We start from the raw sequence: 55,558 nt of genomic DNA on the forward strand, positions 1-55,558 counted from the left end.
CGCACGGCATGCGGCTGCTCCGCAACCGCATCGACATCGGCGAGCAGCCACGAGCGGTCCGCCTCGATCGCCACGGCCGGCGCCGAAGGGAGCTCACGACCCAGCGGACGCGGCGCCGCGAGATCGGTCAGCTCGTTCTCCCACCGCTCAGCCGAGCGCAGCACGACTCTCCAGTCCCCCGCAGCACCTGCGATCTCGCCCAGCAGCCGATCCATCGCACGATCGGTGCCGCTCTCGCGCAGCCGTGTGATGATCGCGACGGCCTCCTCTGCACACCCGGCGCCCTCCCCCGGCGCGAACATCGGACATGCCTCATCGGTCAGCCACCATCTGCCGGAAACGCTGCGATCGGCGACCTCCACGATCCCGCGCATCATGCTGCCCACCAGGGTCACGGTCTCCCCCGCAGACAGGCCCGCCTCCGCGGCCGTTCGCCGTCCGAGGAACACCTCGACCTGGTCGGCGCACCACGGCAGCACCGCGTCGTGCCCATCAGCCCTGCGCACCACGTCGCGCACGCCGGCCACATGCTCCGCGCCGGCGAAAGCCCACAGCGCGTCCGGCACGGTCTCCGCATCCACGCGCACGCCCCGCCGCTCGCCGTCACTGATCAGATCGCCGCGGTACGCCGACTCCTGTCGATCGAGCATCCGAATGACCCGATGCGCACCCGGTGCCAGCACTGCCGTCTCATCCATCCGTCCATCCCAGCGCGCATCACGGGGCGATGGACCGGAAATCCGCGCTTTGGGGACGGAATCCACGTCGAGGCGGGCTGTGCAGGAAGAACGGCCGGCCCGGGAATCGGTAGGCTGTATGCATGGCAAAGAGTGCTCCCGTCACCGAGAAGCGGCCCGGCTTCTTCTCGCAGATCCGTTCCCTGTTCCGTTTCACACGGGACGTGTACGGCTGGCTGCCGTGGGCGCAGGTCGCCATCCTCGTCGCGGGCGTGCTCATCGGTCTGATCATCGGCTTCCTCATCAGCGGCGCCTCGGTGCTCGGCCTCATCCTCTGGGGCTTCACCGGTCTCATGTTCGGCGTGCTCGGCGCCATGTTCCTGATGACCCGCCTGTCCACCACGGCGATGTACGCCAAGATCGACGGGATGCCCGGCGCGAGCGGTCACGTGCTGAGCACCAGCCTCGGACGCAACTGGTCGGCATCCGACACTCCCGTCGGCATCAACCCCAAGACGCAGGAGGCCGTCTATCGCGTGGTCGGTCGTGGCGGCATCGTGATCGTCGGCGAGGGCGCTCGAGGTCGCCTCACGCGCCTGATCAACGAAGAGCGGCAGAAGGCGCAGCGCGTCGCGCACGGCGTGCCCGTCACAGTGCTCTACGTGGGCCACGGCGACGAGGACGTCGCCATCGCTGATCTGTCGAAGACGATCAAGAAGCTGCCGAAGGCCATCGACAAGGCCACGATGGCCGCGGTCATCCGCCGCATCGATTCGGTGTCGCAGTCGCTGTCGTCGCTGCCCATCCCGAAGGGCATCGACCCCACACGAGTGCGGTCGCAGCGCCCGCGCTGACCGCCCGCCCAGATGCACCGAACGGCCCCCGTCGCAACGACGGGGGCCGTTCTCGGTATGTCACTCGCCGAGCGGCTCCTTGGGCAGGCGGCGCACGCGCGGCCGTCGACGGCGCTTCTCGGGGATCATCGAGCGCATCTCCTCGAGCTTGCCGAAGCACAGCAGCCGATCCTCTGCCTCTAGCTCGACATGCTTGCGCGGGTTCGGGATCACGCTGACACCCCGGTGCAGGGTGAGCACCGTGATGTCGCGGTCCCAGAGGCCGAGGTCGCCGAGCTTCATGCCGACCTGCTCCGCACCCGAGTGGATGAGCAGCTCCGCGACACCGTAACCGGTCGAGACGCTGAGCCGCTGACGGATGTCGATGTCGGGGAATGCGACCTGGTTGGCGATGTAGTCGATGATCGCGCCGGCGACATCGAGGTTCGTCGCCGCCTCGATGCCCTGCAGACCAGGCGACGAGTTCACCTCCATCACCAGCGGACCGTCGTCGCTCTCGAGCATGTCCACGCCGGCGACGCGAAGCCCCATGATCTGCGCCGAGCGCACTGCGGTCTGCTCGTAGATCGGGTCCAGGGTGACGGGCTCGACGCGACCGCCACGGTGGACGTTCGAGCGGAACTCGTCTCCGTCCGCCACACGGCGCATCGCCGCGACGACGCGGTCGCCGACGACGAGCGCCCGGATGTCCCGCCCTCGGCTCTCGGCGATGAATTTCTGGATGAGGACGTTCTGCTTCGTCGAGTGCAGTGTCTCGATGATGGCCTCGGCGACCTTCACCTGCGGGGCGAGGATCACGCCGATGCCCTGCGTGCCCTCGAGCAGCTTGATGACCACGGGGGCCCCGCCGACCCGCTCGATCGCCGGACGCACGTCCGCGCGGTTGCGCACGAACGCGGTCGGCGGCATGGCGATGTTGTGTCGCGACAGGATCTGGTTGGCGCGCAGCTTGTCGCGCGCGCTCGAGATGCCATTGGCGGTGTTCGGCGTGTACACGTCCATCTGCTCGAACTGCCGGACCACGGCTGTGCCGAAGTAGGTGATCGAGTTACCGATACGCGGCAGGATCGCGTCGTAGTCACTCAGCTGCCTGCCGCGGAAGAACAGGTCAGGCGCGTCTGCGGTGAGGTCGATCGCGAAGCGCAGCGTGTTCAGCACCTTCACGTTGTGTCCGCGCTGCTGCGCGGCGGCACGGAGACGCTGCGTCGAGTACGACTGCGGGGCACGCGAGAGGACGGCGATCTTCACAGATTTTTCCTGCCAGGATGTAGGAGTGACACGGTCCTCTCATTCAAACACGTCCACGGGGTGGCGAGAGTGGGTCGGGCTGCCGGAACTGGGGATCGACTGGCTCAAGGCCAAGATCGACACCGGTGCGCGAACGTCGTCGCTGCACGCCTTCGACGTCGTCGAATTCGAGCGCGACGGCGAGGAGTGGGTGCGCTTCACGGTGCACCCCTGGCAGGACAGCACGGATGACGCCGTCGTGCACGAGACGCGTGTGAGTGACCGACGCGCCGTTCGCAGCTCGTCGGGGCACACCGAGCACCGCATCGTGATCACGACGCCCGTGCGCCTGGTGGGCAGGGATGTCGACGCCGAGGTCACCCTGACCAACCGCGACGAGATGGGATTCCGGATGCTGATCGGGCGCGAGGCCCTGCGTCAGGGGTTCCTCGTGGACCCTGCCCGATCGTTCCTCGGTGGTCGCGCTCCACGCGAGATGCGCCGCCGCAACCGCGGCGGCTAGATCGACCCGCGGCTCACCCGCGAACCAGCACGGTGCCGGCGATCTTGTCGTGCAGGCCGCGCTGATCCGTGTCCCAGATCACCGCAGGGATCACGAACACCAGCAGCAGCGTCCGCACGATCGGACGCCACAGCCCCACCCAGGCACCGTCCAGACGCTGCACGCGCATGCCGAGCATCCGGTGCCCAGGGCTCCCGTTGGCGGTCGCCAGGAAGACGATCTGCAGCACGGCGAACACCATCATCGGAGCGAACTGGCGCCAGCCGGCCTCGGCCGGCAGCGAGAGCGGGTTGTAGGCGAGGAAGCCGATCGCGATGATCGTGGCCGCGAAGTAGTCGATCAGCAGGGCCGAGATGCGACGGCCGGGGCGGGCGATGCTTCCCGGTCCTGAGATGGGCATTCCGAGGCGTTGGCCGGGGTAGTCACTCACCGGTCCAGCTTATCGAGCGGCTGTAACATGCCCGAAACACGGTGGACACGGCGGGGAAATGCCATCGACATAATCTGCGTAAGGTTGATGCAACCGATACCCGATCAGGAGTCGTACATGTTCACAGAGCCCGCAGAGGTCATCCGCTACATCGAAGAGAACGACATCAAGTTCCTCGACATCCGATTCACCGACCTTCCCGGGGTCCAGCAGCACTTCAACATCCCCGCATCGACGGTCGACGAGGACTTCTTCCGTGACGGGCAGCTCTTCGACGGATCGTCGATCCGCGGGTTCGCGAGCATCCACGAGTCGGACATGCAGCTGATCCCCGATGTCACCACCGCGTACATCGACCCGTTCCGCGCCGCGAAGACGCTGGTGATGGTGTTCGACATCTACAACCCGCGCACAGGCGAGATCTACAGCAAGGACCCGCGTCAGGTCGCCAAGAAGGCCGAGAAGTACCTCGCCTCCACCGGCATCGCCGACACCGCGTTCTTCGCCCCCGAGGCCGAGTTCTACATCTTCGACGACGTGCGCTATTCGGTCACCGCCGGAGAGAGCTTCTACAAGGTCGATTCCGAGGAGGCCGCGTGGAACTCCGGCCGCGAGGAGGAGGGTGGCAACCTCGGCAACAAGACGCCCTTCAAGGGCGGCTACTTCCCCGTCGCCCCCGTCGACAAGACCGCCGACCTTCGCGACGACATGACCCTGCGGCTGATCGACTCGGGCTTCCAGCTCGAGCGCTCGCACCACGAGGTCGGCACCGCCGGCCAGCAGGAGATCAACTACCGCTTCGACACCATGGTCAGCGCGGCAGACGACATCCTGAAGTTCAAGTACATCGTCAAGAACACCGCCGAGGAGTGGGGCAAGACGGTCACGTTCATGCCCAAGCCCCTGTTCGGCGACAACGGCTCGGGCATGCACACCCACCAGTCGCTGTGGCTCGACGGCAAGCCGCTGTTCTTCGACGAGGCCGGCTACGGCCAGCTCAGCGACATCGCCCGCTGGTACATCGGCGGCCTGCTGAAGCACGCGCACGCGGTGCTCGCTTTCACGAACCCGACGCTGAACAGCTACCACCGTCTGGTGAAGCACTTCGAGGCTCCGGTGAACCTGGCCTACTCCGCTGGAAACCGCTCGGCCGCCATCCGCATCCCGCTCACCGGGTCGAACCCGAAGGCGAAGCGCATCGAGTTCCGCGTGCCGGACGCCTCGTCGAACCCGTACCTCGCGTTCGCCGCACAGCTGATGGCGGGCCTCGACGGCATCAAGAACCGCATCGAGCCGATGGAGCCCATCGACAAGGACCTGTACGAGCTTCCCCCGGAGGAGGCCGCGAACATTCCGCAGGTGCCGAACTCACTGCTCGACTCGCTCGAGGCACTCCGCAAGGACCACGACTTCCTGCTCGAGGGCGGCGTGTTCACGCAGGAGCTCATCGACACGTGGATCGAGTACAAGTACAACAACGAGATCCTGCCCATGGCCCAGCGCCCGCACCCGTACGAGTTCGAGCTCTACTACGGATGCTAGCCAAATCCTGCGACTGAGCCGGTCTTAGTCCGCAGGGAGTCCGCAGAATCTCACGAAGAGCCCGTCCCGGCGTCCTGCTGGGACGGGCTCTTTTGTTGCTACGGTCATCATCATGAGCCTGCGAAACGAAATCGACCAGATCTGGAACGACGCGCAAGAGCGCATTCGGCAGCGGGCACCCCAGCCGGGAGTCGCTGCGCCGGTCAACGGGCCGGACATGCGCTTCGTCATTGTGAATGAGAACTTCACTGCCACCGTCGAGGCGTTCAGGTTGCTGGCTGACCGGATCGATGCCCTGGAGTCATCTCGCTCCTGAGGGCTGCCGCCACGGCGCTACGGGAAGACTCGTCGCGGTCTGGCCAGAGGTGACCGTAGGTGTCGAGGGTGTGCTTCGCCGACCCGTGACGCACGCGCGCTTGCACGGTCTTGATGTCGAGGCCGGCAGCGATGAGCAGTGAGGCGAAGTAATGCCGCAGGTCATGGATGCGGAACCCGTCGGGTAGGCCCTCGACCTTGACTCGAGCCGTCCTGAACGCGGTCTCGATCGTGTACGGATCGCCGACGGGCGGGCGCCTGGCGCTCTCTGGCGGCGAGGCGATCATGCGACCCGAGTTCACCCGCCTCGTCGGCGGGAAGGCCGGTGTCGACGCGCTGAACGCCGCCGCCCGGTCCGGGTCGCTCGCGTTCAAGAACGGCGGCGTGTGGGGCGACCTCAGCGACTTCGCTGGGGACGTCCTCGACAACATCGCCTCCGTCGCTTCGGTCGTCGGGGACTTCCTGACCGACCCGGTGCGCGCGATCCAGAAGCACGTGATCGACGGGATCATCCGCCCCCTGATGGGTGAACAGAACCTCTTCGGTCGGACGGTCGGGCAGATGCCGATCAACCTCGTCCGACAGCTCGCGAAGTCGTTCAACCCGCCGTCGCGTGGCAGCGCCGGGATGGGCTGGAAGGCGATGCAGGCCATCGTCCTGAAGAACATCCCTGGTGCGCGGATCTCGTCGGCATACCGGTCGGCGGCGGGCAACGCCTCCGTCGGCGGTGCGAAGGGCTCGTACCACATGCAGGGTCGGGCGATCGACGTCGTCCCGCCGAGCATGGCGATGTTCAACTCGATCAAGCGGCTGTTCCCGAACGCGACCGAGCTGATCTACACCCCTGCGGGTGGAGCTCAGCTGCGCAACGGGCGACCGTTCGCCGGGTGGTCGTCGCGGGTGAAGGCGCAGCACTACAACCACGTGCACCTGGCGATGGCGAACGGCGGGGTCTGGCCCGGCCTGTACGACAACGGCGGGATCCTGCCGCACGGCGGGATGGGCGTGAACCTGTCCGGGAAGCCGGAGCGGGTGCTGAACCCCGAGCAGACCCGCGAGTGGGAGCGCCGTGGGCTGCGTCCCGGCGACCGGCTGCGGCTGGTGGTCGACGGTCGCGAGTTCAACGCGTACGTCGACGACCGCGCCGATGGTCGCGTCGAGGAAGCGCTCGAGGGTGTGTCGGACATGGCTATGGCGGACGAGTTCGGCGACTAACCCCGGAGGGGCGTGGGCTTCGGCCCGCGCCCCTCTGTCGTGCCCAGGGCCTCATTACCCCGGTGCTTTCCGGAGGGGGTCCGCTATTCTCGGGTATTCTCCGCGGCTAGCCGCGCTTGCTCTTCAAAATCGTCGTACTCCGCGCGCCGCAGCACAGGTTCACCGATCCCATCCAGGGTGTACCAGACCGACACCTCCAGTCGGGACGCGCCGGCATCAAGACTCATCGTGACTTCGGGATCCGTAATGAAATGCAGGGCTTCTCCACGGTGGACACGCGCTGGCAACATCTCGTCCTCATCGACGAGAAGAACGAGATCGACGCCCGAAGCGATGGTGTCATACGAAGCACCATCGGCTCGCCGATCAGTGCATTCGTACGCCCAGTCGAGACGCGCTTCATGTATGAACGCTGTTGCGCCGTCGCAAAAGATCGAAACGCCAAGAGCGCCGGTTTCGTCGGCTCTGAGCTGATAGTTCGGGGCTGCCGTGAATCGAACATCTACTCCCGCAACACTCGCTGCGAGCGCTTGGGCGGCAATCTGCGCAGTCCGCTCGGCACTGGCGGCAGAAGCCTCTGCCGACTTCGCGAGGCGACGCGTGAGCCATGCGTACCACCCGGTCACCAGCACGAGCACGATGGTGCTGATCGAACTGATCCATGCTTCGGGCGTCGTCATCGCCTCAGCCTATCGACAGCCAATCGACTCGCTTATTACGCGCTCAACGAGATAAACGCGCGCCCCCTACTTGGCGCTCGTCTTGCCGAATCTGGGTGGGTGTCATGCCGGCCCACATGCCCGCGGTCGGCTTGCCAGCGGCGGCGAACGCTGCGCAGAGGTCGAGCAACGGGCACGCCCTGCAGATGCCGCGCATCATCACGGTCTGCTCGGGGTCGTCGAAGCGGTCGGCGGTGAACACCTCGAGCCCGTCGCACGCCGGCGGCTCATCCTGCATCGCGCGCATGAGCGCTGCATGCTCACGTTGACCGTGGAAGACGGGGAGCTCGGCGAGCACCCGCAGGAACGCGTCTGAGGTGGCCTCAGCGGGGTCGGCGTCGTCCGATACCTGGGATGCGCCTGATGCAGGCTGAATCGCGCCCTGCGCCCGCTCCGGTGCACGTTTCGGGATCGGAGGCGGTGTCTCGCCCCGCGCGATCGCTGCACGACGCAACCGCGCCTGGTGAACCGGGCTCGAGAGCATCCGCTCGCGCCACCACTTCAGCAGCACGCTCTCCTCGACGACGCGGAACCTCTGCCCGCTCTCGTCGGTGCGCCATTCCATCGGCATCCCGTCCCGATGCCACCTCCGCACTGAGCGGTCGTCACGCCCGACGCGCTTCCCCGCCTCGGCATACGTCAAGTAGACCGGTTCGTCGTCGTCGGGAGTCATCGCCAGTCCGCAGAAAGTCCGCAAACGTGCCGTTTCCCGCCAACAGTCCCCATCGCCACACAACACCCCAAACCGCGGAATCACACGGATCCCAGCCGTCACCAACAGCCGCCATCCACCCGGCACTAGTCCGAGCTCTACTACGGCTGCTGATCGATGGGCTTCGCGGTGCGTCGCGTCATCATCTGACCGACGCACCGCGAAGCGCAGACGTTCATGCGTTCAGCACAGCGCGTCCGCCACCGCGTCCCACCACCGGGCTGAGTCCGCGCGGTGATCATCAAGGCGCTCGGCGGCGGCGAGAGCCACGGCCGCGCCGGACGCGGCGAGCTCCGCGAGCCGTGCGGGCGCATCTGCCAGCGCATCGAGGTCGGCGACGGCGTCCTGACCCCAATGGCCCAGCGCACCGGTGAGTTTGACGCGGGTGTAGGCGTCGGCGGCGAGTGCGAGGACCGGAACCCCCGCCGGCGCGGCGAACACCGCGGGGTGATAGCGGCTGGTCACGAGGAGCCGCGATGTACGAGCCAGGCGCGCAGCCGACACTGAGTCGCCGCTCGGGACCACCTCGCTCGCATTGCGCATCCGCGCCCGCACCCGCTCATGCAGCGCGGCATCGCCCGACGGCTCGGAGTCTGCCGACGCGGGACCAAAGTGCGCGTGGAACACGACGGGTCCGACGGTGTCGGCAGCACGGTCGAGCAGCACGGCTATGTCGCGCTCGGTCTCATCCGCCGGGCGTCCCGCGAACCAGCCGGACAGGCTGACGAGTACACGATCTGACGCATCCGGGCCCTCACCGCTACGCGGCCCCTGTCCGAGGAACGAGGCGTCGTCGACGCCGGCACGGACACGGACGCCCCACCCGCGTGCGAGCGTCGCCGAGGCGGGCTCACGCACGCCGGTGTACAGGGCGGAGCGGGCCATGGCGGCGACGCGCTCGGCATCGCCTGCCTCCAGGTCGGGCCCGAACGTCTGTCCCGACACCACGACCGGCAGACCGCGGGCCCGCGCCATCGCGGCCAGCGTGGTGCGTTCGTAGATGTGCACCGGCCAGCGGGATGCCAGATTGCCCCCGCCCGCGATGAGCACGCCCGACGACTCGTCGAGCGCGTCCAGGACCGACTGTGCAGGATCCCCCGCGTCGAGCCGGGTACGGCCGGCAGCCGCATCCGTGAGCAGCGCCGAACGGCGGACTGCTGCGTCGCGCGCCAGGCCGGCGAAGCCGAGACGAGGCACGCACGGCACGTCGTAGCGCGCGGCAGACTCCTCCGGCGCGGAGGAGATGCCGACGATTCCGAGGCCTCGGACGGCGAGTTCGTCGCGCGCCGCTTCGAACATCGCCTCGTCGCCGATGTGGATGATGCCCGACAGCACGCCGATGTCGCCGATGGTGAGAACGCCCACGTCTGCCCTTCGCTCGCGATCCGGTGCCGATGATCGGCGCCTTGTCAACCGTAGGCTCATTTTTTCTCGCCGCAGTACGCTTCCCCTCAGTGCCTATGTCGGCGCTCGTTCGGAGGGCAGCATGGGTATCCAGACCGCGATGGACCGCATCACCGAGTCCGCGTCGATCGTCGAAGCGATGCGCGCCGGCGACGATCTGGCGTTCGAAGCGGGGCGGGATCCCGGCGTACGCACGCTGCGCGTGCTGTCGGCGGCCCTCGCCGGCGACGACGACCTCGCTGCGATCGCTGCCGTGCACGCTCTTGCGGAGATGAACGACGAGGAGGCCGTCAGGCTGCTGTCGAGCCTGCTGTCTTCGCCCCGGCCATATATCGTCGAGCACGCCGCCCACGCCCTCGGACGCCGACCGGCCAGGCCCGAGGCAGTCGGGCGGCTGGTGCGCCTCGTCGCGGAGGGCGGTTTCGGCGGCATGCTCGCCCAGCACACACTAGAGAAGTGGTCGACGGGCGCGGCCGAGCTGCTCGCGGTCGCTCTGGAGTCGGCGTGCACCGGCACGCTGTCCCACGAAGCCCGCGCACGGCTGGTCGAGACGCTGGGTCTCGTACGCCACCCGCTCGCCGTACGGCCCCTGCGGGCATGGGCGACCGACGCTTCGGAACCGGCGAGCGTTCGCCACGCGGCTGTCGCTGCGCTGGGACAGCGACGGGAGCCTGCCGCGATCTCTGCGCTCGAAGGCATCGTCGTCGAGGGAGGTGCGCTCGGCGAGCTGGCCCGCCTGGCCCTCATCGACGCGGAGCCACCGTCCACTGCGCGCGGTGGCGTCGAAGGTCTCACGGTCGGGCAGCTCTTTCTGCACACCGACGTGGACTCGACGCTGTCAGCAGCCGGCGCCGGCGACAACGGCGGCATCGCAACGCTGCTGGTGCGGCTGGGCGATGCGCTCGTGACGGAGACCTCGGCCGTTCAGCGGGTGCTGACCCTGTCCCGCGGCACGGCCGCGCAGGCCGCACCAGACCTGCTGCAGGTCGCAGGCGGCGGAATCGGCCACCTGTACGGCCACATCCCGCTCGACGCGCCGCCGGTGAGCTCCGCGTCCGCCTGGCCGTTGCGCGTGAGCGTGCGCCGTGGCATCCGGCGACTGCTGCGGGCCGCGGGACGCGTCGACGTGCTCCACCTCAGGATGGCGGATGTCGGCAGCCTCGCGGCTGCCGATGTGGCACGTGAACTCGGGATCCCCACGGTGTTCACGGTGGCCCCCGATCCGCACAGCGTCATCTCGGCGCTCGAGCGCGCGGGCACGCTCACTCGGAAGGATTTCGGCCAGGCAGACCTCGCCGAGCACTACTGGTTCCGCACGCATCTGGTTCAGAGCCTTGCCGCCTCTGCTGCGCATTCGGTGTTCTTCCCGCGCCCAGAACTCGAAGCGGATATGCAGACGCTCCTGGGTATCGACATGTCATCCCACCCTGAACGTCACACGGTGGTCGCAGAGGGCGTAGATCTCGCGGTTGTCGACCGTGCGGTGGAGCGCGCTCGACTGGTCGCCGATGGAGCCGATCCGACGGGAGCGCTCGCCGAGCTCGCCGGCTTGCTCGATGCTCTACCCGAAGCGCGGCGAGGCCTGCCGCTTCTGGTCACGGTCGGGCGGATGCACCGTGTAAAGGGCACCGCCACGCTGGTGAGGGTCTGGGCCGAGGGACCGCTCGCAGATGCCGCCAACCTCCTGGTGATCGGCGGTGACCTCGAGCATCCGTCAGCGGACGAGCGCGAGCAGCTCGACCTCATCCGTGCCGCCATCCCTCCGGCACAGCACGCGTCGCGCGGCCTGCTGCTGCCTGGCCATCGATCCAACGACGTCGCGGCGGAGTGGCTCGCCGCCGCGCGGTTCGGCGTCCCCGGGCGCTCCGCCGCCGACGGGGTGTACGTGTGCGCGAGCCTGAAGGAGGAGTTCGGTCTGGCGATCCTCGAGGCGATGGCCACCGGCCTGCTCGTCGTCGCTCCCGACAGTGGCGGCCCGGCAACCTATGTCGAGGACGGCGAGAGTGGATTCCTCACACAGACCGGGGACCCGGTCACGCTCGCCACCGCGATCGGGCGCGCTCTCGAGCGCGCGTCAGCCGGAGAACAAGGCCCCGCGGGGCGTGGGCGGGCCCTTGTCGCTGAGCGCTTCACCATCCAGGCCATGGCCGCAAAGCTCGCGCCGGTGTACGAGTCGGTGGCGAGCAAGGAAGCTGAGCTGCAGCGCGCGGCGGAGGAGCTGGTATGACATTGCTGATCATCAGCCCCGACTACGCCTCGCACCTGCTTCCGCTGGCCTCCCTGGGCACGGCGTGGCGGGACGACGGCCACGAGGTCGTCGTGGCGACGGGCCCGGCCACCGCAGCGATCGTCTCGGATTTCGGCTATCGACGGACGGACCTGCGACTCGGTCGGGGCGCGAACGGCGGCGTCATCCGCAGCTCCGAGCAGCAGACCGAGGAGGCCGAGTCGCTCGAGGGCTTCTTCGCCGCGACGCGGATAGGAATGGTCTCGACGCTCGCCTATCAGGCGAGCGAGCGCCTCACCGACCTCATGTGGCAGCCGGTCGACGCGGCGCAAGCGACGCTGCGGATCATCAAGGATGTCTCACCCGACGCGATTCTCGTCGATCACCTCGCCTACAGCGCCCGCGTCGCCCTGCATGCTCGAGGGATCGCCTACGGTGATGTCGTGCTGGGCCATCCGAGTGCGCTTCCGGTCGCCGGCGAGGTCTACGGCTATCCGCCCGCGTGGCCGACGGCCTTCTCGCCGCACGCCGATGAGCTCGGCGAGCTGCGCACGCTGTGCGAGGAGGTGTCGCGGCGCTTCACGAAGCAATGGAACGACGCGGCTGCAGCCATCGAGCCGCACGCGGAGCCCGTCGCCGATGCATTCGCGCTGCACGGCTCCACCGTGCTCTACAACTACCCGGCCCAGCTCGCTGCGGGCGACGGGCGGACCCTGCCGCCGCATCGCTTCCTCGGATCGACGCCGCGTGACGAACCTGTCATCTCCTCGGTCGATGAGTGGATGGCCACCGGGGAGCCGTATGTGTACGTGAGCTTCGGGAGCTTCCTGTCCGTCCGCGGCGATGTACTCGCGCGCGTGGCTGCGGCTCTGCGCGCGGTCGGCGTGCGTGCGGCGATCGCGACAGGCACGACCGACGCAGCGGAACTCGGCCACATCCCCGACGGCTGGCTGATCGCCGAGTATCTGCCGCAGGTACGTCTGCTCTCGTCCGCCGCCGCGGCAGTGACGCACGGAGGCAACAACTCCGTCACCGAAGCGGTCGCCAGCGGGGTTCCGCTGATGGTGCTGCCCTTCTCGACCGACCAGTTCGCGGGTGCTGCTGCGATCGAGCGCGCGGGTGTGGGCCGTGTACTGGATCCCAACGCGGCATCGATCGACCAGCTCGCGGCGGCTCTGCGGGAGATCGTCGATCCGGCGTTCACCGGGCGCGCGGCCCTGAGGGCCGCGGCCGATGAGCAGCAGGCGCATCCGGGCCCGTCGATCGCCAGAACCGTTGTGCCTACGATTCAGGGCACGGTGCCGGGCAGCGGCACCACGCCGACCAGCCGGCCCATCGCCGACGGAGAGCCGGCGGCGGCCCGGTAGTCGTCCATGCGCGCCGCATTGGCGTCGTAAGACGCTCCCGCCCGGACCTCGCCGACGTGATGGAGCGCGTACACGCGACCGCGGTGTCGGATCGGCGGTGCACCGAGAAGAGTCGAGTGGGCCAGAAACCAGGCTGCATCCTCGAAGCCCCAGCCTCGGAAGCCCTCATCCTGACCGCCGTGGCTCGCCCATGTACGCGGGGTCGCCACGTACACGCCGGAGCATGCGCCGTCGACGTACTGCTCGACCGTGCAGTCTTCGAGCGGAACACCTGCCGCGTGATCTGCCGATCCGGTGCGGCCGAGCCAGCGGTACTCGTCGTACGGCAGATGAACGTAGCGGCTCTCGGCGGCAGCGCGGATCGCCGCGATGAGCGGCTCACGCTCGGGGATCGTGTCCGCATCCCCCACCACGACCACCTCGTGTTCAGCGGCGTTGCGCATCGCAGTGTTGCGGCAGGCGGCGAGCACGAACGGCACGTCCCCCGTGTCGATGGTCTCCAGCGAGACCTGCGGCAACGTCTCGCGGTACCAGGCGATGACCCGTTCGAATGCGTCGACGCGTGAGGGAGCAGACCGCCATGGGATCACGATGCGCACGGGGGGCAGCGGTGTCTCGACGAGCGTCATGCACCTTCCTTTCCCACTGAGCCTAGGCGAGATCGGCGCCTCTCCCCCACGCGGACCCGGCCGCATCTGTCGGTCAGCAGAGAACCCGCAGCGCGCCGGGCTGCACGCGCACGGCGAGCTTCGAGACGTCGCCCGCCTCTTCACCGTCGATCTCGAACGGCACGGGGACCGGAAGAGCCACGGCGATCGACTCGCCGGTGAGATGCTGGGCGAAATCGATGCTCACGGTCTCGTCGTCACCGCCGAGCAGACGCCGGATGCCGTTGTCCCACACGACCGTGCGCAGAGTCTGCAGCCACTGGGTGGCGTTCTCTGCGCTGATCATCAGCAGGTCGAGACGGCCGTCGTCGACCACCGCGTCAGGGAGAAGCGTCACGCCGCCCTGTATGTCGCCGCAGTTGCCGATGAGCAGCGTGTGTCCGCTGAGCGTCTGCTGCTCGCCGTCGTCGAGCGTGATCTGGAAGTCGACAGTCTCCGAGGCTTCGAACGCGCGTCCCATCGCCGCGACGTAGGCCAGCCACCCAGCCTTGTTCTTGAGATCGTCGTCCGTCTCGGCCAGCATGTGCGCGTCGAGCCCGAAGCCGACCATCACCAGGAACCCGACTTCGACTTCGGCGTCGTCGGTGCGCGTCCAGCCCATGTCGATGCGACGCTCGTTGCCTCCGGCGATGACGCTCAACGCCTTCGGGATGCTGCCGAGCGGAATGCCCAGGTTGCGCGCAAGAAGGTTGCCGGTGCCCTGCGGCACGATACCCAGGGCTGGTCCGTCGTCCCCCGCGGACGCGAGGATCTCGGCCACCGTTCGCACGGTGCCGTCGCCGCCGACGGCGACGACGACATCGCAGCCGGCCTGCACGGCCTCGGTGGCCATCGCACGGCCGGGATCGTCAGCCTCGGTCTCCCACCACATCAGCTCGGTGTCCGCGGGCACGGCCGCGGACACTGCATCCCGAAGCGCGTCCCCGTCGATCTTGGTCGGATTCCATACGATTCCGAAGCGCTGCGCCATCTCACTACCCTCAATCTCGGCTGAGCCTCAGCCGTAGAACTGCTTCTCGAAGACCCGCCGCGCCCGGCGCGTGACTCGGAGGTAGTCCTCCTCGAGCACGGTCGCGGCGCGGTCAGGATATCCCAGAAGACGGCCGACGCCGTCGAGCTCGCGGACCTCGGCGGGCAGGACATCCTTGGTCTGCCCGGTGAGCAGCGTCATGGCCGAGCGCAGGCGACTGGCGAGCACCCAGGCCTCACGCAGCCGCTCCGCGTCGTCCGCGGGGATGAGGTCGGCGAGCACCGCGGCGTCCAGCGCCTGCAGCGTCGACGTGGTGCGCAGGTCCGGCACACGGTGGCCGTGCTGCAGCTGAAGAACCTGCACCATCCACTCGACATCGCTGAGCGTGCCGGGTCCGAGCTTGAGGTGCCGACGCGGGTCGGCGCCCTGAGGCAGCCGCTCGCCTTCGACGCGCGCCTTGATGCGCTTGATCTCGCGGACGTCCTGCAGCGACACGGTCTCGGGATAGCGGATGCTGTCGGCGAGCTCCGTGAACCGGCTGATGAGCTTCAGGCTGCCGGCGATCCCCCGCGCGCGCAGCAGGGCCTGGGCCTCCCACGACAGCGACCACCGGCGGTAGTACTGCGTGTACGCCTCGATCGTGCGCACCATGGGTCCGTTGCGTCCCTCAGGGCGCAGGTCGGCATCGAGCTCGAGCGGCACACGCTGATCCGCGAGATGCTCGCGGAGGCCCGCGACGATCTTGGCCGCGTACTGCTGCGCCCGCTGCGGGTCGACCCCGTTCGGATCGTAGATGAAGAGCACGTCGGCATCGGAGCCGAAACCGAGTTCGGCGCCTCCGAATCGCCCCATGGCGATGATCGAGAAATCCATCGCGTCGTCCTCCGGCGGCACGACCTCGCGTCGCACCGCGCGCAGAGCCGCCTGGATGGTCGCCTCGGTGATCTCGGTCAGAGCCCTCGCCATCTCGTCGACACCGACCTGCTCGAGCACTGCCGCCATCGCGGTCCGCAGCAGCTCGCGCCGTCGCAGAGCCCGCACGGCCCGCAGCGCGGCCTTGGTCGTCGCATGCCTGGTCTGGATCGCCCTCGCCTCCTCGTCGAGAGCGGCGCCGCCACGCGGCCGCAGGGCTGCCGGCGTGTCGAGCCAGGCGACGGACTCGGGGATCCACTCCATGAGCTCTCCGACGTAGCGCGAACTCGAGAGCAGTCGGGTGAGGCGCTCGGCGGCGCCGGACGAATCACGCAGCATGCGCAGGAACCAGTGCGTGTCGCCCAGCCGCTCGCTGATGCGCCGGAACGCGATGAGCCCGTAGTCGGGATCGGTGCCGTCGGCGAACCACCGGAGCATCACCGGCATGAGGTGCTTCTGAATGGTCGCCTTGCGGCTGAGGCCCGATGTGAGCGCCGCGATGTGGCGCAGCGCGCCGGCAGGGTCGCGGAAGCCGATCGCGGCCAGTCGGGACCCCGCCTGCGCGGTCGACAGCGTGCGCTCCTCGGCGGGCAACGAAGCGACGGCCGACAGCAGCGGGCGGTAGAACAGCCGCACGTGCTGGTCTCGCACCGCACGTCGGACCTCGTCCCACACCTCCTGCAGCCCGGAGGCGCTGTCAGCCAGCGCCGTGGCGCGGGCGAGGCGGCGCATACCCTCGTCGTCGCGAGGCATGAGGTGGGTCCGGGTGAGGTCGTGCAGCTGCAGCCGGTGCTCGAGCAGGCGCAGGATGCGGTACTGCTCGCCGAAGGCGCCGGCCTCTGCGCGTCCGATGTAGCCGCCCTCCACGAGTGCATCAAGCGATTCGAGCGTGCCACGCGTGCGGATGCTCTCGTCGCTGAGCCCATGCACCAGCTGGAGCAGCTGGACGGTGAACTCGATGTCCCGGAGCCCACCGGGGCCGAGCTTGATCTGGAAGGGCACGTCCTCGGGTGGGATGTGCTCTGTCACCCGCTCGCGCATGCGCTGCACACTCTCGACGAAGTCCTCGCGCTCGGCACTCGTCCACACCTTGGGCTGCACGGCGGCGATGTACGCTGCTCCGAGCTCGGGATCGCCTGCGAGGGGACGCGCCTTGAGCAGCGCCTGGAACTCCCAGCTCTTCGCCCAGCGGTCGTAGTAGGCGACGTGAGACGCCAGGGAGCGCACGAGCGCACCCTGCTTCCCCTCGGGCCGGAGCGCCGCGTCTACTTCCCACAGCGGCGGCTCGACGTCGATGCCGCTCAGTGTCGTCATGACCTCCCGGGCGAGCCGAGTGGCGATGTCGATGGCCTTCGCCTCCGACACGATCGCCTCGTCCGCCGTGCCCGCCACGAAGATCACGTCGACATCGCTGAGGTAGTTGAGCTCTCGGGCGCCCGCCTTGCCCATACCGATGATCGCCAGCCGAGTCGCCGCGATCTCCTCGCGCGTACCAGCGCGCCCGGAGTCGTCGAGCACCGCGCGCGCAACGGCGATCCCGGCTTCCAGGGCGGCGCCGGCCGCATCCGCGAGGGCAGCCGAGACCTCCCCGATCACCGCGGTCGCGGAGTCCGCCCCGAGGTCGGCCGCCGCGATCTCGCTCAGACAGCCCCGGTACTCCACCCGGAGGGCGCGTACCGGGTCGCCCGCGCGGGCGAACCCGCTGTGCGCGTCGACCGCCGCGAGCATCCGTGCCGTCAGCTCGGCGGCTCCGGGCAGATCGCTGCGCAGCAGTGCCTCCGCGCGCAGGCGGGAAGGGTGCCGTTCGAAGAAGGCGCCCAGCGCTGGGGACGCCCCGAGGAGCCGCCACGCGGCCTCCCGCGCCGCAGGGTCGGAGAGCACAGCGGTCACCTGCGCCGGGTCGCGGCGCGCCACCGTCACGAGGCCGCGCACCGCGGCATCCGGATCGGCCGCGATCATCCCCTCTGCGAGCACGGCGCGTTCGAGGCCCGTCAGCTCGGCCAGCTCGGTGAGGTCTGCCGATGCCGACGTCAGCTCGACGAAGCCGAGTCGCGCCAGGGCGGACAGCGACACGGACGCATCAGGTCGCGCCATCGCCGCGCCTCAGAGCAGCCCGAGATTGCTCTTGAGCTCGAACGGCGTCACCTGACCGCGGTAGGCCTCCCACTCCTTCTGCTTGTTCAGCAGGACGTAGTTGAAGACCTGCTCGCCGAGTGTCTCGGCGACGAGCTCGGAGTCCCTCATGTAGTCGAGCGCGTGGTCGAGGCTCGCGGGGAGCGGCGCGTACCCGAGTGCCCGGCGCTCGGAGTCGCTGAGCGACCACACGTTGTCCTCGGCCTCGGGGGGCAGCTCGTACTCCTCCTCGATGCCCTTGAGTCCAGCCGCGAGCATGAGCGCGTATGCCAGGTAGGGGTTGGCTGCAGAGTCGAGAGCGCGGTACTCGATGCGAGTCGACTGGCCCTTGTTCGGCTTGTACATCGGCACGCGGATGAGCGCCGAGCGGTTCGCGTGTCCCCAGGTGACGAAGCTGGGCGCCTCGTCGCCGCCCCACAGGCGCTTGTACGAGTTGACGAACTGGTTCGTGACCGCGGCGATCTCGTTCGCGTGGCGCAGGAGGCCCGCGATGAAGCGGCGGCCGGTGAGCGACAGCTGATACTCGGCGCCCGCCTCGTAGAACGCGTTCACGTCGCCCTCGAACAGCGACATGTGCGTATGCATGCCACTGCCGGGATGGTCGTTCAGCGGCTTGGGCATGAACGTCGCGTACACGCCCTGCTCGATCGCCACCTCTTTGACCACGGTGCGGAAGGTCATGATGTTGTCGGCGGTGGTGAGCGCATCGGCGTAGCGCAGATCGATCTCGTTCTGACCCGGACCGCCCTCGTGGTGGCTGTACTCGACCGATATGCCGAGGTCCTCGAGCATCCGCACGGCGCTGCGCCGGAAGTCGTGCGCGGTGCCGCCCGGCACGTTGTCGAAGTAGCCGGCGTTGTCGACGGGTACCGGACCCTCCGATCCGAGCTGCGAGGACTTGAGCAGGTAGAACTCGATCTCGGGGTGCGTGTAGAACGTGAAGCCGGCGTCTGCCGCCTTCGCCAGCGCCCTGCGCAGGACGTTGCGCGGGTCGGAGACCGCGGGACGGCCATCGGGCGTGGTGAGGTCGCAGAACATGCGAGCGGTCGGGTCGACCTCGCCGCGCCACGGAAGGATCTGGAACGTCGACGGGTCGGGCTGCGCGAGCAGGTCGGACTCGTAGGTGCGGGTCAGGCCCTCGATGGCCGAGCCGTCGAATCCGATCCCCTCGGCGAAGGCGCCCTCGACCTCGGCCGGCGCGATCGCGACGGACTTGAGCGTGCCGATCACGTCGGTGAACCAGAGCCGGACGAACTTGACGCCGCGCTCCTCGATGGTGCGCAGCACGAAGTCGCGCTGCTTGTCCACCCTCACTCCCCCGACTCGAGGGAGCTGCCGCCGGCACGCGAGCCGGAGCCCCACGAGTCGTCGGCCGCGTCTTCCTCGGCCCACGCCCGCGAGCGCTCTTTGAGCGTCTCGGGGGCCCGGGCGGCATCCGCCTCGGTGTCGAAGGGCCCCACCCGGTCGACGGCCGCCGACTGCATGCCGAACTCGACCTCCCCGGTGCTGAGGTTGTACCAGTACTTCTCGTCGCCGTCGGACATGTCAGCTCCTTCGTCGGGATCTCGTCACGATCCTAATCGCTGGGCCGAGCATCGCTAGGCTATTCGCCATGGCACAGGCAATCGGCGTCGACATCGGCGGAACGGGCATCAAGGCGGGAATCGTCAACCTCGACACGGGCACACTGGATTCCGACCGGATCCGTATCCCCACGCCGCAGGGTGCGCACCCCGCCGATGTGCTCGAGACCGTCCGCGAGGTGCTCGACACTCTGGGAGTCAGCGACTCGTCTCTGCCCCTCGGCGTGGCGTTCCCCGCCATCGTCAAGTACGGCAAGACGCTGTCCGCCGCGAACATCTCGAAGGAGTGGGTCGATTTCGAGGCCGAGAAGTTCTTCGAAGACGGTCTGGGCCGCCACATCACCTTCGTGAACGACGCTGACGCGGCCGGCGTCGCCGAGGCGCGTCACGGCGCAGCGCGCGACGCCAGGGGCCTCACGATCCTCACCACCCTCGGCACGGGCATCGGCTCCGCATTCCTGTACAACGGGGTGCTCGTGCCCAACACCGAGCTCGGTCATCTCAAGCGCGACGGCGACTCGATCGAGCGCTGGACCGCGTACTCGGCGATGGAGCGCGAGAGCCTGTCGTGGGAGGACTGGTCGGCGCGCCTTCAGGAGTTCTACTCGCACGTCGAGTTCCTGTTCAGCCCCGACCTGTTCGTCGTCGGCGGAGGCGTCTCGAAGCACCCCGACAAGTTCCTGCCGCTGCTCGACCTGAAGACGCCGATCGTCGCAGCCGTTCACCGCAACGCCTCCGGCATCATCGGCGCAGCGACGCTCTCGGCTGACTAGCCGCCACCACGAAGGGCCCGGTCTCTCGACCGGGCCCTTCGTGCGTTCGGGGCGAGTGGGCCGGCCTGTACGCCGGGTTCTGTTCAGGAGTACTTCGCTCCCTTGACGGCCATCTCTCTCGACGACACGTTGCCGTGTCGTTCCAGCGACCTACCCGAGGACTCGGCGAGCCGCGTCAACGTCCTCTGTCTGGTCTTGCTCCGGGCGAGGTTTACCTGGCGGAGCGCGTCACCGCGCTCCCCGGTGGTCTCTTACACCACCCTTTCACCCTTACCTCCATCATGAAGATGGCGGCGGTCTTCTCTCTGTGGCACTGTCTCGCGGATCACTCCGGGTGGGTGTTACCCACCGCCCTGCCCTGTGGAGCCCGGACGTTCCTCGGTGCGCTCACGCGCCACGCGACCGTCCGGCCGACCCACTCGCCTCTCGATTCTACGCGCCCTTGGATGCGTCCTCCGCGACGTGCACGTCGAGCGGCACGTCGATGGAGAAGCCAGGGAAGAGGCGTGCGGTCGCGGCGTCCGCAGCATCCCGCACGATCGCGGCGACCGCGCCGGCCTGGTTCGTCGGAGCGTGCACGATCACCTCGTCGTGCAGGAAGAAGGCGAGGTGAGCGCGGTCGCGGAAGACGGGCCCGGACGCCACCGCGGCATCGGATGCCGGCGGCAGCGTCATGAGGCGATGACGGATCTCGGCGAGCCAGAGCAGAGCCCATTCGGCCGCCGTGCCCTGCACGACGAAGTTGCGGGTGAAGCGCCCCCGGTCGCGGGCTCTGCTGCGTGCCCTGCTCTCCTCCGCGCCGGCCGCGTCGGGCCCGCTCGCCTGCGACTGGGCGAGGCGCCACGCGTCATCCGGGCGGGGTGAGCTGCGACCGAGCAGAGTGCTCACCACGCCGCCCTGCTCGCCGGTGCGTGCGGCAGAATCGACCAGCCCCATCGCCTGGGGATAGACGCTACGCAACCGGGGCACCAGTTGCCCGCTCTTGCCGGTCGTGGCTCCGTACATCGCTCCGAGCACCGCGTACTTCGCTTCATCGCGCGTCGCCACCGCGCCGGAACGCACGACGCCTTCGTACAGATCCCGTCCCCGTGCGGCCTCGACCATCGCCCCGTCGCGCGACATGGCAGCGAGCACCCGTGGCTCGAGCTGCGCGACGTCGGCGTCGACGAGCGTCCAGCCGGCGTCCGCGCGCACGGCGCCACGCAGCTGCCGCGGGATCTGCAGGGCTCCCCCGCCCGACGATGCCCATCGGCCCGTCACGACCCCGCCGGTGAGGTAGATCGGCCGGAAGCGCTCATCGCGCACCCACTCGTCGAGCCACGCCCACCCGTTCGCGGTGAACAGTCGCGCGAGCTTCTTGTACTCGAGGAGAGGCGCGACGGCCGGATGCTCCACACGCGTCAGCTCCCAGCGCGACGTTGATTCTACGAACACCCCCGCGCGGTGCAGCGCTCGCAGCAGCCGCGAAGGGCTGTCGGGATTCAGCGCCGGATCATCGAGATGCCGCCCGATCTCGGCTGCGAGAGCGGCCATGCGCGCGGGGCGCGCGCCACGCATCGGGCGCGAGCCGAGCTGCTGTTCGAGGATCCGGTGGTGGGCTGCGGTGCTCCACGGCAGGCCGGCCGCCGTCATCTCCTCGGCGATGAGGGCGCCGGTCGACTCCGCCGCGCACAGCAGGGCCAGGCGCGAATCGGGCGCCGTCCCGAGTGCCGTCAGCTGCGCGCGCCATTGGCTGCGCACCTCGATCAGGTCGTCGTGCCGCTCCGCCTCGGCATCGCCGACATCGAAGAGCCCCGGCTGAGCGAAGGCATCGTCGACATCGTCGGTGCGGATCCAACGGCGTGACGCCGGCAGCGGCTCGGGCAGCGACGCGGTGTCACGCAGAATCGCGTGGCAGAGCAGCAGATCATGCGCCCGGCGCAGTCGGATCCCTTCCGCCAGGAGCGGAGGGTAGAAGGTGCGCAGGCTCCGGACGGTCCATCGGGGCGAGAGCTGTGCCTCGAGCTCGCCCACTCGCAGCGCGAGAGCGTCGTCGGCGACGTGACTGAGCACAGGCTCCGCGTCGGCCTGCGCATAGAGGGCGATGACCCAGCCACCGCCGTCGCGCGCTACCAGGGCGTGCGAGGGCTCAGGCGGTCGGGTCACAGCATCCGGTCTATCACCGGCATCCGACGTCGACGACGTTCTGACGACCGGCGAAGCGAGCGGACGCTCGTCACAGACCGGACTCCTCGGTGCGCACGAGGATCCCACCGCACTCGGGGCAGGACACGACATCGTCGGCGGCAGCGGCGCGCACGGCGTTCAACTCGCTGCCTGCGAGCACCATCTGGCATCCCTCGCAGATGCGGCGGCGCAGCAGACCGACTCCGATGCCGCCGCGCGCGGCGCGGCGCGTGTACTCGGCGAGCAGCTCGGCTGGCACGCTCTCGGCGATCGCGGCGCGGTCACGGGTGAGGTGCTCACCTTCGTTCGCCGCGGCTGCCATGTCGGCCTTCGCGGACGCCGTCAGCTTCGCGCCCTCCGCCTGCGTCTGATCGATGAGCGCCTGCTGCGCGTCGACGGCTGCCTGAGCCTCTTCGACGCGGCCCATCACATCGAGCTCGGTGTCTTCGAGCATCGAGATCCGGCGTCCGAGGCTCTCGATCTCGTTCTCGAGCGCCTGCGCCTGCTTCGGATCGGTCGCCACAGCCAGACGCTCCGCGTCCTTGTCACGGCGCTGCGCTGCCAGAGCGACATCCGATTCGAGGCGGGCCAGCTCAGCCTTGGCGTCGTCGAGCACGCCGGCCAACGCCGTCAGCTCGCCGAGCTGCCGCTGACGCACGGCGGCGAGCTCATTGATCCGCGCTCCCTGCGTCGGCGTGGTGCGCGCGCGCTCTGTCTGAGCGATCCGCCTGTCGAGGTCGGCGATGTCGAGAAGGCGGCGCTGGTGCTCGGGACTGGCTTTCACCCCTCAAATCTAGCTGTTGCCGATGTCAGGCTCTACGTCAGGCAAGCCGGGCGTCAGGCGACCGGCTGCCTCCGACGATGCCGTCGACGTAGAGCCACAGCCGAGTCTCGCGCACGAAGGTGCTGCGCTCGCGCAGGCTTCCACGCCCCTCGGCTCCCCGGTAGAACGCCTCGAACTCCACGATGCCGTGGTCGTCGAACGGACCGCCGAGCTGCTGATACAGGATGTCGAGACGCTGCCATCTCACGTCGTCGTCGAGGTCGAGCCGTTCGGGACGCGTCGAAGGGTGCCAGGTGCGCAGCAGATGCTGCGCATCCCCGACCGCGAACGCGGTGAAGCGGGAGCGCATCAGCCGGACCGCGGTCGGGGCCGCACCGGATGCCAGCACGGGGCCGCAGCACGAACCGAACACGTCACCGCTGGCGCAGGGGCAGCGCTGATCGCTTGCGGGTGTCGACATGCGTCCATGCTGTCACGGAGCCGACGTCGTCAGCGGTCGTAGGCTAGCGGTGACCGACGATCCGGAGGATTCCCCATGACCGCTGTTCCCGTCTTCACCGCCCACAACGGATTCCGGCTGCCCGCCGTCGGCCTCGGCACCTACCGGCTCAACGGGGAGGACGGTGCACGCTCCGTCGCCGCGGCGATCGAGCTCGGGTACCGCCTGATCGACTCGGCGTTCAACTACGAGAACGAGGGTGCCGTTGGCGCCGGCGTCCGGGCATCCGGTGTCGACCGGTCCGAGATCATCGTGACGACGAAGCTGCCAGGCCGACACCATGAGACGTCGAAAGCACGCACGAGCATCGAGGAGAGCCGGTTCCGCCTCGGCCTCGACGCCACGGATCTGCACCTCATCCACTGGCCGAATCCGAGCGCCGGCAGGTACGAGCAGGCATGGCAGGCGCTGGTCGACGCTCAGCAGCGAGGCACGGTGCGCCACATCGGCGTGTCGAACTTCCTGCCCGAGCACCTCGATCGCATCGAGGCGGCATCGGGCGTCCGGCCCGTCGTGAATCAGATCGAGGTGCACCCCTACTTCCCGCAGGAGGAGGCGCTCGCGTTGCACGCCGAGCGGGGGATCCTCACGGAGGCGTGGTCTCCGCTCGGGCGCGCCCGCGAGGTCGTGAATGAGCCGGTGATCACGGAGATCGCCGATAGCCACGGCATCTCCCCCGTGCAGGCGATCGTCGCCTGGCACGTCGCCCGAGGCACGGTGTCGATTCCCAAGGCATCGTCGCCCGAGCATCAGCGCACGAACCTCGAGGCGGCAGCGATCGTGCTCGATGCGGCCGAGGTCGAGGCCATCACCGCGCTCGGCCGCCCGGGCGGACGGCTCTTCGACGCCGATCCGGCCACCCACGAGGAGATGTGACACTCACCTCGACGTCCACCGCCCGACAGCGGATCCGGTCGCGGTTCCCGACGACCCGTCGTTCGGCTCCGTATCGGCGCTTCCCGACGGGTGAGCAGGTCGCCGCCTCGTATACTGACGCGGATGTCTGAGCACAGCGAGCCCCCCGTCACGCCGACCCCCCTCACCCGCGCCGAGGCCCGGCGCTCCGGCGCGACCCCGCCCGCCGCGGAGCCGACGGTCCCGCCCACGACGCAACCGGGTCGCGGCGCAGACATCAGCCGCGCCCTCGAACGTCACGACCGTCGCATCGGCTGGATGGACCTGCTGCGAGGCCTGTCGATCCTGCTCGTGATCCTGCATCACAGCACTCAGATCGTCGCCTACCGCATCGACGAGGTTCCTGCGTTCTTCGAGTTCCTCAGCGCGTTCTTCGCACCGTTCCGCATGCCGATGCTGATGTTCCTGTCGGGGCTGCTCGTCGCCGGATCCCTGAACGCCCCGACCGGCAAGTACGTATGGGGCAAGGTGCGCCGCATCGTGTGGCCGATCATCGTGTGGACGTTCATCTACACGGCGTCCCAGCTGGTCGCCGACCCCGGCCTGAAGCACATGCCGTGGGAACCCGGTTTCTGGGACACCTACCTGTGGTTCATGCAGTTCATCTTCGCGTACTACATCGTCGCGCTGCTGCTGAAGTGGGTGCCGGCGTGGGTGATGGTCGCGGTGCCGTTCGCCGCGATGTTCCTGATCCCCGCCGACCTCGAGCTGCTTCAGCGCTTCTTCTACCTGATGCCCTTCTTCTTCCTCGGCGCGTTCATCGAGAAGCACTGGGATCAGTACGCCCGGGTGCTGAGCGTGCCGCTCGCGGCTGCCCTCGCCATCATCCCGATCGGCGTCGCCCTGTACTCGGGCTTCATCGACCCGCTCTGGTACGAGCCGCTCTCCGCACTGCCCGCGATGCTCGGCATCCTGATCCTGGTGCGGCTCACAGCCGCCGCCCCCGAGGTCGGATGGCTCGCACCGGTGCGCTTCGTCGGGCAGTACTCGCTGATCTACTACGTCGCCCACTACCCCGTCTTCGCAGCCCTCGGCTGGCTGGCCGCGAAGGCCGGCATCACGAACCCCGGGCTGGGTCTCGTGATCATCTTCACCGTGACGGTCGCGATCGCGACCGGATTCGCTCTGATCGGCCGGCGGATGCCCGTGAGCCTGCTCTTCGAGCTTCCGCGTCGGATCGGTCCGTCGAAGCGGACATGACCTTCTTCGAGCAGGTTCCGGGTCCTTCGCCCTCATCGCGCTCGCAGCGGCCCGGTGCTCGCGGCGTTCCGACCGCCGTCCTGCTCGTGATCATGGCCGCGGTGACCGTCGGCGGTCTGTGGCTGATGTCGGAGGACGCCAAGTCCGACGAGCCGCTCCTCAGCCGCATCCTGCCCGGTATCTTCCCCGCCGCCCCGGAGATGACGACCGACTTCGCGGAGCTGGCCGACCGGATGACTCTCACCGCCGAGGGCCGGGAGGTGCTCGCATCGACGCAGCCGCGGTTCGTCGATGCGGCGGAGCTCGATGATCTGTGCGGCAGCAACTCCCACGGTGTCGACGACGGCACCATCCTCGGCTGCTTCACGGGCTTCTCGGACTCGCGCGCGCAGGACCGCATCGTGATCCTCGAACCGACGGACGAATGGGTGGCGCAGTCGCTGCTGACGACGACTGCTCACGAGCTTCTGCATGCCGTGTACGCGCACATGCCCGAGGACGAACAGGCTCACGTGGCCGATCTCGTGGCGGCTGCGACCGCGCGCATCCCCGCCGAAGACCCCGTGCACGAGCAGATCGCCGCATCCATGGGCGGAAACGAGCAGAACCGCGCCACCGAGCAGTTCGCCTATCTCGGCTCGCAGGTTCCACTCGACGCGCATCACGATGCGGAGCTCGAGCAGATCTACGCGCAGACCTTCGAAGACAGGTCGGTGCTTCTGAGCCGGTGAATCACGGTGGGCCCTGCCGGGATCGAACCGACGACATCCACGGTGTAAACGTGGCGCTCTACCAGCTGAGCTAAAGGCCCTGGTACCCACATTCTACGGTGCGGAATATGAAGAACCCGTCATCGGAACGGATATAGGCTGAGCACAGCGCGTGTTGTGCAGAGCCGACAAGGCTCCCCCACGCCGCATCCCGTTTCCTTGGCACGACCTGCCAGCTTGACGAAAGGCTCCACGTGACCGTCCACGATCAGGATCCGTACTCCCAGGCACCTCTGGACAGCGACCCGGAGGAAACCGGCGAGTGGCAGCAGTCACTCGACGAGCTGGTGGACGCGAAGGGTCCCGGCCGCGGCCGGGAGATCATGCTCAGCCTTCTGAAGCGCTCGAAGGAGCGTCACCTCGGCGTGCCGATGGTGCCGACCACCGACTACATCAACACGATCGCGGCCGAGAACGAGCCCGAGTTCCCCGGCGACGAGGAGATCGAGCGCCGCTACCGTCACTGGATCCGCTGGAACGCCGCAGTCACCGTGCACCGCGCACAGCGCCCCGGAATCGGGGTCGGCGGACACATCTCCACCTACGCCGGAGCCGCATCGCTGTACGAAGTCGGCTTCAACCACTTCTTCCGTGGCCAGGACCACCCGAGCGGCGGCGACCAGGTCTTCATCCAGGGCCACGCCTCTCCCGGCATCTACGCCCGGTCGTTCCTCGAGGGCCGGTTGAGCGAGGCCGACATGGACGGCTTCCGCCAGGAGAAGTCGCACGAGGGCAGCGCCCTCCCGTCGTACCCCCACCCGCGCTCGATGCCGCACTACTGGCAGTTCCCCACCGTGTCGATGGGCCTCGGGCCGATCAACGCGATCTACCAGGCGCAGGCCAACAAGTACCTCACCAATCGCGGCATCAAGGACACCGGCGACCAGCACGTCTGGGCGTTCCTCGGCGACGGCGAGATGGACGAGGTCGAGAGCCGCGGTCAGCTGCAGGTGGCGGCGAACGAGGGCCTCGACAACCTCACCTTCGTGATCAACTGCAACCTGCAGCGTCTCGACGGCCCCGTGCGAGGCAACGGGAAGATCATCCAGGAGCTCGAGTCGTTCTTCCGCGGTGCGGGCTGGAACGTCATCAAGGTCATCTGGGGCCGTGAGTGGGACGACCTGCTCGCCCGCGACACCGATGGCGCGCTGCTCAACATCATGAACGCGACCCCTGACGGCGACTACCAGACCTACAAGGCGGAGTCGGGTGCGTACATCCGCGAGAACTTCTTCGGACGCGACGAGCGCGCCGCAGCACTGGTCAAGGACCTCTCCGACGACGACATCTGGCACCTCCGTCGCGGCGGCCACGACTACCGCAAGGTCTACGCGGCCTACAAGTCGGCCGTGGAGCACAAGGGTCAGCCCACCGTCATCCTCGCGAAGACCGTCAAGGGCTACGGCCTCGGACCGCACTTCGAGGGTCGCAACGCGACCCACCAGATGAAGAAGATGACGCTGGACAACCTCAAGACGTTCCGCGACACCATGCAGATCCCGATCACGGATGCGCAGCTGGAAGAGAACCCGTACCTGCCCCCGTACTACCACCCGGGTCAGGACGACGAGACCATCCAGTACATGCTCGAGCGCCGCCGCAACCTGGGTGGTCTGCTGCCCGAGCGCCGCACGAACCACACGTCGATCTCGCTCCCCGAGGAGTCGACCTATGCGCTGCCGCGCAAGGGGTCCGGAACGCAGGAGATCGCCACGACGATGGCGTTCGTCCGGCTGCTGAAGGATCTGCTTCGCGCGAAGGACTTCGGCAACCGCATCGTGCCGATCATTCCCGACGAGGCCCGCACGTTCGGTATCGACGCGTACTTCCCGACCGCGAAGATCTACAACCCGAACGGCCAGCACTACACCTCGGTCGACCGGCAGCTGCTGCTCGCCTACAAGGAGAGCCCGCAGGGCCAGATCGTGCACGTCGGCATCAACGAGGCCGGGGCCATGGCCGCGTTCACGGCGGCGGGCACGTCGTACGCGACGCAGGGCGAGCCGCTGATCCCGATCTACATCTTCTACTCGATGTTCGGCTACCAGCGCACGGGTGACGCGATGTGGGCTGCGGGCGACCAGATGGCGCGCGGATTCATCATCGGCGCCACCGCGGGGCGCACCACGCTGACGGGCGAAGGCCTTCAGCACGCCGACGGCCACTCTCCGCTGCTGGCCTCGACGAACCCGGCCACCGTGTCGTACGACCCCGCCTACGGCTACGAGATCGCGCACATCGTGCGCTCGGGTCTCGAGCGCATGTACGGCGGGTCGCACCCCGACCCCGACGTCATGTACTACATCACGGTCTACAACGAGCCGCTCGTGCAGCCGGCTGAGCCCGAGGACGTGGACGTCGACGGAATCATCCGCGGCATCCACCGCATCAAGCCTGGTACGGGTGAGGGCCACAAGGCCCAGCTGTTCGCGTCGGGTGTCGGCGTGCCGTGGGCGCTCGAGGCGCAGGAGCTGCTGCAGAAGGACTGGGGCGTCAGCGCAGATGTGTGGTCGGTGACCTCGTGGAGCGAGCTGCGCCACGACGGCCTGGCCGTCGACGAGCACAACTTCCTGCACCCCGAGGAGGAGCCGCAGACCGCGTACCTGACGCAGAAGCTGCAGGGCGCAGAGGGCCCGGTCGTCGCGGTCAGCGACTTCATGCACGCCGTGCAGGACCAGATCCGGCCCTGGGTGCCGAACCGGTACTACACGCTCGGAGCCGACGGCTTCGGCTTCTCCGACACGCGCGCCGCGGCTCGCCGCTTCTTCAAGATCGACGGCCCCTCGATGGTGGTGCGGACGCTCCAGGCGCTGGCCGACGAGGGCAAGGTCGACCGCGCAGTCGTCGGCCAGGCGATCGAGAAGTACCGCCTGTTCGACGTGAACGCCGGCACCAGCGGAAACGCGGGCGGCGAGAGCTGAACCTGTGAGCAGTACCTCTCAGCAGGCCATGGACAAGGCCGCGACTCTCGCCTGGCTGCGCCGGATCTCCGGTGACATCGCGACGGTGACGATCAAGCGGCTCGAAGACACCCTGCCCTGGTACGCCGACATGCCACCGGCCCGACGCTCAGCCGTCGGGCTGGTGGCCCAGGCCGGCATCACCTCGTTCATCCAGTGGTACGAAGACCCCACGTCCACACCGTGGATCGCCGCCGACATCTTCGCCGCCGCTCCCCGAGAGCTGCTGCGCAGCGTCAGCCTGCAGCAGACGCTGCAGCTGATCCGCGTCACGGTGGAGGTCACGGAAGAACGCGTCGCCGGTCGCGGCGAGGATCTGCGCGAGGCGATCCTGCTGTACTCGCGCGACGTGGCGTTCGCCTCAGCCGATGTGTATGCGCGCGCCGCCGAGGCGCGCGGGCTGTGGGATGCCCGGCTCGAGGCGCTCGTGGTCGACTCGATCCTCACCGGTGAGGCCGATGAGGAGCTGCCCAGCCGCATCGCGGCCCTCGGATGGCACGGCCACGGAGAGGTCTGCGTGATCGTGGGCACTACTCCCCCGCAGTTCGACGTCGACCTCGTGCGACGCACGGCACGGCGCCTGTCGGTCGATGTGCTTATCGGCGTGCAGGGGTCGCGGCTCGTGCTCGTAATCGGACGCGCACAGGTACCAGGCAAGGAGGACGAGGGCGAGGATCTGCCGTTCAGCGAGATCGCCCAGCGTCTCGAGCCGTCGTTCGGCCCGGGCTATGTCGTGCTCGGTCCGCCGGTCTCGGCGCTCGTCGACGCCGGTCAGAGCGCGCGTGCGGCTCTCGCGGGCTTCGCCGTCGCCCGGGCCTGGCGTGGTGCACCCCGCCCCGTCGAGGCCGACGATCTGCTGCCCGAGCGCGCACTCGCCGGTGACACGCTCGCGAAGCAGACGCTCATCGAGCGGATCTTCCGTCCCCTCCAGGCGCACTCGACGGACCTGGTCACGACCCTGTGGAGCTATCTCGACAACGGCCGCTCCCTCGAGGCGACCGCGCGGGAGCTGTTTGTGCACCCGAACACGGTGCGATATCGACTCAAGCGGGTGACCGAGGTGATCGGGTGGGACGCGACAGGCCCGCGCGAGGCGCTGATTCTGCAGACAGCACTCATCCTGGGCTCGATCGGAGCCGCGGAGCCGGCTCGGCGACGAGCGATCCAGCGGCGCCGCTGAGGCTGCCTTCGGTGCCGTGGCGGACTGCCACGCGCGCGACTGTGCGCCACGCACAATCGATTTGCTGATTGTTGTGATGTTTCATCCACCGTCTACGGCCGATCGTTGGCAGACTGGACTGGTGATTGTCGTCGCATCGCCCGGACAGGGTTCCCAGACTCCCGGTTTCCTCGCACCCTGGCTCGAGCTGGACGGCGTCGCCGATCAGCTCGCCACCTACTCCGAGGCCGCTGAGGTCGATCTGATCGCACACGGCACCGAGTCGGACGCAGACACGATCCGCGACACCCGCATCGCGCAGCCGCTCATCGTCGCCGCGTCACTCATCGCGGCGAATCAGCTGGCACAGCGCGCTGGTCGCCCCGCAGACGGCGTCGCCGGCCACTCCGTGGGCGAACTCGCGGCGCTGGTCGGCGCGGAGGTGCTGACCGCTGCCGACGCGATGCGCCTCGTGGGCATCAGGGGGCGGGCGATGGCGGATGCCGCAGCGCAGACGCCCACCGGCATGAGCGCGGTGCTCGGCGGCGACGCCGACGATGTGCTCGCGCTGCTCGACGAGCTCGAGCTCAGCCCGGCGAACTACAACGTCGCCGGCCAGATCGTCGCGGCAGGCGCCCTGCCTGCCCTCGCGCAGCTCGCTGAGAGGGCTCCGCGCGGCGTGCGGGTCATGCCGCTGCAGGTGGCCGGTGCGTTCCACACCTCCTACATGGCGCCCGCCGTAGACACGCTGCGGACCGCCGTGGCCGAGATCAGCCCGAGCGATCCGACGGTCACCCTGTGGTCGAACCGAGACGGCTCTGTCGTCCAGGACGGCCAGGAGGCGCTCGACCGCATCGTCACGCAGGTCTCGTCGCCCGTCCGCTGGGACCTCTGCATGGAATCCTTCGCCGCGGCCGGCATCACGGGCTTCATCGAGGTCGCGCCGGCGGGCGCCCTCGTCGGACTCGCGAAACGAGGCCTGCGCGGCATCCCGAACGTCGCGGTGAAGACCCCCGACGATCTCGACGCAGCTGCAGAGCTGCTGAATGGAGCAGTCTCGTGAGCACCCTCAAGCAGGCCACCGGCGCCGCGTACACGCGCATCTACTCCGTAGGAGCAGCGCGTGGCGAGAACTCCGTGCCCAACGACGACCTCGTCGGGCCGATCGACTCCAGCGACGAGTGGATCCGGCAGCGCACAGGCATCATCACCCGCACCCGGGCCGTCGCCGAGACGAGCGCGATCGAGCTGTCGACCGACGCCGCCAAGGAGGCCGTCGAGCGGTCCGGCATCGACCCCGCCGAGATCGACCTGGTCATCGTGGCCACGATCAGCAATCCGAAGCAGACCCCCTCCGTCGCGGCGATCGTGGCCGACCGCATCGGCGCCACGCCAGCCGCCGCGTACGACATGAACGCCGCATGCGCGGGTTACGCATACGCGGTCGCCCAGGCCGACGCGCTCATCCGGGCCGGAGCCGCGCGTCACGCGGTGGTCATCGGCGCAGAGAAGCTGTCGGATGTGGTCGATCCGACCGACCGCAGCATCTCGTTCCTGCTCGGCGACGGCGCAGGCGCTGTGGTCATCGGCCCCAGCGAGACCCCCGGCATCTCGGCGACCGTGTGGGGCTCAGACGGCTCGAAGGCCGATCTGGTCGGCATGAACCACACCCTCACCGACTTCCGTGACGGCAAGGCGCCGTGGCCGACGCTCCGTCAGGAGGGTCCTCGGGTGTTCCGCTGGGCGGTCTGGGAGATGGCCAAAGTCGCGCGCGAAGCGCTCGAGAAGGCCGGCATCGAGGCGTCCGACCTCGCGGCCTTCATACCGCACCAGGCGAACCTGCGCATCATCGAGGAGTTCGCCAAGCAGCTGAAGCTGCCTGAGACCACCGTCATCGCACGCGACATCGAGACCACGGGCAACACCTCAGCCGCCTCGATCCCCCTCGCCACCCACCGTCTGCTCGAGGAGCATCCCGAGCTCAGCGGCGGACTGGCGCTGCAGATCGGCTTCGGCGCAGGGCTCGTGTTCGGCGCGCAGGTGGTCGTGCTCCCCTGATCGGGCGCGCGCCTTCCCTAGACTGTTCACCGGTTCCAACCAATTCTGAATAAGGAGAAACCATGGCTCTCACCCACGACGAGGTCCTCGCCGGCCTCGCTGAGCTGGTCACCGACGAGACGGGCATCGACGCCTCCGAGGTCCAGATGGAGAAGTCGTTCACCGACGACCTCGACATCGACTCGATCTCGATGATGACGATCGTCGTCAACGCCGAGGAGAAGTTCGGCGTCACCATCCCCGACGACGAGGTCAAGAACCTCAAGACCGTCGCCGACGCCGTCAACTTCATCGTCGCCGGCCAGGAGTAACACCCCTCGATGCCACCCCCGCGGACCGCGGGGCGTGGCATCCTCCTTCCTGCTCTGATCCCCCTCCTCACGAAGGACACCCATGACCAAGCGCATCGTCGTCACCGGCATCGGCGCCACCTCCGCCCTGGGCGGCACGGCACCCGAGAACTGGGCGAACCTGCTGGCAGGCCAGTCGGGCACTCACACCCTGACGCACGACTGGGTCGAGAAGTACCAGATCCCCGTGCAGTTCGCCGCCGAGGCCGTCGTGCGTCCTGAGGAGGTGCTGCCTCGCCACGAGGCCAAGCGCCTCGACCCGTCCACGCAGTTCGCGATGATCGCGGCGCGTGAGGCATGGGAAGACGCAGGAGCGCCCGACGTCGCCCCCGAGCGCCTGGGCGTCGACTGGGCGACCGGCATCGGCGGCATCTGGACGCTGCTGGACGCCTGGGACACCCTGCGCGAGAAGGGCCCGCGTCGCGTCATGCCGCTGACCGTGCCCATGCTTATGCCCAATGCCGGCGCCGGCAACCTCTCGCTGCACTTCAACGCTAAGGCCTTCGCGCGCACGGTCGTGAGCGCATGCGCGTCGAGCACCGAGTCGATCGGAAACGCATACCAGCACCTGCAGGACGGCCTGGCGGACGTCGTGATCGCCGGTGGTGCCGAATCGGCCATCCACCCGATCACCATGGCATCGTTCTCGTCGGCTCAGGCCCTCTCGCGCCGCAATGACTCCCCCGAGACGGCATCGCGCCCCGGCGCGATCGACCGTGACGGCTTCGTGATGGGCGAAGGCGGCGCCGCCCTCGTGCTCGAGACCGAGGAGCACGCCAAGGCCCGAGGCGCGAAGATCTACGCCTACGTGGTGGGCAGCGGCGTCACCGCCGACTCGTACCACATCACCGGCAACGACCCCGAGGGCGCGGGCGCCGCCCGCGCCGTCGAAGCGGCGCTCGCCCAGGCGGGAGCCTCGCCCGACGAGGTCACCCACATCAACGCCCACGCCACCTCGACTCCGGTCGGAGACCCGAACGAGTACGAGGCTCTCAAGCGCGTCTTCGGCGCGCGCATCGACGAGATCCCCGTGTCGGCCACCAAGGCGTCGACGGGTCACCTGCTCGGCGGCACCGGTGCACTCGAGGCCGTCTTCACTATCCTCGCGCTGCGGGATCGCGTCGCGCCTCCCACGATCAACATGACCGAGCCCGACCCGGCCGTGCCGTTCAAGCTCTCGACCGAGCCGCAGCCGCTCGGTGACGGTGACCTGCTGGCGATCAGCAACTCGTTCGGCTTCGGCGGACACAACGCCGTCGTCGCGTTCCGCAGCGCGGACTGAGAAGCGAACACGGAAGCGGCCCTCGAGGGAACTCGAGGGCCGCTTCCGTGTTCCCGACCTGGACGCGGGATCATCGCGCGCGCAGTGCTCGTGTGCTCTCACCGGTGGTGACGGCACCGGATCGGCGCTCGCGGATCCTCGTGAACATCGGAAGGAACCAGCCGATGAGTGGTCCGACCCCGAAGGCGAAGAGCACGGTGCCCACGCCGACGGGGCCGCCGAGCAGGAATCCGATCGCCAGCACGCCGCCCTCGAGCAGCGTCCGGATGAGCCAGACGGGCCGCCCCGTGCGTCTGACCAGTCCGGTCATGAGCCCGTCGCGCGGTCCAGGGCCGAAGTCTGCAGAGATGTACATGCCTGTGGCGAGGGCCAGCAGCACCAGTCCGCCGAGGAAGAGCGGCAATCCGGCCCACGGCGACGGCATCGGCGGCACCAGCAAGAGGGTGATGTCAGCCGATGGCCCGAGCACGACGGCGTTCAGCAGCGTGCCGAGGCCGACGCGCTGGCGCAGAGGGATCCACAGCAGCAGCACGATCCCCGCGATCAGGCACGTGACCAGGCCGAAGCCGAGCCCGGTGCGCTCGGTGAGACCGAGTGCCAGCACGTCCCACGGCGAGACCCCCACGCCCGCACGCACCATCACACCCATGGCGACCCCGTAGAGCACCAGTCCGCACAGCAGCTGCGCGAGGCGTTCGACGAGGTCACGACGGGACGAGAAGGCGATGGGGAGGAGGACGGAGCGGAGTGGCATGACTACATGCTGGCGCTGCGAGAGCTCCATCGAGCGAGACCACTCTGGAGGAAGTGGCCTGCTTCTCCGATGCCACTCTGCGGCATGCTGGAGTCATGTCCTCCCGCCTCGTCGAGCAGATCGGCGCGCACAGCGCTGCAGGAGCCTCGGCGTCTGCGCTGTCGATGCAGATCCGCGCTCTCATCCTTGACGGCCGGCTCACGGTCGGCGAGAGGTTGCCCAGCGAGCGGGCCCTTGCCGCCGAGCTGCGTCGATCGCGCTCGACGATCACGCGGGTGTACGACCTGCTCGAGGCCAACGGCTACGCGCTGCGACTGCACGGAGGCGGCACCCTGGTCGCGCTCCCCCATGCGCCAGGTGCACTCCCACCGGTCGATGGCGCTACGAAGGCGATCGACCTCTCCATCGCATCCATGGATTCGACGCCTGGCCTCTACGACGCGACGGTGCGCTCTCTCCCGCGGCTTGCGGCGATGCGCGGGACGAGCGGCTACTCGCTGCAGGGCCTGCCGGAGCTGCGGGATGCCATAGCTCAGCGCTTCACGCAGCGCGGGGCGCCCACCAGCGCCGACCAGATCATCGTGACATCGGGCGCGCTCAACGGGATGAACCTCGTACTCGCGACCATCGGCCGTCGAGGGGCACGCGCGCTGATCGAGCAGCCGACGTTTCCGCACGCCATCGAGGCGCTGCGCCGTCATGGATACCGGATGCTTCCCACACCCGTGGACGTCGGCGGGTGGGATCCGCTTCACCTCATGGATCTCCTGCTCCGCGCCCGACCGCATGTCGGCTACCTCATCCCGGATTTCCACAATCCGACCGGGGCCAGCCTCACCGATGAGTCGCGGTCGCGCATCGCTGCGACAGCTCGAAGCGCAGGCACCCGCCTCATCGTCGACGAGACGACCGCCGAGCTCGACATCGACAGGGGCTGGACGCCGTCTCCTCTGGCCGCGCACAGCCCGCAGATCATCTCGATCGGCTCCATGTCGAAGATCGCCTGGGGAGGGATGCGTCTCGGCTGGATCCGCGCCGAACGCGACCTCGTCGACCGCCTGCTCGCCGTTCGGCCGTCCTTCGAACTGGGCACGGCACTGCTCGAGCAGTGCATCGCCATCGAGCTGCTCGACGACATGCCGTCTCTCTCTGCCCACGTGACGTCTCGACTGCGCGCGGGGAGAGCGGCGGTCGCGACCGGCCTGGACGCGATCAGCGGGCTGCAGATGCCCCCGACGCCAGGCGGGCTCTCGGCCTGGCTGGACCTGGGCGCTCCCGTGTCGACGCAGCTCTCGCTCGCGGCACGCGAGCGTGGACTCGTGCTCCCGCCCGGTCCGAGGTTCGCGACCGGCGGGGTGCTGGATCGACGTCTGCGGATTCCGATCACCCTGCCGCCGGAGCGCACGCGTGCAGCCATCGACCGCCTGCGCCTCGCGTGGGAGGACGTCTGCGAGGGCTCCGTCGCGCATGCCGGCGAGCTTCCGCGGGCAACGGTCATCTGACGGACACGACGAAGCCCCCTGCTTCCCCGCAGGGGGCTCCTGTCATGTGCGGAGGATTCGCTTTCTCGGTCCCCGGGTGCGATCACCGGGTCCCGGTACCGGCGCCTCCTCCGCAGGTCTCTCGGGCCGGCCCCACGTCACCTCTCACGGAGGCCATCTCCCTAGCCCACCTTGTGCAGCCAGACGACATGAGTGTCGTCGCCGGCGTGCCGGAAAGGCTCGAGCTCTTCGTCCCACGCCGAGCCGAGGGCGACGTCGAGCTCGCGCTGCAGCTCGGCCGCATTGCCTGCGGCGATCTCCATCGCGTAGCGGATGCGGTCTTCGCCGATCACGATGTTGCCCGCCGAGTCGGTCTGCGCGTAATGGATGCCGAGGTCCGGCGTGTGCAGCCACCGACCGCCCTCGGTGCCCGGAGTGGGGTCTTCCGACACCTCGAAGCGCAGGTGCTCCCACCCGCGGATCGCGGTGGCGAGAGCTGCGCCGGTGCCGGCAGGGCCGTCCCAGTAGAACTCGGCGCGGCGCGTTCCCTGCTGGACAGGCTGATCAGTCCAGTCGAAACTGACGGCACGACCGATAGCGCGTCCGACCGCCCATTCGAGGTGCGGGCAGAGCGCGCGTGGAGCGGAGTGGATGAACACCACTCCGCGTGCGTATCCCGTCGCCATGATCTCTCCGTTTCATCAGGTACGTCTTCCCCTACGACCTGATCCGAAGATGCGGCGAGCTATGCGGTTGTACGGCGATTATCGCCCAGAACAGCAGGAATCACAACCGTGTGGTTCGACATGCGACGGCGGCCCCGATCCTGAGGACCGGGGCCGCCGTCGTGAGCCGATGCGGCTGCTTACGCCTCACTCATCGCGAGCTTGGCCTGCTGGCCCTTCGCGGCGTAGTAGGCGGCGCGGGCGGCGTCGCGGCGGGCCTGCTCCGCGTAGCCGGCCTCGAGGACGTCCTGCGGAACCTCGACCTGCTCGTGCTGGTCGGTGCCGTGGTACTTCTCGATGTAAGCGTCGAGCTCGGGGCCCGACTCCCACGAGGTGATCAGGCAATAGCGCGGCTCGGTGCCGTTGTGCGTGGTGGCGTGCCACAGACGCTGCGTGTCGACGATGAGCTGAGCACCCGCGGGGAGAGCGATGCGGTACTCGATGCTCGGGTCGGTGCGGTTCTCGCGCAGGACGAAGTAGCTGTCCTTGTCGTCGGTCAGGTTGAAGAAGCCGCGCACGACCCAGCCGGTGCCGTCGGGGTTCAGACGGTTGTTGTCGTCCTGGTGCAGGTTGTACAGGCACTCGCCGTACGGGGTCGGCTGCAGCTCGATGACGCGGCAGCGACCGACGTTGGCACCGGGCTCCTTGGCACGGGCGGTGAGGGTCGGAGCGATCGCGGTCTGCGAGTCGATCCAGACGCCGTCCTTATCGGTGCGCGGCGGCTTGTGGTTCCAGAACCCGTTGCACTCGATCTCGCCCTTCGCGCTGGCGAGAGGTGAGAAGCGGGTGTCGCCCGAGGACTTCCAGTCGACGTACTCGATGTCGAGCCATTCCTTCGGGTCCATCTCCCCGCCGTACGGGTCGAGGATGACGAATCCCTTGTCTTCGAGGGCTGCGGACTTGATGTATCCCATGATCTGAGTCATGTCCTTTCGTAATGGGCCAGCACCTTTTAACAGGCCCTACTTAGGTAAGCCTACATCGGCGCCCTGTACGCGCCGGGTGGCTCGGCCGGAGAAAATGGCCGCGGGCTAGACTCGATCCGGCGGACCGTCACCCCGCCGCTCGGAGGAATCACGCAGCCATGGCAACGGCCACCAATGTCGAAGCACACGCAACGGGCACGATCCAGTGGCTCTCCGCCCCGACGACCAACATCGTCGTCCCGGTCTACCAGCGTCAGTACCGGTGGGACATCGGCGGATGCGAGAAGCTGCTCTCCGACATCAGGGCAGTCGCTGGTGAAGACGACGGTCATCGGCACTTCATCGGGTCGATCCTGTCGGGTCGCGACGCGGCACCCGAGGCGGAGCCGGATGCCGAGACGGGCGACCTGATCCTCATAGACGGTCAGCAGCGCATCACGACGATCATGCTGCTGATCGCCGCGCTGCACCACGCTGTGCGCGACTGCGACTCCGCGCTGGCCGCCGAGCTCGAGCGGGTGCTGGTGCGCGCCGACGATCCGAGCCGCACCAAGCTGCGGCCGCATCACGCGTGGGCAGAGCTCTACGAATCGGTCGTGCTCGATCGTCGTGGCGACGCGGACCGAGAGTCGCGCTTCGACGACAACTATGCGTTCTTCCGCAGCCAGGTGCACGCGGACGAGGCGCCGTCGATCTGGCGCGGACTGCAGCGTCTCGAGCACGTGTCCATCACGCTGGGCCCACAGGCGAGCGCGCAGCAGATCTTCGAGAGCCTCAACTCCACCGGCCAGCCGCTGCGCGACCACGAGCTGATCCACAACTACATCCTCATGGGTCTCTCGCACTCCGAGCAGCTGCGCATCGAGGAGGAGTTCTGGCTTCCGGTCGAGCGGCACACGGGAGAGACGATCGGCGCCTTCTGGAGGCACTACCTCGTCATGACCACCGGACGCGAGATCGATGCGGCGGGCGAGCACGGCGTGTACGCCGCGTTCCGGGCGTCCTTCCCGCGGGTCGATCTCGACCGGTTGCGCGACGACGCGGAGGTCTGGCGCGAGTACGCCGAGATCTACGGCATCCTGCTGGACCCGACGCGGGAGCCGGATGCCGGGATCCGCACCCAGCTGCGCAATGTGAACACGTTCGGCCGCACCTCGTACCCTCTCGTGATGAGCGCCTACGGCAACCACCGCCGCGGCGTCATGACCCGCGACGAGCTCATAGAGGTGCTGGAGTGGATCCAGGCACTGTTCCTGCGCCGCGCGATCGTCGGTCTGCCCAGCGACCGCCTGATCGCCCGGCTCTGCCGTGCGCAGGCCGAGGGCCGCGACCCTCTGATGCGCGCGATCGCGCGCATCACCCCGTCCGATGAGCGGATCAGCGCGGTGCTGAAGTACGGCGAGCTCCCCCACCCGGCGTACGTGCTCGGTCGCATCGCCGGAGTCGAGGATCTCGCCGACTACGACGTGGAGACCATCGTGCCGCCGGTGCCCGCCACGTCATGGAGCGGTGACGGCGTTCGGGAGTGGAAGGAGTACAGCGAGGATGAGCAGAACGCTCACCGCGCGCTGACTCCGACTCTCGGCAACCTGACCCTCCTGGAGGATTCGCTCACTCTGCGTGTCTTCGGCGCGTCGTTCCCCGAGAAGCGCGATCAGGCCTACGCCCGCAGTGCGGTCCCGGCGACCCGTGAGCTGGCCCGCGTCCCCGCGTGGAACACGGCGGCGATCGCCGCGCGCACCGTGCGGCTGACCGAGGAGCTCGTGCGGATCTGGGCGCGACCCGACGTCGACGAGATCGACGATGACGGTCTGACGCCGGTGCTCGACGCGGTGCGCCGGCGCGGGTGGCCGGCCGGCTGGGATCGCGAATTCGACTACTGCGAGTACCGCGGAGAGCACTGGGAGATCAAGGATGTCCGTGCTCTGTTCAATCGCGTTTTCCGGCGCGCGTGGACCGACGACCGTCCCGCCGCCCTCGCCTACAGCGCCCGCCACGGTGGACCGCTCTACAGCGAGACGGCGTGGAAGGGCCAGTGGGATCAATTCGACGAGTCGCACTTCCTCTACATGGGCTGGGATTCGCATTACATGATGACCGCCTTGCAGGGGGTGCTGGAGGAGTCCGGCATCGCCTCGGAAGTATTCGTGAAGTACTCGTACATAGGGAACGTGATGTGATGACCAGCACCATCGTCCGGCGCATGCAGGACCTCACCGTCGAAGAGCACACCCTCACCGTTCCCCTGGTGTGGGGCGACCCTTCGGACACGCGGACGATCGACGTCTTCGCCGCCGTCGTCAGCCGCGAGGGCGGCGAAGACCTGCCCTACCTGGTGTTCCTTCAGGGCGGCCCCGGGCACGAGGCGCCGCGTCCCTTCCACGGGCCGTCGGTGCCATCATGGCTCGACGCCGCTCTTGCCGGGCATCGCGTGGTGCTGCTCGATCAGCGCGGCACTGGCCGCTCCACGCCGGTGGGCGACGGGCATCTGCAGCGCGGTGCTGAGGCGGTCGCCGAGCACCTCACCCACCTTCGCGCGGATTCGATCGTCCGCGACTGCGAGGCGTTCCGAGCGCATCTCGGGGCCGAACGATGGAACGTGCTCGGTCAGTCGTTCGGCGGGTTCACGACGCTGGCCTACCTCTCGACCGACGCGTCGTCACTCGAGCGCGTCTACATCACCGGTGGATTGAGCACCCTCGACCGCACGCCCGACGAGGTGTACGCACTCTGCTACGACAAGATGCGCGACGCCTCGGAGCGGTACTACCGTCGCTTCCCCGAGCACCGCGACCGCATGCGCCGGCTTGCGGATCTCGCCCTCGCGGGCGAGATCGTGCTACCCGATGGAGAGGTCGTGTCGTTGTCGCGCCTGCGCTCAGCGGGATCGGCGCTCGGCACCAACGACGGCTGGCAGACGCTCTGGTCGCTGCTCGAGCTCGACCCCTCGTCGAACGCCTTCCGTCACGACCTCGCCGCGGCGATGCCGTACGGCGGACGCAATCCGCTGTACTACGTCTTCCACGAATCGAGCTACGCCTCCGGTCACGCCACACGCTGGTCAGCGGAGCGCATGGAGCCCTCCGACTTCGCAGCAGATCCCACGCTCTTCACCGGGGAGCACATCCGCCGCGAGTGGACCGAGACGGTGCCCGCGTTGCGTCCCTGGCGCGAAGTCGCCCTGGCGCTCGCCGAGCACGAGTGGCCCACGATCTACGACGCGGCCGCGATCGAGGCATCCGGGACAGTGGGCGCCGCAGCCGTCTACGTGAACGATGTGTACGTGCCGTACGAGTACTCCATGGAGACCGCGCGACTGCTCCCTGGCGTGCGCACCTGGGTCACCAGCGAGCACGAGCACAACGGTCTGCGGGCCGGCGACGTGCTCCCCCGCCTGATCGATCTCGCGCACGACCGCCGCGTGCGCTGAGCGGCAGCCCGTCAGTCGGCCGCCTCTCGTTCGTCTTCGTCTACGGGCACGGCGATGCTCTGCTCGACCACGTCGGCCGGATCGGCGTGGATCCCGTCCGGCGCCGGATCGCTGACGGTGCTCTCCGGGTCGAGCGGCTCCTCTGTCTGCTCACGCGTCTGCTCGAGGGCATCCGCCTCGGGGATCTCGGCCGTCGGCCCGTCCTGATATCCGCTCATGCTGTCCTCCTTCGCGATGGGTACCCAGCGTGACCGCCGACACTCGTCGCGTCAAGGGCGTGGCGTCGCCAGAGCCGCAGCTCTACGGTGAACCGGATGACGCCACACGACGCACTCGCCTCCCGCCGTCACGCCGTGCGGGTGGGCACCTCAGGGTGGCGTTACCGCTCGTGGCGCGGCGACTTCTATCCGGACGGACTCGTGCAACGCGCTGAGCTGAGCTACATCGGCGAGCAGTTCTCGACCGTCGAGCTGAACGGGTCGTTCTACTCGCTGCAGCGACCGCAGAGCTACCTCCGGTGGCGCTCGGCCGTGCCAGACGACTTCGTCTTCGCGGTGAAGGGCTCGCGCTACATCTCGCACATGCTGCGGCTGCGCGACGCCAGCACCGCCCTCGCGAACTTCTTCGCATCGGGCGTGCTCGCCCTGGGTCCGACGCTCGGCCCCATCCTGTGGCAGCTGCCGGAGCGACAGCGGTTCGAGCCCGATGTCCTCGAGACCTTCCTCGAGGGCCTGCCGCGCACGACGAGGGAGGCACGGGCACTGGCCGAGCGTCATGACGCGCGGATGAACGGACGTGCGTGGCTCGACCACGTCGACGAGCGACCGCTGCAGTACGCGCTCGAGCCCCGATCGGAGACCTTCGACGACCCCGCGCTCACCGAGATCCTCAACCGCCACGGAGTTGCGCTGACAGTCGCCGACACCGCCGGCAGATGGCCGCAGTTCGAACCAGGAGACGCCGATCTCGTATACGTGCGCCTGCACGGAGCATCGGAGCTCTACACGAGCGGCTACTCAGCCGAGGAGCTGCAGACGTGGGCCGATTGCTGTCGCCGCTGGGCCGCCGCGGGCGACGGACGAGACGTCTGGGTCTACTTCGACAACGATGCGCGCGGGCACGCGCCGCACGACGCGCGTGCCCTCGCCCGCCTGGTCGGCGACGCGCCGACGCCTCGGTGAGCCTCTGAGCTCACCTTCGAGAGCGGCGCAGCCGCCGCGCCAGGCGCTCATCCGCCACGTCGTTCTCGGCCGTCTTCTCCAGCCGCGTGGTGTCGCGCAGGGGGATCTGCAGCTCGCGCTCGGCGGGAACGCCCCGACGCAGCTCGCGCACACGCTCGAGCTCAGCGTCGAAGAGCGCCCCCACGAGCAGGGCGATGTTGCCGATCCACAGCCACAGAAGGAAGAGGACCACTCCTGCGAACGAGCCGTACAACCGGTCGTAGTCGGCGAGATTGCTCACGTAGAAACCGAATCCGACGGATGCCACGGCGAACGTCCCGATGGCGACCAGCGCGCCGACGCTCATCAGGCGGAACCGGGGATGGGCGATGTTGGGTGCGAAGTAGTAGAGGATCGCGACGATGAGACACACCACGAGCACCAGGGCGGGCCAGCGGGCGATGCGCCACACCGTCAGAGCCACCTCACCGGCTCCTAGCGACGCACCGAGCGACTTGGCCAGCGGCCAGCTGAGGGCGGCCAGTCCGCAGGCGATCATCACGAGCACGAAGACGGCGAACGTGACCAGCAGGTGCGTCGGCTTCGCCTTCCAGAACATGCGCCCCTCGGGAACCCCGTAGATCCGGTTCATCGCCCTGCCCAGCGCCGTCACATACCGAGCGACCGACCACAGCGCGAAGATCAGGGCGAGAACCATCAGCCAGCCGGCGCCGGCGGTCGACGCGACCTGCTCGAGCGGCTGCTGCAGGGCCTGCACGATGTCAGCGGGCGCGACCTCGCGCAGCACGTCGAGCGCAGCCTTCGCGGCCCCGCGCTTCTCACCGAACACGCCGATGACCGAGAACGCGGCGATGAGGGCCGGGAACATTGCGAGAATCGCGTAGAACGTCAGGCCGGCTGCCGCATCCGGCGAGTAGGTGCGGAAGAAGCCCCTGGCCACCCGTCTGATGATGAGTGCGGTGGCCTCTCTGCGCTCGCCGTCGCGATGCATGCCGTCGTGCGGCGCGTCTGTCCCCATCCGTCCAGGATGCCCCATCCGCGCCCTCGTGCCACCGGCCTTGCGGCGAGCAGAGCCGCGATGCTACCCGGCTCGAGCCGCTGGTCAACCCCTTTGCCCAGCCGGTCCGGCCACGGCACGGTGGACACCGGAAAGGAGCTGCCATGTCGAACGTCCACGAACAGCCCGATGAAGAGCCCACCACCGAGGAGCTCGAAGAGCCGAGCACCGAGAAGGAGCCGGGCGAGGAGCCGAAGGTCGAGCACCCCGAGCAGCCTGAACCCGACCACGAAGCCGTCGGCATCGGCGTCGTCGGCGGGCCGCAGAGCGATACCGCCGACGCAGCCGCCCCTCAGTCGGCGGACAATGGTCAGGCGCAGCCGGTGGACGGCGATCAGTCCGACTGAGGCTGCGTGCGCAGCGAGCTGCGACCGGCCTCGAACGCCTGAAGGATGTGCTCGCTCGCCCAGCCGTCGACGGTGAGGCACGCCGACGCTCCGAACAGGATGTCGTCGAGCAGATCGGGGTCGTCCTCTGCGAGCGAACCAGCCAGATCACGCGCCGCGATCTGCTCGTGCACGGCATCGGCTTCGACGTGCTCGTCGTAGTAGGCCGCGACATCATCGTCGAACCCCACCCGCCGCAGCCCCTCCGCGATCGCACGGCACGGCAGCGACGACGTCATCTCGAACGCGGCCAGGTGACCGACGGATGCTCCGCGCAGGCGCCGGTTCAGGCCGAACATCGTCATCAGGTTGAAGGAGGCGAGCGTGATCGCCGGCACCTGGTTCACATACGCGCCGTAGGTGTCGTCGAGCCCGGCCCCGCGCATCGCCCGAGCGAACATGACCTGGTGCATGCGCTCTGCCCGTCCCCCGCCGTACTCATCGGCCTGGATCTCGATGAGCGCCGCCTTGGCCCGTCCCGTGAGACGAGGGATCGTCCACGAGTGGGCGTCTGCCTCGCGCAGCGTGTACACGCTCCGCTGGATCAGAAGCTCCCGTGCCTGCTCGATGTCGGCCTTGCGGCTGATGAAGTGCGACAGGCTCGGGCCGGGCTGCGGCGCGGTGAGTGCGAACAGCGCCGCAGCGACGGACTCGCGCGTCGGCTCGGGGGCCTCTACCAGCGGAGCCGACGCGCGAACGGCGTCTTCGAACGCCCGCTCGAGCACAGCGCGGGCGGTGAGCAGCGAGGCGTCCCACTCCCAGTGGGCGCTGAACTCGGGCAGAGAACCGTACGACACCGCGTACAGCAGGAACAGCGACAGCTGCACATCCTCATCGGTGATCGGATCCTCGACCAGCACAGCGTCGCGTGCGAGCTGCGGCAGCATCTCAGCCCGTTCCGGCGCTCGATTCAGCAGCACCTTCAGCAGTTCGGCACTGAACGGACCGCGAGCGGTGATGGCGGAGGTGGTCTGGTCGGCGGAGAGGCTGAGCGTCATGGTGCTCCTTCGGCAGGCTGAGCCGGACGGGGGATCCGGCGTTCCCGCAACCCTAAGTCTCGGCGACGGGGCGATGACAGGCCTTGACACGACCCCGTCCGGGTCGTCAAGTCCCTATCACCCCTCGGCTGGGCGCGTCACACTCGGAACAGACGACGAGGAGCCCGCATGACCACGACGAGCGAGACCCCCACGATCACCGCCTGCACAGACGGGCCGCTCCTCGTGCGAGGGGATGTCGAGCTGCAGACATCGGCGGGGCGTCCGGTCGAGCGCCACCGCCGGACGATCGCACTGTGTCGCTGCGGGCTGTCGTCGATCAAGCCGTTCTGCGACGGTGCGCACAAGACATCCGGTTTCCGCACCGATGACTGAGCCGACGCCGGGGCTGCATCGAGAACGCCCTCACCCCACTGGGAGGTGAGGGCGTCGCGATCACCGGCGGAGGTTGGGAATCCGGCGATCGACGGCGATACTGCAGCTGGGGGGCCAGAGCATCGCGGCATGATTCGGAGGGCGGACGCTGCCAGCGCCCACGCTCCTGAGTCCGACCGCAGCGGGGCACGTATTCTCTCCATCGCCACGCCCACCGCGTCGGCCCGCTGCGTTCAGTCGAGCAGTCCCTCGTCCCATGCGACCTTCGCCAGGTCGACTTTCGTGCTGACATCGATCCCGTGCTTCTTGTACTTCTGCTTCACACGGTTCAGATACTTGCGCGCCGTGCCGGCCTGCACCCCGATCGCGTCGGCCACGGCGCTGATGGAGTGGCCTGCGACGTACAACACGAAGACCTTCTCTTCCTGGGCGCTGAGCTTGGGCACGCTGGGAGCACGATCGACAGCTTGACGAGCAAGCTCGGTGACCGGATGTTCGCCATCGACAACCGCTGCGATCGTCGACAACAGCGTTTCCTCCGTGTCCAGTTTGGACACGACGCCGTCGAACCCCGCGTCCACCAGGCGACGCGCTGCGCCCCTCTGGTGGAGTGAAGAGACCAAGACGATCCGCATGCCGGCGTGCCTGAGCGCCATGACCGATTCGAGGTCGCGTGAGTTCTCCGAGCGTGGGAGGAGCTCGGTGAGCACGACATGCGGCCACACGGTGCGACTGTGACGCCGCACCCAGGTGATCAACTCGCTCACGGAAGCGCATGAATGCACCACATCCATCCCCGCACCGTCTCGAAGCAATTCGACCGCCCTCAGCCGTTGCAGCACATGCGGCTCCACGATTGCGGCTCGATACCTTTTCGGCTCTCGCACGTGAACTCCTTCCCCGGGCGATGGCGCATCTCCATCACTCGCCGATTCCCGACCCCCTCGGCCGGTGCCGATGGGCCGATAGGCTGCCCCGCTCTCTTCGGATCCGAGAGCGCGGGGATGCCTGTCAGCCGCGTCTTTCAGAGGCAGCTGATCGTGGGCAAGGAGGTCCCGATGTCGTCGGTCGACGCAGAGCCGTTCGTCGCGCTTCTCTGGAACGCGGTCCAGGTGTAGCAGATGGTGACGCTGCCGGTCGTGGGCGCGGTGTAGGTCACCGTCCACGTCTGGTTGGTGTAGTTGCTCCCGTTGGCAGCGGTGGTGAGCCGGTTCGCGTTGGTTCCCCCCGGAGTTCCGCTCTTTCCTGTCGAGCCGACGGTGTACCCCGCCCAGACCTGAGAGCCGCCGATGGTGAACACCAGGTTCGCAGGCGAGTCCGGCAAGGGGTTCGACCGGTTGGCCTGCGTGGTGAAAGTGATCGAGTAGGTGTTGCCCGCGGTCATCGACACCGTCGCGCACTTTCTCAGAACGTAGTTCGAGGTCGTACTTGCATCGCACCACTGCCAGAATATGCCGTCTGCGCCAGGCTGCGTGCCACCGCAGGTTCCGGAGGTGAAGCTGCCGGTCGTGCTCTGGCTCCACGCAGACCACGCCGGCACGGGGACGGCGCAGGCGGTCGAGGCCGTCGAGCTCGGCGCCGCGGTGGCGACGGCGATCACCGGTATCGCCCACGCCGTTCCTTTGACGAGCGTGCGGCGGCTGATGCCGCTGGACGCGTGCCTGTCGTCGAGATTCGGCATGGGCCCTCCCCAGAGCTGTGACTGCAAGCCCCCCAGGTCGGGGGCAGGGCGATAACTCTCGCAAATAGACAGATGAGCCAGGACAACATTCATTACGCGACAGTCGGAGGTCAATCCACGCCATAGCGTGGAAGAGCTACACATAACGGGAAGTCATGACGCGCATTGATGAGCACATCGATAGATGAATGTCGACTCGACACTGCAGTTCTCATGGAAAGGCGCGGTCTGCTACCCGGTTAGCGAACTGCCGGTTCGGGCACAGTTGGGGGTCAGCGCTGCACGGCGAGGGGTGGGCGGCCGAGTACAGGCCCGCTTTTCGTGGCAGGCGACCCACCGATCCGCAGCGCGTGCGCCCGGCAGAGAGGAGTTCGTGCGCCGTCGTGGTCGGCCTCTGTCCGCGCTCCCAGCGCAGCGCTCGAGCAGCTCGGCCTCTGACACTCGAGCGTCGAAATAGCGCTGCAGCCATTTGGGCCGCGCGAGGGCTCGCCTGGTCGATGAACTTCCACGGCGAGCACGTACCCTGCTGCGTCGCCACCCATGAAGTTCGGGCGACCCGGATGTTCTCTGAGTAGGGCGGGTCGGACTTGAACCGACGATCGTTGGGTTATGAGCCCACTGCCTTAACCAGCTTGGCCACCGCCCCGTAGGTCACCAGCCTATCGTCCGCTGTCCTCCCTCCTGCGGCTGAGCAGCCGCATGAGTGTGCGTGTGGTCGAGATAGATCCCGGCGTTCGCGACCAGACCGCGGCGCTCTTCATCCGTGAGGCGGCGGCGCACCTTCGCCGGCACTCCGGCGACGAGCGAGCCGTCGGGCACCTCCGTGCCGCCGAGCACCACTGCGCCGCCCGCGATCAGGCACCCCTCGCCGATCACCGCACCGCTGAGCACGACGGCACCCATTCCGATGAGCGATCCGTCGCCGATCGTGCAGCCGTGCACCACCGCATTGTGACCGACCGACACGTCCTCGCCGATGAGCACCGGGTGCTCGCTGTCGACATGCACCGACACGTTGTCCTGCACGTTGCTGCGCGCTCCGAGCGTGATCGACGCAGAGTCGCCGCGCAGCACGGCGTTGTACCAGACACTCGCCGCGTCGCCGAGGGTGACATCTCCGACGATGCGCGCCCCGTCGGCCACGAACGCGTCGGCCGCGATGCGCGGAACCTGGTTTCCGAGGGCGATGACAGAAGCCTGAGCGGAGATGGTCATGAAGGTGAGACTACCCTCAGTTCCGCGTGTTTCTGCGGTAGAACGGGCGGGTAAGCGTTGCCTACACTTGCTTGCGGAATGGTTCTGGCTGAGTAGCGTTGTAGTCACAGGACGTGACACGAGACACCCGGAGGTTCACATGAGCAACGCCCAGACCGTACCAAGCATCGCCGTCGACCCGACCGTCGCTGCGGCTGCAGCCCAGTTCCTCTCCCCCGTGGTGCACGGTCTTCAGGCGCTCACCGTAAACGGCAAGCAGGCGCATTGGCACGTGCGGGGCGCGAACTTCATCGGCGTCCACGAACTCCTCGACACGATCGTCGAGCACGCCGGTGACTTCGCCGACACCGCCGCAGAGCGCATCGTCGCCCTCGGACTGCCGATCGACGCGCGCGTGCAGACCGTCGCCGCGAAGGCCGGTCAGACTGCCGTTCCCGCCGGCTTCGAGCAGTCCGCCGAGCTCATCCGCGCCGTCATCGGCGACATCGACGCGATCCTCGTCGACGTGAAGGCTGCCGTCGACGGACTCGACGAGGTCGACCTCACCAGCCAGGATGTCGCGATCGAGATCCAGCGCGGCCTCGAGAAGGACCGCTGGTTCCTCATCTCGCACATCGCCGCCTGAGGCCGACTGACGAAGAGAAGGGCACCGCAGCGCTGCTGCGGTGCCCTTCTCTTCGTCAGCCGGTGGGGTCACGACAGATGGGTCAGCCTGCCACCCAGCACAGTGGCGGCCACGGGCATCCGGCTCAGCGCCGAGCGATCCGCGGTCAACGGATCGACGTCGCACAGCACGAGATCTGCGATGCCGCCGAGCTCGATCTCGGTCTCTCCATGACGGCTGCTGGCCCGGAGCGCCGCATCGACGGTCACGCGCTCACTCGGCTGCCACGGCTCGCGATCATCGCCGGTGCGGTGGACCGCTGCCGCGATCGTCAGCCACGGGTCGAGCGGAGCAACAGGGGCGTCCGACCCGAAGCGCACCGGGATACCCGCCGCGAGCAGCGACGCGAGAGGGTGACTCAGCGCCTGCTGGTGCTGCCACAGGCTGCCGACCATGTCGCGGTCATCCACCGCATGCTCCGGCTGCACGCTGGCGATCACGCCAAGACGCGCGAACCGTGCGAGGTCGGCGTGCCGAACCAGCTGCGCATGCTCGATGGTTCCCCGCGCCTGGGTGAAGGTGAACGCATCCAGCGCCGAGGCGACCGCTCGGTCTCCGATAGCGTGCACGGCCACGTCGATGCCCGACGCGGTGGCGAGGGTGAGCAGATCCCGAAGGCGATCCGGCTCGATCGTGAGCACGCCGAAGTTGGAGGGGTCGTCGTCGTAGGCGTGCGAGCACGCCGCCGTTCGGGTGCCGAGTGAGCCATCTGTGATGAGCTTCAGAGAGCCGACGTGCACGAGACCGCCAGTTCCGGACAGCTCATCCCCCGTCCGCAGACCGCGCTCGATCGCGCGATCGAGGTCTGCCGCATAGAAGGCGAACTCCACCCTGTGCGCGTCGAATCCGGCATCCGCACGCCGACGCCAGGCATCCGCATTCCATGCCATGTCGAAATCCACCAGCCCGGTCACGCCCCGAGCCGCCGCACGATCGGCGGCTCGACGCACGGCGGCGTCTGCGGTGGCATCATCCGCCGCATTGAGCCGACGAGAGATCTCGAACGCATCCTCTTCTCGGAGCATCCCGTCGTCGGTCGGTGCGAAACCCTCCCGCCGGAACGCAGCCGTGTTGAGCCACACACTGTGCACGTCGGCATTGATCAGGTACGTCGGTTCTTCACCGGTGTGCTCGTCGAGCAGTGCAAGAGACGGCGCGTCGGGCCAGAGCGCGTCACGCATGCCCGCGCCCACCCGACGCCCGTCGGCGAGGGCTTCCGCCTCTCCCATCGCGCGAGCGGCTTGGGCGGCCGACCGCATGTCGCCGAGCGGTGATCGCTCCGCGTTCAGCGCCCACTGCACGGTGTGGACGTGGTGATCCCAGAGACCCGCCACGACGCGGCGTCCCTCGCCCTCGAGGACCGCCCCTGCGGGACGCAGCACGCCGGTCGGCGCGACGTCGACGATCCGCCCGCCCTGCACCATGAGGTCGACGGGATCGTCGCCGAAGGTCAGGGTCAGCGGACCGCTCACGCGCACCGCACGGACGACATCGACCCGGTCGCCGCGAGCGATCATGCGTCGCGCCCCTGGCGCGCGTCGCGAGCGCGACGCATCTCGGCCGCCAGCGCCGCATCGGCATAAGGACCCTCGCCTTCCAGAGCCGCGATCACCTCGTCCACGGTCTCTGCCGGCTTGTTCTGGCTGAGCTTGCGCTTGGCGACGACCCTGGAGGGAGTCAGCCGGAATCCGACCGTGCCCGCAGCGAGACGGTTCACGAACGCGTCGTCGTTGGGCAGCTGCCACATGCCGCGAGGACTCGGCATGCGCTTCTCGAAGATGTCGACCATGCGCTCGAGCACCCGCAGATTCTCCTCGTCTGAGAGGATCTCGGGAACTCCGCTGAGGTGCACGGAGACGTGATTCCACGTCGGCACCGCCTGCACGTCGCCGTACCAGCCGGGAGAGACATAGCCATGAGGTCCCTGGAACACCAGCAGGATCTCGCGGTCGCCGAGCCCGTGGATCAGGTCGTCGGGGCGCCCGACATGCCCGACGACGGTCAGGTCGTCGCGCTCATCATCGAGCAGCACGACGTAATGGGAGGCGACCAGGCCATCTGCCGTGTCGCTGACGAGGGTAGCCCACGGGTTGAGCTCGATGATCCGGCGCAGTTCGGCCGGGTCTGTCATGGCGAAGCTGGGGTTCTGACGCACCCCACCAGCCTATGACCGACCCGGCCGAAAGGCGTCTCACACCTTGGACTTCACCACCGGTACGGCCTGGGTCTTCCAGTCCTCGAAAGCCTGGTCGCCGGCCATGAACGCGTTCACTTCGTCGGTCGTCGCTGAGAGCTTGGGATCGTTGTCGAGGTACTTCTTGGTCTCCCGCGCGATGAGCCCGGACAGCAGAAGCAGTCCGATCAGGTTGGGGATGGCCATGAGGCCGTTCATCACATCCGAGAACGCCCACACCACCCCGAGCTGCACGGTGCAGCCGATGAAGACGACCAGCGAGAACACGATGCGGAACGGCATCACCGCCTTGCGTCCGATCAGGCGCTCGATGTTGCGCTCGCCGTAGTACGACCACCCCAGGATGGTGGAGCCAGCGAACATCACGAGGCCGATCGTGACGATGTAATGACCCCACTCGCCTGGCAGGCCGTGCGAGAAGGCCTCGCCAGTCATCAGCGCTGCATCGATCTGCTCACCGGTCTCGGGGTCCTTCATGTTCCACACACCGGTGGTGATGATGACCAGACCGGTGCAGGTGACGACGATGATGGTGTCGATGAAGGTCTGAGTCATCGACACCAGGCCCTGGCGCACCGGATGGCTCGTCTGCGCGGCTGCGGCCGCGATGGCCGCCGATCCCATGCCGGACTCGTTGGAGAAGATGCCTCGAGCCACGCCGTACTGCACCGCGATGATGATCACCGAGCCGGCGAAGCCCCCGACGGCGCTCGTTCCGGTGAAGGCATCGGTGAAGATCTGTGCGAACGCCGCGGGCACTCCGCCGATGTTGGCGATCAGGATGTAGATCGCGCCGAGCACGTAGAAGATGATCATGACCGGCACGAAACCAGCCGTGACCCGTCCGATCGACTTGATGCCTCCCACGAGCACGAGCATCGCGAAGACCGTCAGCACGATACCGGTGACCCAGGTGGGGACGTTGAAGCTGTGCTCCAGGTTCGCCGAGATCGAGTTGCCCTGGGTCATGTTGCCGATGCCGAAGCAGGCGAAGACGGCCGCGATCGCGAAGAACAGCGCGAGGAACTTGCCGAAGCGGTTCGGGATGCCCCGCTCGAGGTAGTACTGCGGGCCGCCCGACTTCTCGCCCGCGGCATCAGTGGTGCGGTAGCGCACTCCCAGGAACGCCTCGGAGTACTTCGACGCCATACCGAGCAGTCCGGTCACCCACATCCAGAACAGCGCCCCAGGGCCGCCGATGCCGATGGCCGTCGCGACGCCGACGATGTTGCCGGTGCCCACCGTCGCAGCGAGTGCTGTCGTCAGGGCCTGGAACTGCGAGATGTCGCCATCGGACCCCGCGTCCTTGCGCGTGAACAGACCGAGACGCAGCGCAGCGCCGAGGCGGAGGAACTGAAGGCCGCCGAGGCGGATCGTGAGGTAGAGACCGGTACCGAGAAGCAGCGGGATGAGGACCCAGGGTCCCCAGATCCAAGAGCTGATGTTCTCGAGCACAGCCTGCAGGCCGGTAAGGTCCATGGGATCTCCTGTCGTGCGGCGTTGCGAACGGACTCAGCCATCTTATTCACAGGGCGCACTCAGGTTCGCCTCTGGGTCGCGCGTCGCGATCAGCGCTGGCAGGAGGGGCACCAGTAGAGCTTGCGAGCCCCGATCTCCTCCAGAGCGATCTCCGTGCCGCAGGCGCGGCACGGAAGCCCCGCGCGGTGATACACCCAGTGCCGGTCGTCTCGGCTCGCCATGGCGGCACGGTACGCATCGCCGGAGAGCCCGTCCATCGTCATCATCTGTCCGGTCTCCACACCGACGGCGAGAAGCCGAACCCAGTCGCGCCACAGTTCCCGCACGGTCTCTTCGGGCACGTCGCGCCCCGGGGTGTGCGGTTCGAGGCGGGCCCGGAAGAGCATCTCCGCGCGGTAGACGTTGCCGATGCCGCTGACCACCGACTGATCCATGAGAAGAAGGGCGATCGGCGTGGGCTTGCGGCGCACGATGCGCACGAAGCGCTCCTCACCCTCGGCCACGTCGCCGACGAGCGGGTCGGGTCCGAGCTTGGCGATCGTCGCGAGCATCTCGTCGGTGGTCTGCAGCACGCACGCGGTCGGCCCGCGCAGATCGGCACAGGTCGTGTCGTTGAGCAGACGCAGACGCACCTGGCCGACGACGGGCGGGGGCCACTCGTCGCCCTCGTCGACGAGCCCCTTGGTCTGCTCCGACATGCGCACGTGCACGCGCGACCTGCGCGGTGCGCCGATCGACGTCAGAGAGTTCTCGCCCGCATCGTCGTAGATGGCCTCGATGTCGTCCGAGCCCAGCTCGGTGCCGCGCTGGTTCGTCTGCCCCATGCGTCCGTTGGCGGAGGCGATCGTGGCGTCGGCCACGATCTCGCCCGCGAAGTCCCAGGCGCCGTACAGCCCCAGGTGGACCCGCAGCCACACGGCGTCTTCGAACTCGAGGAACATCTGCTTTCCAACCGCCATGGCGCGCAGCATCTCCCGACTGTCGAGCACGGCCGCGCCCTCCGCGAAACGGCCCTGAGGGCTGGACGCCCGGACGGGCCGATCGACGAAGTTGCGCGAGAACTGCCGGGCGATGCGGTGAACGGAATGGCCCTCGGGCATGTCAGGCTCGCGGGTCGGGCAGCAGCGACCCGTCCTTCTCGAAGTCGGCGATCTGGCCGATGCGGCGCACGTGCCGCTCATCACCAGGGAACGGCGTCGCGATGAACAGGTCGATGAAGGAGATGACCTCGTCGAAGCTGTGCTGGCGTGCGCCGATCGAGATGACGTTCGCGTCGTTGTGCTCGCGTGCGAGCTCTGCGGTGGAGAGGTTCCAGACCAGGGCCGCACGGATGCCCTCGACCTTGTTCGCAGCGATCTGCTCGCCGTTGCCCGAGCCGCCGAAGACGACGCCCAGGGCTTCGACGCCTGCCCGCTGGTCGGCGACGACCGCCTGCGCCGCGCGGATGCAGAAGGCCGGGTAGTCGTCGAGCGCGTCGTACTCCACTGGTCCGTGATCGATCACATCGTGCCCAGAGCTGCGGAGATGCTCCTGCAGACGGGTCGAGAAGTCGAGTCCGGCGTGATCGGTGGCGATGTGGATGCGCATGAGGACCATCCTATTTCGAGGTGACGGCCGGCGAGCGAGGGGTCACGCGTCGCCGAGGCCGCCGCAGCCCGAAGCCCCGAGGACCGGCGGGCGCGAGGGTCAGGGCGCGATGCCGGCCGCAGCGGGCTTGAACCCGGCTCGGATGTTCTCGCAGCAACCCGGTCGGCAGACATCGAACCACGGACCGAGCTCCGTGACGTGGGCGCGGTCTGCGGCCGGTCGTCCCTCGAGACGCTCCTGGATGAGGTCGACGATGCCGGCGACGAACGCGGGCGAGACGCCGGGCGTCGGGGTGCGGGTGAAGGCGAGTCCCGCGTCTCCGGCAGCCTCCTTCGCCTCGGTGTCGAGGTCCCAGAGAACCTCCATGTGGTCGCTCATGAAGCCGACCGGAACGACGACGACGGCTCGGCGTCCGCGGTCCGGCAGCTCGCCGATGACGTCGCAGACGTCCGGCTCGAGCCACGGCTGCGAAGCCGGGCCCGAACGGGACTGGTATACGAGCTCCCAGGGCACGTCCGCGGCGGCCGGCGTGAGCTCAGCGACTCGGGCCATGACCCAGGCCGCGACCGCCTCATGCTGCACGGCGTAGGCACCGCCTTCGCCCCAGTCGATGTCGCGAGGGCCGGATCGGACCGCATCATCCATCGGGATGCTGTGCGTCGAGAACAGCACCTGGATCTGCTCCGCGGAGAGCCCCTCGTCGAGCCTCTCGCGCACGGCGTCATGAACGCCCTCCACGAACGCCTGCACGAAGCCGGGGTGGTCGAAGAAGGGGCGGATCTTGTCGATCGTCACCACACCATCGAGCTCGGTGCCGTCGAGGATCCGCGAGAAGTCCTCACGGTACTGGCGGCAGCTCGAGAAGGAGCTGTAGGCGCTGGTGGCGAACGCGAGAAGAGCAGTGTCGTCGTTCGCAGCGGCGTCGGCGACCGCCTCCTCGAGGTAAGGCGCCCAGTTGCGGTTGCCCCAGTACACCGGAAGGTCGATCGATCGAGCAGCGAGCTCAGCCTCGAGCGCGGCCTTCAGCGCGC

Annotated in this window: 54 protein-coding genes, 2 tRNA genes and 1 other RNA gene (2 of these 57 running past the window's edge); 24 read left to right on the plus strand and 33 right to left on the minus strand. The window is 68.3% G+C overall.

The features are described 5' to 3' along the window. A protein-coding gene (locus JOE67_RS01115; protein ID WP_204973723.1) for a hypothetical protein crosses the window boundary here: on the minus strand, positions 1-698 show its 5' portion. Its footprint begins 697 nt before the window's first position; the window shows 698 of its 1,395 coding nt (coding positions 1-698); its start codon is at positions 696-698; its stop codon lies off the left edge, out of view. Between the two features lie 122 nt (positions 699-820). Between JOE67_RS01115 and JOE67_RS01120 the strand changes: the two genes are divergently transcribed. Further along, complete coding sequence (locus JOE67_RS01120; protein WP_204973724.1) at positions 821-1,531, plus strand: DUF4191 domain-containing protein; 711 nt, start codon at positions 821-823, stop codon at positions 1,529-1,531. Positions 1,532-1,591: 60 nt separating this feature from the next. Here the strand turns inward: JOE67_RS01120 and JOE67_RS01125 are convergent, their stop codons facing one another. After that, complete coding sequence (locus tag JOE67_RS01125) at positions 1,592-2,779, minus strand: RimK family alpha-L-glutamate ligase (RefSeq protein ID WP_204973725.1); 1,188 nt, start codon at positions 2,777-2,779, stop codon at positions 1,592-1,594. 25 nt (positions 2,780-2,804) lie between these two features. Between JOE67_RS01125 and JOE67_RS01130 the strand changes: the two genes are divergently transcribed. Then, positions 2,805-3,281 carry a putative ATP-dependent zinc protease gene (locus JOE67_RS01130; protein ID WP_204973726.1) on the plus strand — a complete coding sequence of 159 codons (477 nt, stop codon included), beginning with the start codon at positions 2,805-2,807 and terminating at the stop codon, positions 3,279-3,281. A gap of 13 nt (positions 3,282-3,294) precedes the next feature. Here the strand turns inward: JOE67_RS01130 and JOE67_RS01135 are convergent, their stop codons facing one another. Beyond that, positions 3,295-3,711 carry an RDD family protein gene (locus tag JOE67_RS01135; protein WP_338041450.1) on the minus strand — a complete coding sequence of 139 codons (417 nt, stop codon included), beginning with the start codon at positions 3,709-3,711 and terminating at the stop codon, positions 3,295-3,297. Positions 3,712-3,828: 117 nt separating this feature from the next. Here JOE67_RS01135 and glnA point away from each other — a divergent pair, with 117 nt between their 5' ends. After that, complete coding sequence (glnA, locus tag JOE67_RS01140; protein WP_204973727.1) at positions 3,829-5,253, plus strand: type I glutamate--ammonia ligase; 1,425 nt, start codon at positions 3,829-3,831, stop codon at positions 5,251-5,253. Between the two features lie 112 nt (positions 5,254-5,365). Continuing rightward, positions 5,366-5,569, plus strand: coding sequence for a hypothetical protein (locus tag JOE67_RS01145; protein WP_204973728.1), 204 nt, complete (start codon positions 5,366-5,368; stop codon positions 5,567-5,569). Here JOE67_RS01145 and JOE67_RS15430 read toward each other — a convergent pair. Further along, the gene (locus JOE67_RS15430) at positions 5,520-5,855 is read right to left on the minus strand and encodes a tyrosine-type recombinase/integrase (protein WP_338041451.1); all 336 of its coding nucleotides are present in this window, start codon (positions 5,853-5,855) and stop codon (positions 5,520-5,522) included. The two genes, JOE67_RS01145 and JOE67_RS15430, sit on opposite strands and share 50 nt — an antisense overlap. Between JOE67_RS15430 and JOE67_RS15740 the strand changes: the two genes are divergently transcribed. Next, positions 5,767-6,783 (plus strand): D-Ala-D-Ala carboxypeptidase family metallohydrolase, encoded by a 1,017-nt coding sequence (locus tag JOE67_RS15740; protein ID WP_338041452.1) that lies wholly within the window; start codon positions 5,767-5,769, stop codon positions 6,781-6,783. The genes JOE67_RS15430 and JOE67_RS15740 overlap by 89 nt on opposite strands. Before the next feature lie 83 nt (positions 6,784-6,866). Here the strand turns inward: JOE67_RS15740 and JOE67_RS01155 are convergent, their stop codons facing one another. The 3 genes from JOE67_RS01155 to JOE67_RS01165 all read right to left on the minus strand — a co-directional run bounded on the left by JOE67_RS01155 (position 6,867) and on the right by JOE67_RS01165 (position 9,579). Further along, positions 6,867-7,463: a hypothetical protein gene (locus JOE67_RS01155; RefSeq protein WP_204973729.1), complete on the minus strand. Its 597-nt coding sequence runs from the start codon at positions 7,461-7,463 to the stop codon at positions 6,867-6,869. A gap of 43 nt (positions 7,464-7,506) precedes the next feature. Continuing rightward, positions 7,507-8,067, minus strand: a complete 561-nt coding sequence (locus JOE67_RS01160; RefSeq protein ID WP_204973730.1) for a WhiB family transcriptional regulator — start codon at positions 8,065-8,067, stop codon at positions 7,507-7,509. Between the two features lie 330 nt (positions 8,068-8,397). Further along, a complete protein-coding gene (locus JOE67_RS01165; RefSeq protein WP_204973731.1) occupies positions 8,398-9,579 on the minus strand; it encodes a polysaccharide pyruvyl transferase family protein in 1,182 nt (393 codons plus the stop codon). Positions 9,580-9,700: 121 nt separating this feature from the next. On the opposite strand from JOE67_RS01165, the gene JOE67_RS01170 reads away from it, so the two are divergent. Then, entirely contained in the window at positions 9,701-11,845 is a 2,145-nt protein-coding gene (locus JOE67_RS01170; RefSeq protein WP_204973732.1) for a glycosyltransferase, read from the plus strand. Beyond that, a complete protein-coding gene (locus JOE67_RS01175) occupies positions 11,842-13,212 on the plus strand; it encodes a glycosyltransferase (RefSeq protein ID WP_204973733.1) in 1,371 nt (456 codons plus the stop codon). Before JOE67_RS01170 ends, JOE67_RS01175 begins: the two co-directional genes overlap by 4 nt. Here the strand turns inward: JOE67_RS01175 and JOE67_RS01180 are convergent. The 5 genes from JOE67_RS01180 to JOE67_RS01200 all read right to left on the minus strand — a co-directional run bounded on the left by JOE67_RS01180 (position 13,134) and on the right by JOE67_RS01200 (position 19,439). Further along, positions 13,134-13,841: a hypothetical protein gene (locus JOE67_RS01180; RefSeq protein WP_204973734.1), complete on the minus strand. Its 708-nt coding sequence runs from the start codon at positions 13,839-13,841 to the stop codon at positions 13,134-13,136. The two genes, JOE67_RS01175 and JOE67_RS01180, sit on opposite strands and share 79 nt — an antisense overlap. Positions 13,842-13,914: 73 nt before the next feature. After that, positions 13,915-14,850 carry a diacylglycerol/lipid kinase family protein gene (locus JOE67_RS01185; protein ID WP_204973735.1) on the minus strand — a complete coding sequence of 312 codons (936 nt, stop codon included), beginning with the start codon at positions 14,848-14,850 and terminating at the stop codon, positions 13,915-13,917. A 27-nt stretch (positions 14,851-14,877) separates the two neighbouring features. After that, positions 14,878-17,856 carry a bifunctional [glutamine synthetase] adenylyltransferase/[glutamine synthetase]-adenylyl-L-tyrosine phosphorylase gene (locus JOE67_RS01190; RefSeq protein ID WP_204973736.1) on the minus strand — a complete coding sequence of 993 codons (2,979 nt, stop codon included), beginning with the start codon at positions 17,854-17,856 and terminating at the stop codon, positions 14,878-14,880. Positions 17,857-17,865: 9 nt separating this feature from the next. Then, positions 17,866-19,203, minus strand: coding sequence for a glutamine synthetase beta-grasp domain-containing protein (locus JOE67_RS01195; RefSeq protein ID WP_204973737.1), 1,338 nt, complete (start codon positions 19,201-19,203; stop codon positions 17,866-17,868). 2 nt (positions 19,204-19,205) lie between these two features. After that, positions 19,206-19,439, minus strand: a complete 234-nt coding sequence (locus JOE67_RS01200) for an SPOR domain-containing protein (protein WP_204973738.1) — start codon at positions 19,437-19,439, stop codon at positions 19,206-19,208. 68 nt (positions 19,440-19,507) lie between these two features. Here JOE67_RS01200 and ppgK point away from each other — a divergent pair, with 68 nt between their 5' ends. Next, positions 19,508-20,251 carry a polyphosphate--glucose phosphotransferase gene (gene ppgK / locus JOE67_RS01205; protein WP_204973739.1) on the plus strand — a complete coding sequence of 248 codons (744 nt, stop codon included), beginning with the start codon at positions 19,508-19,510 and terminating at the stop codon, positions 20,249-20,251. Positions 20,252-20,303: 52 nt separating this feature from the next. On the opposite strand, the gene rnpB is transcribed toward ppgK, so the two are convergent. The 4 genes from rnpB to JOE67_RS01225 all read right to left on the minus strand — a co-directional run bounded on the left by rnpB (position 20,304) and on the right by JOE67_RS01225 (position 23,661). Beyond that, positions 20,304-20,669: RNase P RNA component class A (rnpB, locus tag JOE67_RS01210), an RNA gene on the minus strand. 14 nt (positions 20,670-20,683) lie between these two features. Next, complete coding sequence (locus tag JOE67_RS01215; RefSeq protein ID WP_338041453.1) at positions 20,684-22,396, minus strand: bifunctional 3'-5' exonuclease/DNA polymerase; 1,713 nt, start codon at positions 22,394-22,396, stop codon at positions 20,684-20,686. A 70-nt stretch (positions 22,397-22,466) separates the two neighbouring features. Next, positions 22,467-23,201, minus strand: a complete 735-nt coding sequence (locus tag JOE67_RS01220; RefSeq protein ID WP_204973741.1) for a CT398-like coiled coil hairpin domain-containing protein — start codon at positions 23,199-23,201, stop codon at positions 22,467-22,469. A gap of 37 nt (positions 23,202-23,238) precedes the next feature. Next, a complete protein-coding gene (locus JOE67_RS01225) occupies positions 23,239-23,661 on the minus strand; it encodes a YchJ family protein (protein ID WP_204973742.1) in 423 nt (140 codons plus the stop codon). A gap of 75 nt (positions 23,662-23,736) precedes the next feature. Between JOE67_RS01225 and JOE67_RS01230 the strand changes: the two genes are divergently transcribed. The 3 genes from JOE67_RS01230 to JOE67_RS01240 all read left to right on the plus strand — a co-directional run bounded on the left by JOE67_RS01230 (position 23,737) and on the right by JOE67_RS01240 (position 26,546). Beyond that, complete coding sequence (locus JOE67_RS01230; protein WP_204973743.1) at positions 23,737-24,576, plus strand: aldo/keto reductase; 840 nt, start codon at positions 23,737-23,739, stop codon at positions 24,574-24,576. A gap of 123 nt (positions 24,577-24,699) precedes the next feature. Beyond that, a complete protein-coding gene (locus tag JOE67_RS01235) occupies positions 24,700-25,815 on the plus strand; it encodes an acyltransferase family protein (protein WP_204973744.1) in 1,116 nt (371 codons plus the stop codon). Continuing rightward, positions 25,812-26,546, plus strand: coding sequence for a hypothetical protein (locus JOE67_RS01240; protein ID WP_204973745.1), 735 nt, complete (start codon positions 25,812-25,814; stop codon positions 26,544-26,546). Before JOE67_RS01235 ends, JOE67_RS01240 begins: the two co-directional genes overlap by 4 nt. A 7-nt stretch (positions 26,547-26,553) precedes the next feature. On the opposite strand, the gene JOE67_RS01245 is transcribed toward JOE67_RS01240, so the two are convergent. Then, positions 26,554-26,626: transfer RNA gene (locus tag JOE67_RS01245), tRNA-Val, on the minus strand. Positions 26,627-26,779: 153 nt separating this feature from the next. Here JOE67_RS01245 and aceE point away from each other — a divergent pair. From aceE to JOE67_RS01275, 6 genes are all read left to right on the plus strand, one after another. After that, positions 26,780-29,506, plus strand: a complete 2,727-nt coding sequence (gene aceE / locus JOE67_RS01250) for a pyruvate dehydrogenase (acetyl-transferring), homodimeric type (protein WP_204973746.1) — start codon at positions 26,780-26,782, stop codon at positions 29,504-29,506. Between the two features lie 28 nt (positions 29,507-29,534). Continuing rightward, positions 29,535-30,725, plus strand: coding sequence for a PucR family transcriptional regulator (locus tag JOE67_RS01255; protein WP_204976584.1), 1,191 nt, complete (start codon positions 29,535-29,537; stop codon positions 30,723-30,725). Between the two features lie 121 nt (positions 30,726-30,846). Then, positions 30,847-31,767, plus strand: a complete 921-nt coding sequence (locus JOE67_RS01260; RefSeq protein WP_204973747.1) for an acyltransferase domain-containing protein — start codon at positions 30,847-30,849, stop codon at positions 31,765-31,767. Next, positions 31,764-32,762 (plus strand): beta-ketoacyl-ACP synthase 3, encoded by a 999-nt coding sequence (locus tag JOE67_RS01265; protein WP_204973748.1) that lies wholly within the window; start codon positions 31,764-31,766, stop codon positions 32,760-32,762. Before JOE67_RS01260 ends, JOE67_RS01265 begins: the two co-directional genes overlap by 4 nt. A 62-nt stretch (positions 32,763-32,824) precedes the next feature. Continuing rightward, positions 32,825-33,073: an acyl carrier protein gene (locus tag JOE67_RS01270; RefSeq protein WP_099195056.1), complete on the plus strand. Its 249-nt coding sequence runs from the start codon at positions 32,825-32,827 to the stop codon at positions 33,071-33,073. Between the two features lie 82 nt (positions 33,074-33,155). Continuing rightward, positions 33,156-34,394 carry a beta-ketoacyl-[acyl-carrier-protein] synthase family protein gene (locus JOE67_RS01275; protein WP_204973749.1) on the plus strand — a complete coding sequence of 413 codons (1,239 nt, stop codon included), beginning with the start codon at positions 33,156-33,158 and terminating at the stop codon, positions 34,392-34,394. Positions 34,395-34,464: 70 nt separating this feature from the next. Here the strand turns inward: JOE67_RS01275 and yczE are convergent, their stop codons facing one another. Further along, positions 34,465-35,148 (minus strand): membrane protein YczE, encoded by a 684-nt coding sequence (yczE, locus tag JOE67_RS01280; protein ID WP_204973750.1) that lies wholly within the window; start codon positions 35,146-35,148, stop codon positions 34,465-34,467. A gap of 95 nt (positions 35,149-35,243) precedes the next feature. Here yczE and yczR point away from each other — a divergent pair, with 95 nt between their 5' ends. Next, positions 35,244-36,650: a MocR-like transcription factor YczR gene (gene yczR / locus JOE67_RS01285; RefSeq protein WP_204973751.1), complete on the plus strand. Its 1,407-nt coding sequence runs from the start codon at positions 35,244-35,246 to the stop codon at positions 36,648-36,650. A gap of 161 nt (positions 36,651-36,811) precedes the next feature. Here the strand turns inward: yczR and JOE67_RS01290 are convergent, their stop codons facing one another. Next, positions 36,812-37,315 carry a DUF3145 domain-containing protein gene (locus JOE67_RS01290; RefSeq protein WP_204973752.1) on the minus strand — a complete coding sequence of 168 codons (504 nt, stop codon included), beginning with the start codon at positions 37,313-37,315 and terminating at the stop codon, positions 36,812-36,814. Between the two features lie 179 nt (positions 37,316-37,494). Next, positions 37,495-38,268 (minus strand): hypothetical protein, encoded by a 774-nt coding sequence (locus JOE67_RS01295; RefSeq protein WP_204976585.1) that lies wholly within the window; start codon positions 38,266-38,268, stop codon positions 37,495-37,497. A gap of 170 nt (positions 38,269-38,438) precedes the next feature. Between JOE67_RS01295 and JOE67_RS01300 the strand changes: the two genes are divergently transcribed. Beyond that, complete coding sequence (locus JOE67_RS01300; protein WP_204973753.1) at positions 38,439-40,460, plus strand: DUF262 domain-containing protein; 2,022 nt, start codon at positions 38,439-38,441, stop codon at positions 40,458-40,460. After that, complete coding sequence (locus JOE67_RS01305; protein ID WP_204973754.1) at positions 40,460-41,710, plus strand: alpha/beta fold hydrolase; 1,251 nt, start codon at positions 40,460-40,462, stop codon at positions 41,708-41,710. The genes JOE67_RS01300 and JOE67_RS01305 overlap by 1 nt, the downstream gene beginning before the upstream one ends. An 11-nt stretch (positions 41,711-41,721) precedes the next feature. Here JOE67_RS01305 and JOE67_RS01310 read toward each other — a convergent pair whose 3' ends face one another. Beyond that, positions 41,722-41,928, minus strand: coding sequence for a hypothetical protein (locus JOE67_RS01310; RefSeq protein ID WP_204973755.1), 207 nt, complete (start codon positions 41,926-41,928; stop codon positions 41,722-41,724). A gap of 96 nt (positions 41,929-42,024) precedes the next feature. Between JOE67_RS01310 and JOE67_RS01315 the strand changes: the two genes are divergently transcribed. Continuing rightward, positions 42,025-42,891: a DUF72 domain-containing protein gene (locus JOE67_RS01315; RefSeq protein WP_204973756.1), complete on the plus strand. Its 867-nt coding sequence runs from the start codon at positions 42,025-42,027 to the stop codon at positions 42,889-42,891. A gap of 10 nt (positions 42,892-42,901) precedes the next feature. Here JOE67_RS01315 and JOE67_RS01320 read toward each other — a convergent pair whose 3' ends face one another. Then, positions 42,902-43,909 (minus strand): YihY/virulence factor BrkB family protein, encoded by a 1,008-nt coding sequence (locus tag JOE67_RS01320; protein WP_204973757.1) that lies wholly within the window; start codon positions 43,907-43,909, stop codon positions 42,902-42,904. A gap of 143 nt (positions 43,910-44,052) precedes the next feature. On the opposite strand from JOE67_RS01320, the gene JOE67_RS01325 reads away from it, so the two are divergent. Continuing rightward, positions 44,053-44,295, plus strand: a complete 243-nt coding sequence (locus JOE67_RS01325; protein ID WP_204977169.1) for a hypothetical protein — start codon at positions 44,053-44,055, stop codon at positions 44,293-44,295. Here the strand turns inward: JOE67_RS01325 and JOE67_RS01330 are convergent. Then, positions 44,283-45,332 (minus strand): iron-containing redox enzyme family protein, encoded by a 1,050-nt coding sequence (locus JOE67_RS01330; protein ID WP_204973758.1) that lies wholly within the window; start codon positions 45,330-45,332, stop codon positions 44,283-44,285. The genes JOE67_RS01325 and JOE67_RS01330 overlap by 13 nt on opposite strands. A 168-nt stretch (positions 45,333-45,500) precedes the next feature. Here JOE67_RS01330 and JOE67_RS01335 point away from each other — a divergent pair, with 168 nt between their 5' ends. Next, a complete protein-coding gene (locus JOE67_RS01335; RefSeq protein ID WP_204973759.1) occupies positions 45,501-45,707 on the plus strand; it encodes a CDGSH iron-sulfur domain-containing protein in 207 nt (68 codons plus the stop codon). 233 nt (positions 45,708-45,940) lie between these two features. On the opposite strand, the gene JOE67_RS01340 is transcribed toward JOE67_RS01335, so the two are convergent. From JOE67_RS01340 to JOE67_RS01355, 4 genes are all read right to left on the minus strand, one after another. Beyond that, positions 45,941-46,594, minus strand: a complete 654-nt coding sequence (locus JOE67_RS01340; protein WP_204973760.1) for a response regulator transcription factor — start codon at positions 46,592-46,594, stop codon at positions 45,941-45,943. Positions 46,595-46,731: 137 nt separating this feature from the next. Further along, complete coding sequence (locus tag JOE67_RS01345) at positions 46,732-47,388, minus strand: hypothetical protein (protein ID WP_204973761.1); 657 nt, start codon at positions 47,386-47,388, stop codon at positions 46,732-46,734. Between the two features lie 572 nt (positions 47,389-47,960). Beyond that, positions 47,961-48,034 (minus strand) — tRNA-Ile (locus JOE67_RS01350). Positions 48,035-48,039: 5 nt separating this feature from the next. Next, positions 48,040-48,603: a gamma carbonic anhydrase family protein gene (locus JOE67_RS01355; RefSeq protein WP_204973762.1), complete on the minus strand. Its 564-nt coding sequence runs from the start codon at positions 48,601-48,603 to the stop codon at positions 48,040-48,042. A gap of 139 nt (positions 48,604-48,742) precedes the next feature. Between JOE67_RS01355 and JOE67_RS01360 the strand changes: the two genes are divergently transcribed. Then, positions 48,743-49,228 carry a Dps family protein gene (locus tag JOE67_RS01360; RefSeq protein ID WP_204973763.1) on the plus strand — a complete coding sequence of 162 codons (486 nt, stop codon included), beginning with the start codon at positions 48,743-48,745 and terminating at the stop codon, positions 49,226-49,228. Positions 49,229-49,296: 68 nt separating this feature from the next. On the opposite strand, the gene JOE67_RS01365 is transcribed toward JOE67_RS01360, so the two are convergent. From JOE67_RS01365 to JOE67_RS01390, 6 genes are all read right to left on the minus strand, one after another. After that, entirely contained in the window at positions 49,297-50,784 is a 1,488-nt protein-coding gene (locus tag JOE67_RS01365; RefSeq protein ID WP_204973764.1) for an amidohydrolase, read from the minus strand. Further along, a complete protein-coding gene (locus JOE67_RS01370; protein WP_204973765.1) occupies positions 50,781-51,422 on the minus strand; it encodes an FMN-binding negative transcriptional regulator in 642 nt (213 codons plus the stop codon). The genes JOE67_RS01365 and JOE67_RS01370 overlap by 4 nt, the downstream gene beginning before the upstream one ends. 36 nt (positions 51,423-51,458) lie before the next feature. Then, complete coding sequence (locus JOE67_RS01375; RefSeq protein WP_204973766.1) at positions 51,459-52,940, minus strand: alanine/glycine:cation symporter family protein; 1,482 nt, start codon at positions 52,938-52,940, stop codon at positions 51,459-51,461. Between the two features lie 89 nt (positions 52,941-53,029). After that, positions 53,030-54,040: an Fpg/Nei family DNA glycosylase gene (locus JOE67_RS01380; protein WP_204973767.1), complete on the minus strand. Its 1,011-nt coding sequence runs from the start codon at positions 54,038-54,040 to the stop codon at positions 53,030-53,032. Position 54,041: 1 nt separating this feature from the next. Further along, positions 54,042-54,527 (minus strand): ribose-5-phosphate isomerase, encoded by a 486-nt coding sequence (locus tag JOE67_RS01385; protein ID WP_204973768.1) that lies wholly within the window; start codon positions 54,525-54,527, stop codon positions 54,042-54,044. A gap of 99 nt (positions 54,528-54,626) precedes the next feature. Continuing rightward, positions 54,627-55,558, minus strand: the 3' portion of a protein-coding gene (locus JOE67_RS01390; RefSeq protein WP_338041454.1) for a ferrochelatase. Its footprint extends 253 nt past the window's final position; the window shows 932 of its 1,185 coding nt (coding positions 254-1,185); its start codon lies beyond the right edge, outside the window — the gene reads right to left on this strand; it ends in the stop codon at positions 54,627-54,629.

It is taken from the genome of Microbacterium esteraromaticum (assembly GCF_016907315.1).
Lineage (GTDB): Bacteria > Actinomycetota > Actinomycetes > Actinomycetales > Microbacteriaceae > Microbacterium > Microbacterium esteraromaticum.

What these genes read in the sequence shown, in the direction of transcription:
- JOE67_RS01120 (WP_204973724.1), top strand. Translation starts at nt 821, where the DNA reads ATGGCAAAGAGTGCTCCCGTCACCGAGAAGCGGCCCGGCTTCTTCTCG.
- glnA (WP_204973727.1), top strand. Translation starts at nt 3,829, where the DNA reads ATGTTCACAGAGCCCGCAGAGGTCATCCGCTACATCGAAGAGAACGAC.
- JOE67_RS01145 (WP_204973728.1), top strand. Translation starts at nt 5,366, where the DNA reads ATGAGCCTGCGAAACGAAATCGACCAGATCTGGAACGACGCGCAAGAG.
- JOE67_RS15430 (WP_338041451.1), bottom strand. Translation starts at nt 5,855, where the DNA reads ATGATCGCCTCGCCGCCAGAGAGCGCCAGGCGCCCGCCCGTCGGCGAT.
- JOE67_RS01155 (WP_204973729.1), bottom strand. Translation starts at nt 7,463, where the DNA reads ATGACGACGCCCGAAGCATGGATCAGTTCGATCAGCACCATCGTGCTC.
- JOE67_RS01160 (WP_204973730.1), bottom strand. Translation starts at nt 8,067, where the DNA reads ATGGAATGGCGCACCGACGAGAGCGGGCAGAGGTTCCGCGTCGTCGAG.
- JOE67_RS01170 (WP_204973732.1), top strand. Translation starts at nt 9,701, where the DNA reads ATGGGTATCCAGACCGCGATGGACCGCATCACCGAGTCCGCGTCGATC.
- JOE67_RS01175 (WP_204973733.1), top strand. Translation starts at nt 11,842, where the DNA reads ATGACATTGCTGATCATCAGCCCCGACTACGCCTCGCACCTGCTTCCG.
- JOE67_RS01180 (WP_204973734.1), bottom strand. Translation starts at nt 13,841, where the DNA reads ATGACGCTCGTCGAGACACCGCTGCCCCCCGTGCGCATCGTGATCCCA.
- JOE67_RS01185 (WP_204973735.1), bottom strand. Translation starts at nt 14,850, where the DNA reads ATGGCGCAGCGCTTCGGAATCGTATGGAATCCGACCAAGATCGACGGG.
- JOE67_RS01190 (WP_204973736.1), bottom strand. Translation starts at nt 17,856, where the DNA reads ATGGCGCGACCTGATGCGTCCGTGTCGCTGTCCGCCCTGGCGCGACTC.
- JOE67_RS01200 (WP_204973738.1), bottom strand. Translation starts at nt 19,439, where the DNA reads ATGTCCGACGGCGACGAGAAGTACTGGTACAACCTCAGCACCGGGGAG.
- ppgK (WP_204973739.1), top strand. Translation starts at nt 19,508, where the DNA reads ATGGCACAGGCAATCGGCGTCGACATCGGCGGAACGGGCATCAAGGCG.
- JOE67_RS01225 (WP_204973742.1), bottom strand. Translation starts at nt 23,661, where the DNA reads ATGTCGACACCCGCAAGCGATCAGCGCTGCCCCTGCGCCAGCGGTGAC.
- JOE67_RS01230 (WP_204973743.1), top strand. Translation starts at nt 23,737, where the DNA reads ATGACCGCTGTTCCCGTCTTCACCGCCCACAACGGATTCCGGCTGCCC.
- JOE67_RS01235 (WP_204973744.1), top strand. Translation starts at nt 24,700, where the DNA reads ATGTCTGAGCACAGCGAGCCCCCCGTCACGCCGACCCCCCTCACCCGC.
- JOE67_RS01240 (WP_204973745.1), top strand. Translation starts at nt 25,812, where the DNA reads ATGACCTTCTTCGAGCAGGTTCCGGGTCCTTCGCCCTCATCGCGCTCG.
- JOE67_RS01255 (WP_204976584.1), top strand. Translation starts at nt 29,535, where the DNA reads ATGGACAAGGCCGCGACTCTCGCCTGGCTGCGCCGGATCTCCGGTGAC.
- JOE67_RS01270 (WP_099195056.1), top strand. Translation starts at nt 32,825, where the DNA reads ATGGCTCTCACCCACGACGAGGTCCTCGCCGGCCTCGCTGAGCTGGTC.
- JOE67_RS01275 (WP_204973749.1), top strand. Translation starts at nt 33,156, where the DNA reads ATGACCAAGCGCATCGTCGTCACCGGCATCGGCGCCACCTCCGCCCTG.
- yczE (WP_204973750.1), bottom strand. Translation starts at nt 35,148, where the DNA reads ATGCCACTCCGCTCCGTCCTCCTCCCCATCGCCTTCTCGTCCCGTCGT.
- yczR (WP_204973751.1), top strand. Translation starts at nt 35,244, where the DNA reads ATGTCCTCCCGCCTCGTCGAGCAGATCGGCGCGCACAGCGCTGCAGGA.
- JOE67_RS01290 (WP_204973752.1), bottom strand. Translation starts at nt 37,315, where the DNA reads ATGGCGACGGGATACGCACGCGGAGTGGTGTTCATCCACTCCGCTCCA.
- JOE67_RS01295 (WP_204976585.1), bottom strand. Translation starts at nt 38,268, where the DNA reads ATGGGATACATCAAGTCCGCAGCCCTCGAAGACAAGGGATTCGTCATC.
- JOE67_RS01300 (WP_204973753.1), top strand. Translation starts at nt 38,439, where the DNA reads ATGGCAACGGCCACCAATGTCGAAGCACACGCAACGGGCACGATCCAG.
- JOE67_RS01305 (WP_204973754.1), top strand. Translation starts at nt 40,460, where the DNA reads ATGACCAGCACCATCGTCCGGCGCATGCAGGACCTCACCGTCGAAGAG.
- JOE67_RS01310 (WP_204973755.1), bottom strand. Translation starts at nt 41,928, where the DNA reads ATGAGCGGATATCAGGACGGGCCGACGGCCGAGATCCCCGAGGCGGAT.
- JOE67_RS01315 (WP_204973756.1), top strand. Translation starts at nt 42,025, where the DNA reads ATGACGCCACACGACGCACTCGCCTCCCGCCGTCACGCCGTGCGGGTG.
- JOE67_RS01320 (WP_204973757.1), bottom strand. Translation starts at nt 43,909, where the DNA reads ATGGGGACAGACGCGCCGCACGACGGCATGCATCGCGACGGCGAGCGC.
- JOE67_RS01325 (WP_204977169.1), top strand. Translation starts at nt 44,053, where the DNA reads ATGTCGAACGTCCACGAACAGCCCGATGAAGAGCCCACCACCGAGGAG.
- JOE67_RS01330 (WP_204973758.1), bottom strand. Translation starts at nt 45,332, where the DNA reads ATGACGCTCAGCCTCTCCGCCGACCAGACCACCTCCGCCATCACCGCT.
- JOE67_RS01335 (WP_204973759.1), top strand. Translation starts at nt 45,501, where the DNA reads ATGACCACGACGAGCGAGACCCCCACGATCACCGCCTGCACAGACGGG.
- JOE67_RS01345 (WP_204973761.1), bottom strand. Translation starts at nt 47,388, where the DNA reads ATGCCGAATCTCGACGACAGGCACGCGTCCAGCGGCATCAGCCGCCGC.
- JOE67_RS01355 (WP_204973762.1), bottom strand. Translation starts at nt 48,603, where the DNA reads ATGACCATCTCCGCTCAGGCTTCTGTCATCGCCCTCGGAAACCAGGTT.
- JOE67_RS01360 (WP_204973763.1), top strand. Translation starts at nt 48,743, where the DNA reads ATGAGCAACGCCCAGACCGTACCAAGCATCGCCGTCGACCCGACCGTC.
- JOE67_RS01365 (WP_204973764.1), bottom strand. Translation starts at nt 50,784, where the DNA reads ATGATCGCTCGCGGCGACCGGGTCGATGTCGTCCGTGCGGTGCGCGTG.
- JOE67_RS01375 (WP_204973766.1), bottom strand. Translation starts at nt 52,940, where the DNA reads ATGGACCTTACCGGCCTGCAGGCTGTGCTCGAGAACATCAGCTCTTGG.
- JOE67_RS01380 (WP_204973767.1), bottom strand. Translation starts at nt 54,040, where the DNA reads ATGCCCGAGGGCCATTCCGTTCACCGCATCGCCCGGCAGTTCTCGCGC.
- JOE67_RS01385 (WP_204973768.1), bottom strand. Translation starts at nt 54,527, where the DNA reads ATGCGCATCCACATCGCCACCGATCACGCCGGACTCGACTTCTCGACC.